Raw genomic sequence first — 57671 nt, 5'->3', positions numbered from 1 at the left:
AGAAAGATTGCTGTTCTGCTTTTTTACCGATTTTAAGCATCTTTTTAATTTCTGTTTGCCAGAAATCAGTTTTATACCTTGGGTCTTTTGCAAGCTCTTTAAGCCTCATAACGTCAACATCTTTGAGTTTATCAGTAGGTAAATCATAATTGATAATATCAGATGCGGTTACTCCAATAAATTTAGCGTCAGGAGTAGCGAGGTCATGATTAACGTGAGCTAGTTTTGCACTTCCGGAAATAATTACCTGTGCAATGTGGAATCCCCAAGGGTCTCCGTCGTTACAGATGTATACAGGAAGTTTGAGTTCTGTGTTGACTCTTTTAATAAATCTTCTTGTAGCACGTGCTGCTTGTCCTTTAAGCCCAACAATTAAACAATTAAATCTTTCATGTGCATTCTCTTGAACTAACCTGTGGAACATTCCCATTGTTTCCACTGCCAATACTTTGTCCACATTATGATCTAAGAAGTCCACTTGGTCGATTGTAGGTGAAATGGTATAACCTGATTTTCCCATTTTTGAAGCATTAACTTCCACTTCATCAAGCAAAGTAATGTCTCCGTATACTGATGCACCGTCTTCCTCTGGCATTAAACCTAAATCTTCACGGGTGGTACCGAGAGTTACTTCAAGGTCTTCTCCAACAATGTTGGATTCTTGTTGTGATTTAAAACTGATTCCCCAACCTTCGGAAACGTAATACATTTCCCTGATGGTAGCTGTTTTTTCACGAGCTACTAAATCTTTACAGAAATTGGCAACGTAAACCATTTGCCCTAATTTTCTGATTTGCTTTACGTTTCCTAAAGATCTTCTTCCGTATCTGTCACCTAGTACATAGTATCTTTTAGCATCATCATAAACGATGTTTCCAGTACCTCTTGAAGGAACTTTAATATTAGGAACTTTATTTTTTTCAATTTCTTCAATAATTTCTTCACCTAAACCTTTAAGTTTATTGTAGGTGTATTCTTTCCTAAGTTCTTTATGTGATTTGCCTTCTTTTTTTGCTTCAGCCATTTAATCACCTATTCGTCCTCAAATTCATCAACATCATCTTCAATGAAGTTGTCTAATGTGGAATGGCCTTCTTCAACAGTATGTCCAAATTCATCAACTTCTTCCATGATGATTGCATCAAGTTCTTCTTCTTCCTCTTCTTCTTCAACTTTTTCACCAAGCAGTTCTGCAAGCGCTCTTTTAGTAACCTTCGCTAAAACTTCTTGGTATTCAGGAACTCCAGTTTCACCAAGTTTTGCAGCTTCTTCAATAATTACTGGAACATATTCTTCAAATACTTTTGAACGTTTTTCTTTTTCTTTAGCTGCTCTTTTAGCCCTGATATGTTTTTGTAATTTACGGGCCAATTTCATTGTTGCCTGTCTGATTTCATGAACAATTTCAGGTTCTGGGGAAACACTTTGTTTACCTGTTGAAAGGTAGGGTACTTGAGTAGAAATAATATTAACGAATAAAGTTAATGGAGTGTTATCCATATCTTTTAAGCCGTAACGTCTCCAATCGATACTTTTTAGAGCTTCTGTAATAGCACAGCTTCCTGCATCGAATGTTAATGGAACTCTATTTGCGAATCTCATAATTTCAGATTTTCTTTTTTCGCTAACGACTCTTCCGGAGTTACCTCCATATGCAAGACCTGCTTCTATAATGAATGAAACACCACCTTGGTAGGTTACAGGCTTTCTGGTTATTGTTGTTACAAATTCCGGTTTAAGGATTTGTTTCATACCTTTTTCAATTTGTTCTGATCCGATAGGTATGAGCCCATCAGTTGGAGGAGCCATGAATTTCATTTTCTTAAAGCAATGGACAATAGCTTCTGCTTCTGGGAATGTCATTGCTTTAGGGCGTTTGTTCATGTCAATTCCAGTAATTTCAGCGATTTCATCAACTCTTTTGTTGGACATTCTTGACATTGATGAGGTTAACATACTTTTGTATCTTCTGCTGTCGGTATTTTTTGCCATTGTCATTAAGTCATCAGCACTTACACCTTTTGGGTGAGGCAATACTTCTTTTGGTTGAACTGGAACAACATCTGCTGCTCTTTTAAATATGTATTTGTGTCCTGATGGATCTCTGAAGGTAATTTTTGCATGAGGATTTCCAATCATTGTTCTTCTAATGTACTCAAAAGCACCTTGCTCTGCAAGGGAGTAGGATACATCTTTGAATTGTAATTCAATACATACTCCAGTACTTTCGGCAGGGTAATCTTCCCTTTCCATTAAAATTCCACGGTTGTTTTCAACATCCATTTGGAACTTCATTTTAACTCCTTTAATTTCATCGCCCTCTTTGTAACATGAAATTACGCGAGCAGGTTTACCGGTTGTCATTTGTGATAAAAGCACACAACCACTACAACCTAAACCTTGTTGTCCTCTAGATTGGATGTTTCTAAATTTGGATCCTGCAAACATCATACAATATACTTGCATTACATAATCTTCAGGAATTCCAGGACCATTGTCTTTGTGTCTTAAGATATAATGTTCCTTGTCAACACGTTTTAATTCGATGTCAATATCTGGCAATATTCCTGCTTCTTCACATGCATCAAAACTGTTTGTAATCAATTCGTGGAATACAATAGTTAATGAACGGATTTTACCAGTAAATCCTAACATCTGCTTGTTTTTTCTAAAGAACTGGGATGGGGTTAATCTGTCAAAATCTTCATCCCAATCAATTCCTTGTTGAGCCAATATTTTTCCTCCTTAAATAAATATATTTTAATTTATTATCATGACTATATTTAAATCAAATGAGAGAGCATTTGAAAAGTATTATTCATACATTACCCTATCTGCCTTGATTAAATATGTGGTGAAATAATAATTTTAAAACATGTAAAAAATATAGTATTTGTACTATGTTATCTATATATGTCCGTTAAAGTATATAAAAGTTTACTGGTATTGATGTAATTTTTATAGTAATCTTTTATTAAAACATAGGTACTTTTGTAATATTTATGTTATAGTACTTTTTTGATGTTTCACATTCCATTTTCAAAATTAAATAAAAGTTGCCTGGGGTGGGAATGTTGTGTTGAAATATAATGTTAATTTAATTTATCAAAAAAATAGGGTTAGGAGTTTAAACTCCTAATAATCTTTCTCATCGAAGTCGATTCCATCTTTAAACTCGATTTTATCATCTTCGATTCCGACAAGATCCTTGAATTCTTTCATTTTCAAGTCTTCTTTTTTATGTTCTAAAAATCCATAAACTGATTTATGTCTAGAACCATTTAAAATCATTTCAATAGCTTCTTTAGCAACCATGATGTTGTCCATTTCACCGATTAAGGAAACGGTTTTACCATAAATTGCCATATCTACTTCAGCCATTTCCATTATGATTTCACGGGTTTTTCCATCTTTTCCAATAATTCGTCCTTTATGTCTTGCAAGGGCCTTTTTAGATTTTCCTATGTATAATGGTAAACTAATCACTTCTAAATAAATGTCATCACTAACTAATTTCAATGCAACTTCTGGATTAAATCCACGTGCCACTGCCTTAACGATATGGTTGGCATTCCATACGCCTAACGGATCTTCCATATCATCTCTAGGTGTGATGTAAACTGTTCCCTCCTCACTGTCTATGTCAAGGATTGTTCCAGTTGCATTTTCAATGGACTTTTTAACTTTTCCATTGCTTCCAATTAATGCCCCTACTCTATTCTGTGGTATTTTTAGATAATCTGTTTCCGGCATAATTTTCACCTTGTCAATTAATAATTATTTAATCAAAATTATTTAAAATTTAGGATTAATTTAATTAGTCATGTTATCAACAAAGAATTTGGTGGAAAATGCACTTTCATTATTTTGAATCAAACAATTATTATGGGGGTTTATTATATGTCAAAACACTAAACGCATTATTTTTTTAGAATAACCCTCTATTTTTTATTTTTTTACAATTTAAAGATGTAAGTGAGCACTTGCATTCGAAAAACTTTATATGCTGATGTTTTCATACACTTACTTGAACATGAAGTTCTAATTTAAAAATAAATCTTTTCTTGGAGTTTGTAATAATAAGAATTAAGGTGAAAAAATGGATGCTAAAAAGATATTTTTAATGTTACTGGTTTCAACACTATTGATTGGTAGTGTTTGTGCTGCAAAAAACGTCAATGATTTTGCCATCGATAAATCTTATGATAATGTGCATAATGGAACATATTATTCATTATCTTTAAATGAAAAACAAGATTCCGGCATTACAATTTTTAAAAATGCAAATGATGATGCATACGATAATGAAAGTGACGATGCTTATGATAATCTCATTCATGGTGAGGGTCAAGATTACCTCACTGCCGATGATGATATGAAAATTGATAAAAATTCTGATAATACAGTAGATTTCACAGACATTGATCATAGTGAACATGGCATTGCAGAGCTCATAGATTGTGATGGACAACAATTTATTGTAGTGTTCTGGGCAAAAGATACCAGTGATGTGAAAAAATCTGATTTATCTTCACTTTTAAATGAATTTAATAAGGATAATAATGTGGATGCGATTGCATTCTAATTATCTTCATTTTTCCTTATTTTAAAATTTAAGAAATATGATTTCGGATATATATTTGCACTAATTATTTTGTTATTTACCATTCTCCCAATGTTGTAAATTTATATCCGTTTTCATCATATATTTTCTATTTGCACTAGGGTACCTTTCCGACGCCAAGTGTGAATTATATAATTAATTTTAGGGTAAACGGTTCAATTCGTTTGAACCGAATGTTTCAAATCAAATTGTTGGGGTTACATTAATATTATATAAAATAAATTACATTATTTATATTAATGGCAAATATTGAACTTTTTAATAAATTTACTGATAGGCATGCTGCGGTTACTGATGGTGTTTTTGCAATCGCTATGACAATTCTTGTTTTAGAGATTGCAGTTCCAACAATGGCGGATATATCATCGGGGGTTGTTTTAAAAGATTATTTTATAAATTTTCTAGCACCTTCTATTTTAATATATTTCATAAGTTTTTATATTGTATATAATTTTTGGGAAAATACAGTCGTTCTTTTTAATTTTAAAAAAATAAGCTATGCTATTTTAACATTAAACATGCTTACAATGGCAACTGTTTGTTTAATACCATTTGCAACAGGATTTCTTTTTAGATTTTACAATTATTTTGATGTAAATATATTCTTTTCATTATTGATATTAGTGATCAGTTTATTGTACATTGTAATGTTCATGTTATTGATTAAAAATAATTTCAGCGAGTATTTTGATAAAAAGGATGAAATAAAAACTACTATTCAAGATTCTTATGATGATGGAATCGAATTTCCTAATTTAAAATTATATATAAGAGGCGTTACCTTAACTTTGTTTTATATATTATTGGCTCCTGTAATAAGTTCAGTAATATCTATTATCCTTGCATTCATATCCCCAATGTTAAGCTTATTATCCTTTTTATTAATTCTTGTTCTAACCTTTATAATTCGTATTAAGCGCGGTAGTAAGGATAGTTTGGAGAACGTTCACTTAACTGATGATGAAAAGGAATTAGTCGGTAATATTCGAAAAAGCATTTACGGTGAATGAAACTGCAGTTCCTTTAAAAACTATTGTAATGGTAATCTGTTGGACTATATGCTAAAATTTGGGGTTCACATATTCCCAAATTTCTTCAAAGCTAGTTTTAACGCCAAGTTTGGTATATTCACGAACAAGCGTGTTGATATCCCTTTCGAGTAGTTCTTTAGAAATTGGATTATCTAAAACTACTGATTGTGAAACGTCAATAATGACTGGTTCTTCATCTTTATTTAAAATATTATAATTTGATAAATCGCCATGAACCAATTTAGCTTCATTTACGAATAATTTTAGATTTACAAGCAATTTATTGAAAAATTCATCAGGGTCTTTTGGCGGTTGGTTTTTTACAGGCTGTGCGGGATTGCCGTCCTCATCCCCAATAAACTCAATAATCAATACATTATTTGAGCTTGTGATTGGTTCTGGAACATTGACACCTGCAGAATATAATCTGGTTAAATTCTTAAACTCTTTTGTTACCCAAGAGTAAATTATTTTTCTTTTATTTTTGGTTTTGACGTTAAATCTTGGATCTCCTTTCAGATAATAATCCATCTTTTTAAAATCAGAAGTAGCAACCCTATAAATTTTCACTGCTACAAATTTTTCATCATCGGTAATACCTGTAAGCACATTAGCTTCCTTGCCTGTACTTATTGCACCGTTTAAAATGTCAATGTATCCTTGATTAGCTAATTTGTATAATGTTTCCAGTGTTAGTTTGTCGAAAATTTCATTTCCCACTTTTCTATCAGAACTGTCTTTTTTTCTTTTTCGGGAATGTATCTTTTCGTGTTTCGCATCTGCTTTAGCTATTTTAGAATCCATTAAAATCAAAAAAATAAGTGGTTAGACTACATTTTCAAGTAGCCTTTTCTTTCAAGCCAATTTGATTCTGTTTTTGTGTATCTCCAGATTACATCAGCTTTTTCATCAGATTGGAAATCCCAAGGTTTTACAAGGATTACGTCTCCTTCACGAATCCAAATACGTTTTTTCATTTTACCAGGGATTCTGGTCATTCTGATATTTCCATCAGCACAACGGACTTTTAATTTACCATGCCCCATGATTTGCTCAACCACTCCTGGGATTTCTCCTTTTTTAGGTGTTCTCACTCTTCTGTACTCTTGTTGTTGATTGTTATTAGGTTTAGACAAATACTCTCCTCCAAAATAATAATATGTTTCTCCATAAGATTAAATTATTTATATATTTATCAATATATTATATATTAATTTATTGTATTTTATATAAGTGGTGATTATGGGAACTGAATTTTTAAAAATTAAAGAATGTGATGACGCTATAGATATTATTCAAAATTTATTCGATGAAAATTTAAAGCCACAAAGTGAAGAAATTCTTGTCAGTGAAGCTTATGGAAGAATTTTATTTGAAGATGTTTACTCCAGAATGGATTTTCCACCTTTTAACAAAGCTTTAAAAGATGGTTTTGCAATTCTTGCCGAAGATAGTTTTGGTGCTTCAGAGGAATCTCCTAACACTTTAGAAGTGATTGATTTTTTAGAAGCGGGTTCAACAACAGATAAAAAAGTCGAAAAAGGAAAATGTATTGAAATCAGTACTGGTGCAGCAATGCCTGAAGGATCAGAATCTGTTGTAATGGTAGAATATGCCGAAAAGTTTGATGATAAAGTTAACCTGTTAACCACCGCAACTCCCTCACAGGATGTTGCCAAAAAAGGTTCCGATATTGAGGAAGGAAATTTAATTCTTAAAAAAGGGGACTTTTTAAATCCAGGTAAGATTGGAGTATTGCTTTCACAGGGATTTGAAACAATTGAAGTTTATAAAAAACCTAGTTTGGGAGTAATATCCTCCGGAAATGAAATCACTCTTCAAGGTGAGGAATTAACATACGGTAAAATTTATGATGTTAACGGAGGAATGATTAAAAACGCAGCATTTTCCTGCGGTGCAGATGCTCATTTTTTAGGCATCATGAGAGATAATTACGATGAAGTAAAAGAAAAAATCACAGAGTCACTTAAAGAAGTCGACATTCTACTTTGCTCTGGAGGAACTTCTGCAGGACTGGGGGATGTCTTGAAACATGTTTTGGATGAATTAGGTGAAGTTCACATTCACGGCATTTCAGTTCAACCAGGCAAACCTACAATTGTTGGAGTAATTGATGGCAAGGTAGTAATTGGTCTTCCGGGAAATCCCGTATCTGCTTTAATGATATTCAATGCATTTGTTGCAGAGCCTCTAACCAAATTGGCAGGTATAGATAGGGACTTTGAACTTAAAACTGTAAGGGGCAAAATGACCAGAAGAATTCACTCCCCTGTTGGAAGAATGCAGTATCAGCTAGTTAAAGTTGATGGGGAGAATGTTCATCCGATATTTAAGGATTCTGGTGCAATTTTTTCACTTTCAACTGCTGATGGTTATGTTAAAGTTCCGAAATCTGTCGAACTTTTAGATGAAGGCGAGGAAGTAGAAGTATATTTATTTAATTAAGATTATAATTTAAGTAAGGTGTAATTATGGATTATGAAGTAAAAGTTATTCCAGAACAAAAATTAGGAGTTATTAATTGTAAAACTCCCATTGAAGATTTAGGAATATTTCTTTCCATGTTAATGGGTTGGGTTGATGCAAAAGAAATTGAAACTGATGGCGAACCTTTCATTGTTTATTTTTCACCAAGGCATGAGGTCAATCAAGGTGATGTAGTTTACGATGTAAGTATTGCGATTAAAGAGGATGCTGAAGAAACCGATAGAATTCGCGTTGTTGACATGATTGAAAACAAAGTATTAGCAGGAAAGCATTACGGTCCAACAGATACTATTTTAGATACTTATGCGGAATTAGTCGAAGTTGCTCAAGCAAATCATTATGATATAATCGGATCACCTAAAGAGGTTTTAATCAAAGGTATGCATAATTGTGATAATGAAAATGATTATATCACCGAAATCCAATTACCTATCATTGAAATGTAGGTGTTTAAATGTCTAAAAAAGAAGAATTTGATGTTGATAAAGAAATTGAAAGACTTGCCCGCAAATCCAATATTGACATTAGGGGTTCTGAATATTCTTTTGAAAACAGAATAAAAAAATTAGATAAAGAAATCGACAAGATGCTTGATATGAAAATTAAAGATTTTGATGAAAATAAAAAATTAAAATCTGATTATTTAAATATTGATTACAAGCAGGATACCATTGATAGGTATAGAGAAAAATTAAAAAAGATTTAATTTTTCTTTCTTTTTTTTAATCATTGATTTTGACCAACAACTCTCAAATCATGGACAAGCAGTTTTGGTATTATGAATTGTCCGTATTGTTTTATTTCTGATTTTAATCCTTCTACATTTTTCATTATCTCAAAGATATTTCCAGAAATCATGGCTTTGTTGATTGGATCTGTTAACTCTCCATTTTCTATCTTAAAGGCATTGCTTGCTTCGACTGAGAAATCTCCAGAAATTGGATTTGCAGTATGAGCTCCTAAAACGCTTGTGGTTAGCACTCCTTTATCAATTTCCTCTAAATCTTTCATTTCACTGAACTTAAACTCAAGATTTGTAGGAGAAATCATTGGTGTTGTCAAATAGGATCCTCTAAGTCCGTTTGATGTGGTTTCAACACCTGCTTTGTTTGCAGTATAGATGTCATAAATGAATGAATTTAAAACACCATCTTTTACCAAGTCGGTCTTTTGGCTTACGCTTCCTTCACCATCACATTTTGCAGTAAGCATTCCTTTTTCTAGAAGAGGATTGTCTATAATGCTCAAGTTAGAATTAGCTATTTCACAACCCATCTTATCTTTTAAAATGGACCTTCCTCTCATAACATTTTCACCATTAAAAGCACTAATGAATGTTTGCAAAAGTCCTGTTGCAGCATAATAGTCGAGGACTACGTTATAATCATTTGTTTCAATAGGTTTTGTATTCAAAGAACTTTTAGCAAGGTCACATACTTCAGTAGCTAGTTTTTCCCCATCCAAATCAAAAAATCTGGAGGATTGGGAATTATAGGCTGTTGCTATTTGCCCGTCTTTCTGTATGGTTACAGACAAACCTATGCCAAATCCAGTCCCTTCATCTTCAATTGAAACTCCATTTGAATTCAAAATCAAGGATCTGCCTTCACTTGCTGAAAATCCGGAGCCAGTTACTTCACATCCGCTGTCAAGAGCGGTGTCTATTGTGCTTTTTAAAAATTCAATGGATTCTTCAAGGCTTAAATCATTAAATTTTTTATCATAAACTTTTTCAACACTCGGAACCTTTTCAACTTCCGCAAAAGTGTAATTTTCATCAACTTTATTCAATTTTGTGTTTTCAATTGACTGTTTTGCGGTTTCAACGATTTTTTCCATATTTGAAGTAAATGCAAAACCGACTTTATTATCTTTGATAACTCTAATTCCAACTCCACATTCGATTTCTTCTTTAGAAAAGTTCAATTCTTCTTTTCGGGAATCAAGTTCAATGGATTTGGTTTCATCAATGTAAATTTCATAAGAATCGCAATCATTTTCAATTGCCTTTTTTGCTTTTTCTGCGATTTCGTATATCATAATATCACTAAAGTGCAAATTTTTCAATAGCTTCCGCTACTCCATCACCGAACATTTTTTCACAGGTGTATGTACTTATTTCTTTTAATCTGTCTTCCGCATTGCCTACAGCTATTTTATATCCTGCTTCTTTAAGGAAATCTTCATCATTTTGGCTATCTCCAATCGCCATCACATTATTCATGTTGATTCCGTTTCTTTCACACAGGTATCTGAGTGAAGTTCCCTTGTTTACTCTTTTGTCGGTAATATGCAATGCAAAGCCGCTGTCGTAAATTTCAAGTTCGTCCAGATATTTGAAGTCTTTTAATGCGTCTTCCAATTCCTCTCTTTTAAGGGTTTTATAAAAAACGGTTTCTGTTAATCTGTACATGTTGTCGTGGGATGCATGAATGTCAAATTTTTCTCCTAGTTTTTCTTTCAAATGGTCTTCGGCGGAGGTTACAAAGTCCCTGTCAACTAATGTCTCAACTGCATTGTTGTTTTCCCCTTCTTTGAAAACAACTCCTCCATTTTCACAAACGATTCCTCCACTACATCCGATAAGCACTTCTGTAGCATAGGCATAATTAACCACATTTCCTGTAACGATTATTGTTGGAATGCCTTTGTCTTCTGCTTTTCTTAAGGCTTCAATGGCTGAAATGCATATCCGCCTTCTTTCATCGGTTATTGTTCCATCAATGTCTACTGCTATTGCTTCTATTGTCATATTATCCTCTTGAATATCTATGGGCGATGTTACAAGTTCCTTCTTTACTTACCATACATGCTCCGATAGGGTGCAATGGGTTGCATGCTTTTCTAAATAGTTTGCAGTCTTCAGGTCTTGCAAGACCTCTTAAAATAGGTCCGCAGATACATCCTTTCGGGGCTTCGGTAACATCTTTCACTTCAATGTCGTATTTTTCACGTGCATTAAATTCACTGAATTCATCTTTAATTTCCAAAATTGAATTTGGTATTTTAGGAAATCCTCTCCATTCTCTTGAAGTCACGTCAAATACCTGTTCAATCATGTCTTGAGCTATCACATTTCCTTCATCTCGGACAGCTCTTTTGTATTCATTTTCTATTTTCGGTGTTTCATTGTGAATCTGTCTTAAAATCATGTATACTGACATTAATATGTCTAATGGATTGAATCCGGCCACTACTTGTGGTATTCCGAAGTCTGTTGAGAAATATTCGAATGGTTTGGTTCCAATAATTGTACAAACATGTCCAGGTTGAATCAATGCATTGAGGCTTGTTTCACCTGAGTTAATTAAAAAATCAATTGCTGGAGGTATTAGCCTGTGACAGGATAGCACTGAAAAGTTTTCAGGAGGGGTTGCTAATAATTCGGCTGCTGTGGTCGGAGCGGTTGTCTCAAAACCGGCAGATATGAAAGCAACATCATTGTCCTCTTTTTGTGCTATTTCAATTGCTCTGTTGATTCCATAAACAACTCTCACATCTCCGCCTTCTGCTTTGGCATCTGCAAGTGATCTTTCAGAACCTGGAACTCTTAACATATCTCCAAAAGTAGTTATTGTAACTCCTCTGTCTATTAGTTCCAATGCTTCATCTATTTCCCTTGAAGGGACTACACAAACAGGACATCCTGGGCCTGCAATGATTTCTACTTCTTCTGGAAGCAGGCTTCTTATTCCATTTTCCATTATTGTATGTTCGTGTGAACCGCAAACGTGCATTATTTTAACGGGTGTAGATAATTCATTTATTTTTTCCAATAATTTCTCTGACATGTTTTTCATATTCATAGTTACACCGAAGATTTAATAATATATTATACCTATATTTATAATTGTATTAATTAAATTTTATGTATAGGGATTTGGCATGTTTAATAATAATAAAATTTTAGTCGTTATTCCTGCAAAAGGAACTTCAAAGGGAATTCCAAACAAATACATACGTTTATTAAATAATAGACCGTTAATTTATTATGCAATAAACATTGCTAGGAAATCCGAATATGTTGATGATATTGTTGTAACTACTGATGATTCTGAAATTGCATTAATTTCCGAAAAATTCGGAGCAAGCGTTATTAGGCGCTCCCAAGAATTATCCGGTGATGATGTTCCGTTGGATGCTGTTGTCTATGATGCTATGATTCAAAAGGAAAAACTGGCGTTCGATGAATATGATATTGTAATTACAATGTTGCCAACTTCTCCTTTGCTTAAGACAGAAACTTTAGACTCAGCTATCGAGAAATTTGAGAATTTCGGTATTGAAACTGTAATATCTGTAGTTGAAGATAAACATTTAAGCTGGGGATATGATCAAAATAATCAAAGGTTTTTCCCAAATTATATTGAAAGGCTTAATCAAAGAGATTTGCCTCAGTCATTCAGAGAGACTGGCGCTATTGTGGCAACTCGTAGAGGATTTATAAGTGAAATATCAACTATTGGATCAAGTGTGGATATAATTCCATTATCTCGTGAAGAAAGCGTAACTATTGATGCTTATGAAGATTGGTGGGTTGTGGAGAACTATATTCGAATGAAAAAGATAGCTATAGTTGTAAATGCCAATGATGAGATTGGAACTAGGCACATCGATAATTGCCTGTCAATTGCTTCAAAGCTAGTTACTGATGATTTACTGTTTATTTTAGATGAAAATCATGAATTAGGTCAAAAATTAGTTGATAATTTTGGCTTCCAGTTCAAAGTTTACGATGGTTTTGACGAATTATTTTCCATATTGGAAGAATTCGGTGCCGAAATAGTCGTTAATGATATATTAGACACTTCGGAAGAGTACATGTTAAGATTAAAAGAGAATGGATATTTCGTTGTTAATTTTGATGATTTGGGTGTGGGAGCTCAATTTGCCGATGTTGTTTTTGACTCTTTATATGAACATGATTTAAGCGATAATAATGTTTATACTGGACAGAAGTACCATGTTCTTAAAGATGAATTTTATTTCCAGCCTCCTAAGGTCATTACTCAGGAAGTTAAGAATGTATTGATCATGTTTGAAGGCAATGATTCTAATCATCTGACTGAAAAATTTTTGGATGCCATACTTTCTACAAATTATGAAAATAGGATTAATGTAATTTTAGACAGAGGATATGATGGTGTAGACCAATTAGTGGCAAAATACGAATCCAATCCATTAGTTCAAATTTATCAAAATGTTTCAAATGTCAGTGAATTCATGTTTAAGGCGGATATTATAATAACATCTGCCAGCAAAACAATGTATGATTCATGTTCATTAGCCATTCCAACAATCTGTGTTTGTCAAAATGATTTGGAAGCAACTCATGTTTTTGCAAATAATGCCAATGGAATAGTAAATATGGGAATGGGTGAATCTTTGACAAAACAAGAAATTGTTGTTCAGTTTGTAGCTTTAGTGAATAATCCTGAGCTTAGAATTGAAATGAATCAAAAAATGAAAAACATTGATATGAAACATGGATTTGAAAATATGAAATCAATTGTTGAAGAAAAATACAGAGATTTCGAAATTAAAAGGTGAGTTTGTGAATATATTCAATAAACATCCATTTTTAATAGCTGAAATCAGTTTTAATTATTATGATTTGGCTGAAAAGGAAGAGATGCCTTATTTTGATGTTGCAATGCTGTTAGTTGAGAAAGCTAAAGAGTGCGGTGTTGACGGAATCAACTTCCATGTAGGAGATTCAGAATTTTTGCACTGTAACTTTGAAGAAGAGGATATAAATCCTGATGACAAATTAACTTTTGAGGATTATAGGAAATTATCCCAATGCTGCAGGGAATTGGGCCTTGTTTTCATTGTAACTCCTGCAGATGTTGATGTCATTGATAATTTGGATGATGTTGTTGATGTTTATAAAATACCTTCATCCGATTTAACCAATATTCCGTTTATTGATTATATTTCAAATAAAGCTAAACCTATTATTTTATCCACTGCAGCATCCACTTTAAATGAAATTAAAGAGGCTGTTAATTGCATTGAAAATAATTCTAATTTCAAAATTGCTTTAATGCATTCTGTTTTGTCTTATCCTACAAAAATAGAGGACGCTAATCTTTTAATGATTAAGGATCTCACACAGTATTTTGAAGATTATAACATCGGGTATTCAGATTACACAATTTCAGACAATAGCATGTTCATATTGACAACAGCATATAATTATGGTGCTGTTATTTTGGAAAAATATTTTACACTGGACAAATCTCTTAAAGACCATGAATTTGCAATGGATGAGGATGATGTTCGTATCTTTAAATATAATGTAAGGAATATTTCTCAAATGAATGGATTTAAAAATAAGCAGCCTTTGATTTGTGAGTCATTTTCAAGAAAAAATGTTAGAAAATCCATCATTGCTAAAGATGACATTAATTCCGGCCAAAAAATTGAAGAATCTGACATTGAATTTAAAAGGCCTGGAATTGGAATTCCTCCATCACAAAAAGAGAATGTTGTAGGCAAAATCGCCAATAAAAATATTAAAAAAGGCTCTTTAATTGAATATGATATGTTATCCTAATTTTTAAAATAAAAAAAGAAAAAAATTAAATTTCTGAAGAGCAATCTGCTGCATATTTGTTTATTAAAACAGCACATTTGTCGATTGTTTCAGAATCTAATTTTACTGTAGCAGTTCGGATTTTATTCAAAAGTTCTTCGATGAATAAATCTTCATCAGTTAATGGCATATTTATTACAACAACTTCATTGTTAATGAAACCGACTAATGGCTCAACAAAACAATTCTTGATGTTGTTGTCATTGAGGAAGTTAATTAAATCTTCACCTAAACTTAATGCTTTTTGTTTCACTTTATTGTCCTGTGAGAATTTTGCTTGTTTAGTTGTGTATCTAAATCTTCTAGTATTACCAGAAACAGGAACTTCTTCAATTTTATCTTCATCCAATTCACTTGATCCAATCAAATTTAGATTTTCATTTTCTGATTCTAATCTAAGTTTTGGATTGTATTTTTGTGAAAGTAGAGCATAAATTCCAGTTGGGCCTACAACCACGTGATTAATACCTGAGTTGGAAGTTGGAGTTCTAACATTGTAGAATACGTAATAATCTTCTGAAAGGGTTAACAAGTGTTCTCTGATAATTCTTGTTCTTTCTTCAGTTTCTTTAACGTCTTTAGTTTTATAAATTCCATAACATAAGATAATTACTCCAATGAATAAAGCAATAATTCCTATACCACTGTTAATAGCCAAAATCTCAATTATGCTTAAAATAAAAATAACTGCTCCGATGATAATGATAGTATTGTTACTATCTAAATTCTTCAAATCGATGTTTTTAATATCGAAATCAGTTTCATTTTCTTTAATTGAGGTTGTTTTTGGGGTTAATTTTTCACCAGGTTCGTTTAAACTAATCCTCTCTAAGAAACTTTTATTGGATTTTGATTCTGATGTTGCTGGATAATATTCTTTCATTCCTTTAAAGAATTCAGTTTTAAGGAAATTTTTCAAAACATCATAATCATTAGTTTTTGGAACTGCGAATTCTTTTCCAAATTTGGATAAAACAGATTGAGGTATTGTGGTCCTTGCGGTTTTACCATTTACTTCTTCTTGCAATTCTTTTTCTTTTTTCTCGTCATCTGCAATTTGTAGCATATGCTCTTCTGAAAAGAAATTTTCAAGTTTGTTAGTAATTGATTTTAAGGAGTGTACGTTATCTTCTGTTGTCACTTCTTCAGATGTTGGTTCTTTAGCTTTATTTTCTCTTCTAATGTTTTCAATATCTTTTTGTCTTTCTTCAAGATATTTATCTAATTCTTCATTCATTTCATCATCTAAATATCTTAAAGATCCACCACAACTATCACATTCATAATCAAGTATGTTATCGTTACTTTTAATTTTGTACTTCAATCCACAATCTTGGCATTGTACAATGTATGAATTATCATACTTGAATGAACTAATAAATGATGAACGATTAGATTTTTCTTCATTAGAATAGTTTTCTAAGTATTCTAAGTCACCTGCACATGAAGAACACTCGAATGTAGTGATGTCATCATCATCATCGAGTTGGTATTTTGCACCACAGTTCTTACAGCATACAACTTTCATATTATCCTCTTTAATTACTTTTTATGATATTATTTTTTTATTTTTTTTATTATATATGTTTCTAAAAATTATCCTATTTTTTAGTTTAATCTTAATTATTTTTTACATTATCTTTGATTTAGAGTATTGTAAATAATTACAATGTGTTCTTTATTCCCCTTTATCATAATAATATAATGATACCTCTCCATTTTGATATAGTTTGATATAAGGTTCACCAATAGTCTTATTGTCTTTTGAAATGAAATATGTGACTTTTTGCTTTGCCATTTCATCCGTAAAATTCGTAGCATTTGATACTTTTTCATAAGATGGAACCTGCATTCTTAAATTAAAGGATATGTCTCCACCCCTATCTGCCCAAATTGTTTTGTTCATATAATCTGCATCATGTTGTATCAGCCATTCACAAACCGCCTTTTCTTCTGAAGCTGCAGTAAAGAAGTTGGGATGCATTTGATTGTCAAATGTGTGTGGGGAGTTTGAAAGAGCTGACACTCCAGAGCATAATAAAATTAAACAAACTAATCCTATTGGCACGATTACTTTAATTTTATCAATTGATTTGTATGTTTTAAATTTATCAAGGATTAGTGACAGTGATAGGGTAATGAAATATGCCGCAACAGGAAGTATTGGCATGAAGTATCGATCTACTTTAACATGATAATATGTAATGAATGCAAAATTAACTACAAACCAATAAAACATGATGAAATCAAAGTTAAAATCATCCATTTTTGTTTTATTCAGCATTTTATAAAGCGCTAATAATGATATTGATATGATAACTACTGAAGCAACAATTGATATGTTTAAATAAGTGATAAAGAACAGGGCTAATGCAATGATAAATATGGCTAATTTTAATTTGTCATTTTCTTTTCTCAATATATCTCTGTTTTCTTTGCCGAATAGTTTTTTTAAGTACAATATTATTCCAGCAAGGAGGATGATGGTCAGAATATAGGAAATTATTGATGGTTGGCCACCGATCCAATGCATTTTTTCTATTAGGAATGCTCCTGGTTTTAAAGAGTAAGGAATGTAATTTGAAGTTCCCAAGTAAATTAAAACGTTTTTAATATAATAAAGGACATTGTTTGGTGTTACCAGGGCATTGTATGTTGAATTTGTAATATCGCTTCCTTGTGAAATGAAAAACAATCCAATATTCAAATAATAATATATTCCAATAAAAATTGCAAATACCAATGCTCCAGCTCCGATTCCTCCGAGTATATCTTTAATATGTGTTTTAATATAGGTTATAGGTTCATCCACTAATAAGAATTGAATTAACATTACCGGAACCATTAAAAGTACCGTATATCTTGTGAAAAATCCTAAAATAATTAAAGGAAATGCAACATATAAAAATTTGGTATTTTTCCTGAAGGATAATATTGTGAAATAAACTGCCCATATTGATAGGCACATTCCTGGAATATCCAACATTCCTTTTGTAATCCATACTATTATTAGCGGAAATGTTGATAAAATCATGGAACCGGTAAAGCTTAAAACTTCATTAAATCTCAACCTTAATAGCAGATACATTCCCAGTGCCGCCAAAATATAAAATGAACTGCTAACGGCTATTATTGTAAAATCAGATATGAAACCCATTCTAAAAAATATTGAGGTTATCATTGGAATTAGTGGGGATAATCCTCGCGTATTCGCCAATCCGGTATCATAACCTGAATAAAAGAGAGCATTATTTAAATAGAAAAAAACATCCCGAACATAATAAACTCCCGCTTTTCCATCAATATTAAGTAGTAATAATGTGATTATACCTACAATAATCAATAATGAAGATATTGCAATTATATCTTTTTTATGTTCTTTAAAGTTCATGAAAGCACCTCATAATGATCCGAATATAAATGAAACAAATGCAATTAACATTCCAATTTTCAAGTATTTTGAAACCTTGCTTGCTGTTCTCCTATCTTGATTTCTAAGTATTAATATTGCTGAGTAAATAAATAGGATTACTGCTATGGTTATGATGATTAGATAATAAAAATTGAAAATATGATAGTAATATAATGCTGGACATAATGCACAGTCAACAATAATTAAAATAAATGCCAAAATTGCAGGTTTTTTCTCACCAATTAAAATAGGCAATGTTTTTGCACCATCTGCCTTGTCCCCTTCAATATCCTCAATATCCTTTACAATTTCACGTGCTGTTGTCATTACAAATGCGAAAAAGCCCAAATATATGGATGTCATTATTATGTTCGGATTGTTTATTGAAAATCCTGCAAATACGAATCCGAAACCAGTCATAAATCCGACAGTTAAATTTCCAATAAGAGGAGTTGATTTTAATTTAGAGGCATATAAATAAAGGACAACATCTGCAAGCAGTACGATTGCGAATGGAATCCAGTTATTTGTAAGGTAACTGATTAAAAATCCACATATTGTCCCGGCCAGGAATAATAAGTAGCCATAATTTCTCCCGTTTTTCAGGGATATTCTTCCGGATGGTATTGGTCTTTCGGGTTTGTTAATCAAATCGATATTATAATCAAAATAATCATTAATCACATTTCCAGCAGCAGTTTCAAAAAAAACAGCAATCATTGCAAGAATCACCGGAAGCGTGAATGTTTTATCAATAAGCGCCACTAAAACTATGGATATAGCACCCATCAATGCATTGCCGGGTCTTAAAATTTCAATATATGGATTCATAATTTCTTCTCTAATTTTTTTTATAAAAGCATTAATTATATAAAGTATATTAGATAACATAATATTAGTATTTTATTAATTTAAATTATTACTTAAATGATTAAGCTGGTGTTATATTGAACAAGATAAAAATAGCAATTGTCGGAATAGGAAACTGTGCTAGTTCTCTTATTCAAGGTATACATTATTATGATGGTAAAAATCCTGAAGATGCAATAGGACTTATGCATTGGGAAATCGGAGGATATAAACCTAGTGATATTGAAGTTGTCGCAGCTTTTGATGTTGATGCTAGAAAAGTTGGAAAAACTATTGATGAAGCAATTTTTGCAAAACCAAATTGCACTACTGTTTTCCAAGAGGATATTCCAAAATATGATGTTAAAGTGAGTATGGGTCATGTTTTAGATGGTGTCGCAGAACACATGTCCAATTATGATGATGAATATACTTTTGTAGTTAGTGATGAAGATCCTGTTGATGTTGTTGAAGTTCTAAAAGAAAGCGGAGCTGAAATATTAGTTAATTACTTGCCTGTAGGTTCAGAAGAAGCTGCAAGATATTATGCTCAGTGTGCGCTTGATGCAGGTGTGGCATATGTAAATTGTATGCCTGTATTCATCGTAAGTGATGATGAATGGGATGCCAAATTCAAAGAAAAAGGAATTCCAATCGTTGGGGACGATATTAAAGCTCAAATTGGTGCTACTATCACTCACAGAACACTAGCTAGCTTATTCATGGATAGGGGTGTAAAATTAGACAGAACCTATCAAATTAATACTGGTGGTAACACTGATTTCTTGAATATGCTCAACCGTGAAAGATTGGACTCTAAAAAAGAATCCAAAACTGAAGCTGTTCAGTCAGTTCTTAAAGAAAGGATGGATGACAGAGACATTCACATAGGTCCTAGTGATTATGTCCCATGGCAAAACGATAATAAATTATGTTTCCTCAGAATGGAAGGCCGTACATTTGGTGATGTTCCAATGAACATAGAACTCAGATTAAGTGTTGAAGATTCTCCAAATTCTGCAGGTTGTGTAATTGATGCGGTAAGATGTTGTAAGATCGGTTTGGAAAGAGGTATTGGTGGACAATTAACTTCAATCTCTTCCTACACTATGAAGCATCCTCCAATTCAATATGATGATGATGAAGCATATGAAAATGTTGAAAAATTCATTTCTGGCGAATTAGAAAGATAATTTTTCAATTTTTCTACTTTTTTTCTTTTTTTATTACATTATTATTTTTTTTCATTTTCTTGAATTTTGTATAAAATTTAGTATTTAGTATACTTTATATAATACAAAAAACATATATTATAGTTGGATATTCTAGGTTAATTTATAAATAAAAATTGAAAGAGGTGTAAAAAGATGGCGAAAGTAAGATTTACAGAAACAGCACTTCGTGACGCTCACCAATCTCTACTAGCAACCAGGATGAGAACTAGAGACATGATTCCTATTGCTGAAGAAATGGACAAAGTAGGTTATTTTTCAGTAGAAGCTTGGGGTGGAGCTACTTTTGATACTTGTATTAGATATTTGAACGAAGACCCATGGGAAAGATTAAGACAATTAAAATCTGAATTTAACAAAACTCCTATTCAAATGCTTTTAAGAGGGCAAAACTTAGTAGGTTACAAACATTATCCTGATGATGTTGTGACAAAATTTGTTGAAAAATCCTATGAAAACGGTGTAGACATTTTTAGAGTTTTTGATGCATTAAACGATATTAGGAATATGGAAAAGGCTATTAAAGTAGCTAAAGAGCAAGGGGCTCATGTACAAGGTACAATTAGTTACACCATTAGTCCAGTCCACACTTTAGATGATTTTGTTGATTTAGCTAAAAATCTTGAAGCTCTTGATTGTGATTCTGTAGCTATTAAGGATATGGCTGGTTTAATCACTCCTACTTCCGCTTATGAATTAGTATCAAAATTAAAAGAAGAAACTGATTTACTTGTAGATTTGCATTGTCATTGTACCAGTGGTATGACACCAATTAGTTATTATGCTGCATGTCAAGCCGGAGTTGACATTCTTGATACAGCTATTTCACCTCTTGCATGGGGAACAAGCCAACCTCCTACAGAAAGTATGGTTGCAGCCCTACAAGGCACAGAATTCGACACTGGCCTTGATTTAAAATTATTAGCTCATATTAAAAAATACTTTGATGATATTAAGGAAAAATACTTAGGTATTTTAGATCCTATTTCAACAAGTATTGATGCTGATGTATTATTATACCAAATTCCTGGTGGAATGCTTTCAAACCTTATTTCTCAACTTAAAGAGCAAAATGCTCTTGACAGATACAATGATGTATTGGAAGAAATGCCTCGTGTAAGAAAAGATATGGGATATCCACCTCTTGTAACTCCAACAAGCCAAATTGTTGGTATTCAATCTGTAATGAATGTTTTAGGTGGCGAAAGATACAAAACAGTATCCAATGAAGTAAAAGAATACATGAAAGGAATGTACGGTAAACCGCCTGCACCTGTTGATGAAGAAATTTCTAAAAAAATCATTGGTGATGAAGAGGTCATTACTTGCAGACCTGCAGACTTGCTTGAACCTGAATTTGATAAATTCAAGTCAGAAGGTGAGGAAAAAGGTTTTGTAAAATCTGATGAAGATGCATTAACTTATGCATTATATCCTCCAATCGCTCCAAAATTCCTTAAAGGTGAAGCTGAAGAAGAAGAACTCAAAGCTCCTCATGCATTCACTGAAGACGAAGCTATTGGAATTCCAACTCAATATAATGTTGAAGTTGATGGAGACATGTATGAAGTTAAAATCATGCCTACAGGATTCATGGAAATTGAAGAGACTGCAAGCGGAAACTTCAAACCTGTTGAAGGAGGAGTCACTTCCTCAATGCAAGGTATGGTAATTAAACTCAACGTTAATGTTGGAGATAAAGTCACTAAAGGATCAACTATCTGTGTCATTGAAGCTATGAAGATGGAAAACGACATTCAATCTGAAGTTGATGGTGAAGTAATGGAAATCTTTGTAGAACCTGGTGATGCTGTTAGTGCAGGTGATACTTTAATGGTAATCAAATAGATTACCTTTTTTTTACTCTTTTTTTAATTATTTCTTTTTGTGTTTTTACTTTTTTTAAAAAAATAAAATAAGAAAAATAAGTTAATATCTTTCTTATTGAGCCATTTGATATGCGTCATATGCCACATAAATGGAATAAATGAGGTCTATAATGTAACCCCAGGTGGCTCCCTTAAGGACATATGTAACAATTGTTCCTAAAACTAATGCAATTATAAAGAATATTATACCTTTTTTAATATCACCAGCTATAGCTTGACCTAAACCAGGAATTATAAAGGACAATATTGCTGCAAGAATAGCGTTTACCATATTTTTCCCTCCATTTAACTTAGTTGCTTTATAGTTTATTTATTTTTTTATTTAAATGTTCTATTTTTAATTAATTTTTTTTATTTTTTCATTGTTTGTTCATTTTTTTAGTTATTATTGAATTAATATTCGGTAACTTCAAACTTACTTTAAATTTAAATATTCCTCCGATTATAATAATATAAAATGAAGTAGTTATTTGCTGTGATTGTTATGAAAGATATATTTGATGAATGTAAATTAGGCGATTTAAAATTAAAGAGCAGAATTGTTAGAACCGGAACTTGGGAGACAGAAACTGAAGAGGGTGGCTTTTTAACACCTGCAATTTATGATAGGTATGAAGGCATTGCAAGCAGTGGGACTGGTTTGATTGTATCAGAAATTTTCGCACTTGACCATAAGGATAGATTTTTCCCTTATTCAGCCAATTTAAACTATAGGGGATTTATAAAAGATTATCAGATGGTCACTGATATTGTTCACAAATATGATGTTCCAATTTTGGGCCAATTGGCGTTTTTTTACTATGATGATGGTGAAAACCAGAAGGTTGAAGCCAATGATATCTCACAGGATGGGATAAGGAAATTGCAGGCAGAAGTCATTATGGCTGCCAAAAAGTTCTCTTTTGCAGGTTTTGATGGTATTCAAATAAATATGGGAAACAATTTTTACCTGGCAAGATTCATGAATCCTTATTTCAATCAAAGAGAGGACAAATATGGCGGAAATACTGAAAACCGAGTTAGAATTTCATCAGAGATAATTAAGGTTATCAAAAAGACCATGGATATGCATGTAAGCTGCAGGATTAATCCGTGGGATGTTAGAAAAGGCGGTATCACAGCAGATGAAAGCATAGCTATTGCTCGGGAATTGGAAAAAGCCGGTGCAGATAGCATACAATTGACCGCACGTACAATCTCTCAAATTTATGATAAAGGTGTAAAACATCCATTTTTAATCTATGTTGATGATTTGATTGATGCTGTTGACGTTCCCGTTGTTCTTGGTGGATCTCTGCGCGAAATGGCTAAAATCAATGATGTATTGAATAATTCAAATGTGGAATTTATTTCTATGTCAAAACCGTTTGTTGCTCAAGCCGACTTTTTAGCAGATTGGAAAGCAAATGGTGAGGGTGTTGCAATATGTCAAAGTTGCAATAATTGCTATTCTAAAAAGACAAGCACTTGTTTTAAATATTAAAGAACATTGCTTATATTGGTTCAATTAATAGTGGGATTGCCATATCTAAGACTATTAATTAATGGGGCAAGCATATTAAAATTGACAGTATCCGCAATTTTAATATAAATGTTGTTCATAATATTAATCATGGCAAAAGATGATAGAAGTGGCGTAAATCCATTTACCGGAAAAAAGCATTTTGACATTGTAAATGATGATAAATTCCTTCAACAGTCTTATAATGAGTATTATGCTATGATTAATCAGTCACAGCTTTTAGACAATACTCCAACCGGACAAGCTGTTATTAAGGTTGCTTTAAATTTAATCAATACTGTCCAGGATTACTTGTCCAAGATTGGCAGGCTTGATTATGTTGAAAATTATTATGATTGGGATGTCCATTTGGTTGCCAATGATGTTGTAAATGCTTTCTGTATGCCTGGTGGGAAAATCGTAATGTTTTCAGGCATTTTCTCAGTTGCAGACACTGAAGAAAAAGTTGCTTTTATTTTAGGTCATGAAATGGCTCATGCACTGCTTGACCACTCAAGAACTAGAGCCAGTGCTCAAAGTGCCCAAAATGCAATTGCTTCCGCTGCATGGGTGGGTAGCCTTGCAATGGATCTTTTCGGTTTGGGAGCACTAGGTAATCTGACAAGAGCAGCTACAAATGTTGCCAGTGCAGGTTCCCAATTTTTATTATTGAATCCATGGGGAAGGGACCAGGAGCTTGAAGCTGACAGGTTAGGAATGATGATTATTCATTGGGCAGGATATGATATCAGACAAATTCCGGCATTTTGGGAATCCATGTCAAAGCAAAACTCTAATGAACATGATTTCTTTTCAACACACCCTGCTGATTCAAAAAGAATTGCTGGTATGCAACAGTTAATTGCTGAAATCGAAAATGAAACAGACTTTTATTCAAAACCGGTTATAGGCAACAATTCCGCTCCAAAAACTGAGGCCGAACAACCGCCTCAAAATGCTGAAAATGTTCCTAAATGCCCTAGTTGTGGCGCTCCATTGGAAGAGGATTCTAAGTTTTGCACTAATTGCGGAGTTAAGCTTTAGCCATTGTTGTCAATCAGTGATGAAAAGCTTGCAAATTAAGTTAGTTAGTTTGTGTAAGCTTAATTTTGATTTTATTTTAAAAGATGCAAAATTTGCATCTAATTAATCTTATTTTCCATATTTAGGCAAGATATGCCTTGTTTTTACATTTTTTATTTTTTCATTTTTTACCAGTTGTTATTTTCGAAAGGTTTATATATTACATATTAGATAATATATTGTGTATAAGTTAGTTATAAATTACTAATAATTTATTTATACATTAATTATAAAAATTTTGCAGGATGTGAAAAAATGAAAGATGTAGCTCAAAGCCAGGATTTAGATTTGGTCTTTTTGATAGACAGAAGTGGGTCCATGCATGAATCAGAACAGGACACAATTGGGGGATTCAATTCTTTTATTGAAAAGGAAAGAAAAAAAGAGTCCAACACTAACGTGACCACAATATTATTCGATGACAAATATGAATTATTATACAAAAGGCAACCAATTGATGAGGTTAAAAAACTCACTTCTGATGAATACTATGTTAGAGGAATGACTGCTCTTTTGGATGCAATCGGAAAAACCATTGTCACCCTTGATAAGGAGATTGACAATAAGGTTTTGTTTGTCATAATGACTGATGGTATGGAAAATGCTTCTGTTGAATTTTCAAAATCTCAGATTAAAAGTATGATTAGCAGTCACAATTGGGAATTCATATTCATTGGTGCAGACATTGATTCATATGGAGAAGCGGCAAGCATTGGAATTAGAAGGTCACGTGTAGCTAATTATGAAAAATCTGCCCGTGGTGTTGAAAGATTATATCGTTCTATTGATAATGTTTCTAATTGTATGAGGGCCGATTGTGATTTGGATGAGGTTAATTGGAAAAAGGATTTGGAAGAATATGATTAAATTTCATATTCACTTTTATCTTTTATTCCTAAGTTTTTAAATGCTCGTTTCCGCCTCATGCAGCTTTCACAAACACCACATTGTTTTTCTTCTCCTTTATAACAAGAATAGCTTAATTCCATTGGAGCACCAAATTCAAGACCTAATGTTACTATCTCCTCTTTATTCAAATCAATCAATGGTGCTTCAATTTTAATTTTTTCGGGTGATCCAACGTCAATTAATTCATTGAATTTTTCCATATATTCTTTGGAATTGTCTGGAAATGTTGCACCTTCCTCACCATTCCATCCGACAATTATTGCATCGGCGCCAATGCTTTCAGCATAGGACAGAGCTATTGAAGTGAACACTGTATTTCTGGCGGGAACCCAAACATTGATTGCACTTTCCTGGCTTTTATTCAAGTCATCCAGGTCTTCTTCTTTTAGTTCAGGAATGTCTTCATCAGTATTTAAGCTGGAATTACTAATTTCAGCCAACCATGGAAGGTCAATCACTTCATGGTTCCAATTCATTTTATTGCAAATTTCTTTTGAGGCCTGTAATTCTCTTTTGAATGCCTTTTGCCCATAATTGAATGTAATGGCATGAATTTCATGATCTTTGCTGAAAACAGATGTTGCAACAGTACAGTCAAGACCTCCGGACAAAACGGAAATTGCTTTTTTCATTTAATCAACTCTTTAATTTCTTTAAGCGGCAATCGGCTATCTTCAGCTATTCTTTTTAAATCTTCATATTCCGGTCTTTTTGATATGATTTCGCCATTGACATAGCCTATTTTGAAAGTTACTTCGTATTCCTTATCATTGATGGTTACTGTTTTTTTAACAAATTCTCGTTTAGCTACTCCTCTATGGATATTTGGAGCAATTCTAATTCCTAAACTTCCTGTTTCTTTAAAGATTGTTTCAATGATGTTTTCCCTGTTTTCTTTTTTGGAAATTACTTTCAACAGACTTCCCTGCCTATTTTTTTTCATGATTATTGGTGTAATGGAAACGTCTCTTGCACCGATATCCAAAAGCTTATCAAATAGATATCCTATTTCTTCACCTGTTAAATGGTCGATATTTGTTTCAATGACATCTATTTCGTCACTTTCTGTAATGTCTGAACTTTCTATAATTCTTAAAACGTTAGGATAATCAAAATCTTTCTTTCCAGCACCGTATCCGACTTTTTCAGCTTTAGTCATTGGAATGAATTTTCTTATTTCATCGCAGATTTCCATGTAGATTGCAGTGCCGGTTGGAGTTGCAAGTTCGCTGTCAACAGGTCCGCCAATCATTTCGGCACCTTTCAGGATTTCCACAACTGCCGGTGCCGGAACAGGTATTATTCCATGAGCTGTTTTTACTCTTCCCCCTCCAACGGCAATTGGAAGCCCAATTACTTTTTGTTCATCTAAATTTAGATTATAATATGCATAAATAGAACCTATCACATCCGCTACTGCGTCACTAGCTCCGACTTCATGGAAATGCACAGTTTCAAGGGTTTTCCCATGAACTTTGCTTTCTGCTTTAGCTATTCTTTCAAATACTTTAATGGAAGTTTTCTTAACCTTTTCATCCAAATCAAGATTATTTATTTTTTCAATAAAGTCAGGATAATTAATGGAATCTTTATTTTCAAGCATTTCAACATTACAGTAGGTGGAATCAATTCCATGCTTGACAACTTTTTCAAATTTCACTTCTATTTTTCCAAAATCATTCGCTGATTTTTCCATGATTTCCTTCAATTCATTGGCATTCGCCCCTAAATCAACAAATGCTCCTATTAACATATTCCCGGCTATTCCACTTCCTTGTGGGTCTATAATAATTGTCATAATGATAAGTCCTTTTTGATGATATAATATAAATTTAAATTAAATAATTAATATATATTATCAATAGGTTATAACATGAAATTCAATATCATCAAAAAAGATTATGGGATTTGCATTAATAATCCAAATCATTTTTTGGCATTCAGCGATTTTACTGTAAGCGATGGGATTGATATTGTTGAAAATGTCAATGTCATCAATTCTAAAAATGAATTTGAAGCTACTGCAAAACGTGCTGAAAGATTTAACCAGTTACAAGGTTCATATATTGCACAAGCAGTAGATAACGTTGATTATTTTGAAAATACCTATGATGATTTGACAGTTTTCACATTCATGTCAAATGATGTTGAAATTGAAGATTTCACTAGCCAGTTGCAGGTTGCCAATTCTTCAAAGGGATTTGCCAACGCAAGGATTAATTTAAGTCATGTAATCTACATTGATAAAGTAATCTCACCAAAAGATTTGCTTAAGATATTTAAGATAGTAACAAATATCAAGGCTAAAACCCTTGCATATAGGGCATTGCCTCTTCATATTCAAAACATTCTAAATACTGATGATTTTTTGGCAGTCTTGTCCAATATTCCTGAAAATGATGCGACTTCTTTAGATATAAATAATGCGGAATATGACAAAATCGATTGGGATGATTTGAAAATCAGAATTGAAGATGCAGTTGAAATAAGCCTGGAGGATGCAATTGAAAAATTGAATTTAACATTTGGAATCCTTGATTACTTTGTTTCTGAAGGAATTTTGATTGGCGACTTGGTGGATGCGGGAATGGAGCTTGTTGATGATGTTGATGTCACTGATGAGTTAAAAGATAAAATGAAAGAGCAAATTCTCAAATCATTAACGGATATTAATGTTATAACATTATTGGTTGCTGCAATGAGAATGGAACAGGATTTAACTGGAAATAGAATAAGGGAACTCAATGTAAATGACGAATCTGTTTATCTTTACACTGATGAGGTGCTTGGATTGGCTATTTCCAATCAGATTGCAGGAACAAAAGCGATATTTAATTATAAAAGATATGCCGAGGCAAAACCAGGAATTATCTATGGATTGCCGCCAGTGCTTGATGATATTTTCGCCGGTTTAATTGCAGGGTGCATATCAAAAATATTTGAGGAATGATTATGGAAGATGATAGCTATTTTGAAGATGAGGAATTCTCACCAATAAGGTCTATTTTGGGACTTTTAACTTTTTCAACAATATTGCCGATTAAGGTTTATACTTCAATCGAGTATATGACCAAGTTAACTTGGTGCTGGCCATTCATACATTTATTCATAGGCATATTGGCGGCCATATGCGGATATATATCTTTAGAATTCCTGCACTTGAATTCATTTTTCACAGCAGCTATCGTTTATGCATTCTTGATGCTGATTACCGGTTATAATCATTTGGACGGCGTAATGGATATGGCTGATGGGGTCATGGTTCATGGAGATCCTGAACGTAAAATCAAAGTCATGAAAGACCCGTCAGTAGGTGCTGGAGGGGTAGCGAGCGTATTTTTAGTTGCAATCCTTACTGTTGCAGGATTATACAATATTTTGGATTACAATTTTATATATGGTATCATTATCTGTGAAATGGCGGCTAAAACATCTTTAATCACTACTGCATTGTTGTCTGAACCTCTGATTCCGGGAATTGGAAGTTACTTTATCCGAGAAACCAATATTCCAAATTATTTTGCGTCAACTGTCATTGTCGGTTGTATTGCATGGTTGTTGGGCGGTTTAGTTGGTGTTGTTGGTGTGGTAGGTGCCATGGTCAGCGGTTTTATCATTGCATTAATGGCAAGGCGCAATTTCGTTTTAGCTAATGGTGACGTGCTTGGAATGAGTAATGAAGTTGGCCGTTTATTTGTATTGTTATTCATGTCAATTGCTTTATATTATATTTAAATTAATTTTACACCTTTAAATCAATATTGTAGTTGAATAAACGATTAGTTTATTAATCAAAAGTTTCATAATACTTTTTGATGAGTTATCATCTATTCATATTATTACACTGTATGGTTCACCTCCATTGTTTTTTCTCATCTATAATTTATTGTTGTTTTCGCTTTCGCATATGGATGATAACTTCATCATTTTCAAGCAAATTATTATATATTTTTAATTTGAAATATTAGATTATTATTTTTACAATTTAATTAATTCGTTGATATTATGAACGTTAATGTTTTAAGATTAGATCACAGATTAAAAAGGGATACTCGTATTACAACTCATGTATGTCTAACCGCCCGTGCATTTGGAGCAAGCAAAATATACCTTGCCGGTGAAAGGGATAACAAATTAATGGAAAATGTAAGAGATACTGCCTCCAGATTTGGAGGAAATTTTGAAATAGAACATACTGAAAGTTATATGGGTGTTATTAATAAATGGAAAGCTGATGGTGGAAAAGTAGTGCATTTAACAATGTATGGTTCCCAGGCTCATGAGATTGCTCCTGAAATTAGGGAAGATGGTTCTGATATTTTAATAGTCGTTGGCGGAGCCAAGGTTCCTGGAAAAGTTTATAAGGCTGCTGACTGGAATGTGTCCGTTACAACACAGCCTCATTCTGAAGTATCCTCATTAGCAGTATTTCAGCATTTGTTGATGGATGGTAAGGAGTTTGAGCTTGAATTTGAAAATCCTGTGCTGGAGGTTATCCCAACAGCTCATGGAAAAACTGTAAATATCCATAATGAAAATCGTTAAGAGATGAAATCGTCCAGTCTCTTAATGGCTTTTAATTTTTCATCTTTTTTTAAACGTGCCTGGTCTATGGCATCCCTAATTGTTTGGATTGAATTGTCGTAAACGTCCCTGTCGACAGGATAGGGAAAGCCGTCTTTTCCTCCGTGTGTGAAACTGTATTTTACAGGATCCTTCCAGCTTGCCGGTTCACCATACACCAAATCGGAGATTAATGCCAGAGCCCTTATTTTTTTAGGACCAATTCCTTGAAGCAAAATTAATTCTTCATAATTTTCAGGCTGTATTTCCCAGGCTTTTGTCAGTACTTCAAATTCCTTATCTGAAATGTCCATGTCCAAAACTGGGTGATGTTCCGGCATTGTGAAATCTTCCAGAAGCATTTGATTGTCCTTTCTTTTGAAGTATTGCCTTAAGTGATTAGGGTTATCGTTGATTAAATCAACACTTATTTTTTGAGCTTCTTCGCTGTCTTTTGAAGACATGTTTAATGTGTTTGGTGTTTTTTTATCACATGATATTCCGCTGTGGGGGTCATTCAGTAGCTTCTCAACTTCTGAGCCTAACCAATGATATCTTCGAGCATATTTGTTGGCAGCATTCAGGCCTTGCTGAACAACAGCCCAATCTCCTTTTTCGGTAACGAAGAAGTTGTGCTGATATAATGTGTAGCCGTCCTGAATGCAGGAGTTGTCGATTTTAGCAGATAATTTGCTTGTTTCAATTAGCTTTTCAGTTGTTTTTGTTTTTAAATTAAACACTTCTCCGGCATGTTCGATTCCCTGTGGTGTTTTTCTTGATTTTGCACCTTTGCCTCCGGTCAGATATATTCCATGTTCCTCTGGACTTAAAGATGCCTTCAATGCCCCCAGTGTGGTTGTGGTTGTTCCTGAGGAGTGCCAATCGAAACCTAAAACACATGAGAATGCCTGAAACCAGTAGGGGTTGGAAATTCTATTCAAAAATTCGTTTAAGCTGTACTCTTCAATTATGACGGAGGCTAGAGCTCCTGACAGCTTGACCATTCTTGAAAATAACCAGCTTGGAGGATGGCCTCCATGTAGCGGTAGATTGACTGCTCCCCTTCTTTGCATGATTTATATTTATATTTATAATAAATATTATCTTTTTAGAAAGAGCGTTTGAAAAGTATTTTCCATTGAATGATTTAATTTTTTCAGTAACATTTATTTTTTACAATAACGTTTGTAATAAACAAAACTTTAATAAGTAATGGTTACTATAATTATTAATGTTATATTTATTAACAAATTATTTAATCAAAATTATTAAGGAGCGTAATTATTATGGCTGTAGATAACGGAGATTTTGTAAGAGTAAATTTTACTGGTAAAGTCAAAGAAACTGATGAAGTATTCGATACTACTTATGATGAAATTGCACAAGAAGCTGGAATTTTCGAAGAGAACAAAACTTACAAAGCAATTCCTATTGTTGTAGGTGGAAACCACTTATTACCTGCTATTGAAGAAGCAATCATTGGATTAGAAGAAGGAGAAACCAAACATGTTGAAGTTGATTCAGACAATGCATTCGGTCCAAGAGATCCTAAAATGATTCAATTAGTGCCTATGAAAGAATTCAAAAGACAAGGCATGACTCCTGTTCCTGGTATGAGAATCCAATCTGAAGGTGCAACTGGTAGAATATTAACCGTAAACGGTGGAAGAGTAAAAGTTGACTTTAACCATGAGTTAGCAGGAAAAGACTTAATTTATGATGTTGAAGTAGATGAAATCATCGAAGATGAAGCAGACAAAATCAAAAGTATGATTGAGTTACACTACTCCAACCCTAATGTTGACATTGAAAAAACCGAAATCGACATTGTTGATGGCGTAGCAAACATCAAATTAGATGAAATGGCTAAATTCGACCAACAATCTTACATGGACATTACCTTTGCAAGATTCAGAATAGCTAAAGACATCTGGGATAACATCGAAGAAATTACCAAAGTTAATTTCGTAGATGAATTCGAAAAAAGAGAAGAATCCAACGATGAAGAAGAAGACGAATAAGTCTTTTTCTTAAATACTTTTTCCATCCTGGATTGCTACAATTCCAGGAATATTTTTTACTTTTAATTCAAACATGGCTTCCATGCCTTCATTTTCAAATAAAACACACTTTTTTTCACAAACTTTACTTGTAAGCAATGCCGCAACCGGCGGTGTTATTACAAAAATAGAATTGTTTTCTTTCAATGATTCAATTGTCTTATCACTTAACATTCCTTTTCCAATGTGAATTTTAACACCATTTTCACTTAAAAACGGGATTGTTGATTCGATTTCTACTTTGCTGCTTGTTGTTGGGGCTATCCCCGCTTCGCTAAATGCGGTATGCATGATGACGCTTCCATTCAAATCAAATGGAACTTCATCTTTCTTTATTGATTCAACAAGTTGGGGAAGTGCTGCGTCACGTCCGGTATATATTGTCCCGGAAATGCTGATTTGATCCCCTACATGGAGATGTTTCAAGTCCTCATCGGAAATTGGTGTAGTCAAGTGCTTCATATTTTAATATTAATATTTTAATAATTTTAATATTTTTGAATTTATCATGATTTTTAATAAGATATTTAAATGTTTATTAACATAAATATAATACATTCTAGATTAAGTTATCATAGAATTATTAGGAGATTAAAAATTGATTATTATTGATGAAAATTTGTGTAAAGGATGTCATCTTTGTTTATTTATGTGTTATAAAAACGTATATGCAATATCTCCTGAAGTTAATAAAAAAGGAGTACAATTGCCATTCGTCAAGTTTGAAGAACGTTGTACAAAATGCGGTACTTGTGAGATTGCATGTCCTGATCAAGCAATCACAGTTGACTTGCCTGAAAATTGGTGGATGAATGAAGACAATGATATTAACTTTAATCCTAATTTCACAAAGGGGAAAAAGTAGGTGTTAGAAAATGGCTGAAGAATTTTTTATTCAAGGAAATGAAGCATGTGCTAAAGGAGCAATAGCTGCAGGATGCAGATTCTTTGCAGGTTATCCTATTACTCCATCCACAGAAGTTGCTGAAACCTTAGCCCGTGAATTGCCTAAGGTTGGAGGTTCTTTTGTTCAAATGGAAGATGAAATAGCTTCCGCAGGCGCCATCATTGGTGCTTCATGGGGTGGAGCTAAAGCAATGACCGCAACATCCGGTCCGGGCATATCATTGATGCAAGAGAATATTGGATATGCCTTTATGAGCGAAACTCCAATCGTAATTGTTGATGTTCAAAGAGGTTCCCCTTCAACCGCTCAACCGACTATGGCCGCACAAGGTGATATGATGCAGGCTCGTTGGGGTTCACATGGTGATTATGAACCAATTGCATTATCCCCATCCAGCGTTCAGGAATTCTTTGATTTTACAATTAAAGCATTCAATTTAGCTGAACAATACAGAGTGCCTGTTTTTGTAATGGCCGATGAGGTTATTGGGCATATGAGAGAAAAAATTATTGTGGATGATGATATTGAAATCGTCGCTAGAGTAAGGCCAGAAAAAAGCGATGATTATTTGCCGTTTGAAAATATTGAAAATGGAACCACTCCAATGCCAGCATTCGGTGATGGATTCAATATACATGTTACCGGTTTGACTCATGATGAAAGAGGATATCCGGATACAAACACACCTGAAACCCATGATAAGCTTATCCAAAGAATTTGTGATAAGGTTTTAAATAACAGGGATAAAATCTGCTCAGTAAGAAGTGAAAACTGTGACGATGCTGACATTGTCCTTGTTTCTTATGGAGCCCCTGTCAGGTCTGTTGTTGAAGCAGTAAACAAAACAGATAAAAAAGTGGGATATATCAAAATTGACACTCCATGGCCTTTCCCAGAAGAGCAAATTAAAGAATTGACAGCAAATGCAAGTGATGTCATTGTTGTGGAAATGAATTTAGGTCAAATGTATTATGAAGTTGACCGTGTTGTCAAAGATAAGAATGTTCATCTGTTAGGCGTCATTGGAGGTTTATTACCTACTCCTGATGAAATATTAGAGAAAATTGATGAAATAGGAGGAAACTAAAATGTCTGAAGGAAAACAAAATAGATTTCTCCCTTATTTAAGAGAAGACAGATTACCTCACATTTTCTGCCCAGGTTGTGGAAATGGTGCTATTATAAATGCATTTTTAGCTGCAATGGAAAAGGCGGAAATGGATTTCGATAACATTGCAATGGTTTCTGGAATCGGCTGTTCTTCAAGAATTCCAGGATATTTGAATTGCGATTCTTTACATACTACTCACGGAAGGGCGTTAAGCTTTGCAACCGGTTTGAAAACAGCCAATAAGGATTTGGACGTGGTTGTATTCACCGGTGATGGTGATGCCGCTTCCATTGGTGGTAATCATTTAATTCATGCAGCTAGAAGAAACATTAATCTAACTGTTATTTGTATCAATAATAATATTTATGGAATGACTGGTGGTCAGATTAGTCCTACATCTCCTAAAGGAAGTTTTGGAACCACAGCTCCTTATGGTAATCAAGATGCTCCATTTAAATTAGCAGAACTTGTTGCAGCTGCCGGAGCAACTTATTCTGCAAGATGGACAACTGTTCAAATTGAAAATTTGGTAACTTCCATTAAGGACGGATTAAAAAATCCAGGATTTTCATTTATTGAAGTTGCAACCCAATGTCCAACTTATTTTGGTCGTAAAAACAAACTCAAGACTCCTACTGCAATGGCAGCAGTCATGAAAGCCAATACAGTATTCAAATCAGCTGCCGATAGGATGAGACCAAAAGAATTGGAAGGTAAAATTGTCGTGGGTGAATTTGCAAATACCCAAAGAGACGAGTTCACAGAGAATGTTGACAAAATTAGTGTAGAGAAATTTGGTAAGAGAACTCTTATCAATTCCGCATATGAGACAGAGTTATAGGTGGATAAAATGAGAACTGAAATTAGAATTTGTGGATTTGGAGGTCAAGGAATTATTCTTGCAGGTATTATTTTAGGTAAGTCTGCAAGCCTTTTTGACGGTAAAGAAGCTGTTCAAACTCAATCTTATGGTCCTGAAGCTCGTGGTGGAGCTTCCAAATGTGAAGTTGTAATCAGCGATACAAAAGTTGATTATCCAAAAGTTCAAAGTCCTGATATTTTAGTTGCAATGTCTAATGAAGCTCTAATCAAATATATTGTGGATTTAAAAGATAATGGAACTTTAATTGTTGATCCTGGAACAACTGATGTTGAAGATGTTAAGGATTATATTGAAGAGCATAATATTAAAGTTTATGAAGCTCCTGCTACCAAAACAGCTACAGATGAAATCGGTCTTAAAATCGTAGCAAACATTGTTATGGTAGGGGCAATTACAAAAATTACTGGAGTCATATCCAAAGAAGCAGCTATTAAGGCTATTGAAGTCAGTGTTCCTGCAGGAACCGAAGAGAAGAATATCAGTGCCTTTGAAGCAGGATATGCTCTAGCGGAATAGGTGTTATAATGAGATTTTTTGAAAGTGTAGCAAAACAAATTTTTCAAAAGGAAGGCATTCCACTTTTAGAAGGGCATGTTGCAAATTATCCTGAAGAGGCCATGGCCATTTCTTCAGAGATGAACGTTCCTGTAGTTGTTAAAGCGCAAGTTTTAACCGGTGGTAGAGGTAAAGCAGGCGGTATCAAATTTGCAAATAACCCTGGGGAAGCTTTAAAAGTCGCCAGTGAAATTTTAGAAATGGAAATTAAGGGCGAAAAAGTAAACCATTTGTTAATTGAAGAAAAAGCTGAAATTTTGCATGAATTTTTCATAACCGTTTCAGTTGATAGAGGTGCAAGAAGACCTGTAATTTTAGCAAGTAAGGAAGGTGGGGTTGAAATTGAAAACTTAGCTAAAACAAACCCTGAAAAGATTATAAAATACTATCCAAATCCTTTGCTTGAATTTTTACCATACGAAGCACGTGAAGTTGCACGCAAAATGGAAGTTCCGTCCGATTTGATTTCTCCGATGGGAGATATAATCTGGAAATTGTATAAGGTATTTACAAAATATGATGCCGATACTGCCGAGATTAACCCTCTAGTTTTAACACCGGATGGCCTCATTGCTGCCGATGCTAAATTGGTTGTTGAAAACGATTCATTATACAGACATGAGGACTTGGTTCAAAGAATGCACTATAAGAAAAAAGCGGTTGATTTCGTTCAATTGGATGGTGACATTGCTGTTATTGGTAACGGTGCAGGTTTGACTTTAACTGCAATGGATATGATTAAGCTTAATGGTGGCGAACCGGCAACATTCTTGGATATTGGTGGTGGAGCTTCAGAACAAATCATCAATCAGGCTTTAAACATTGTATTAAACTATGACCCTGTTAAAGTAGTATTTTTAAATGTTTTAGGCGGAATTACTAAAGCGGATGATGTTGCTCGAGGTGTTATCGCAGCTTTAGCGCATGTTAAACGTGATGTTCCAATCGTTATCAGATTAACTGGTACTAATGAAAAAGAAGGTCAGGAAATCTTGGAAAAAGCTGGAATTCCATATGAAACCTCTATGGAAAAAGCAGCTAAAAAAGCGGTTGAGATTTGCAATGAATTAAAAGCGAAAGGGAGATAAATGAAATTTTTTGCCATTAATGGTTCTCCAAGACCAAAATGTAATACTGCACAGCTTTTGGATAAAGCTTTAGAAGGTGTAAAATCAGTTTTCCCTGATGCTGAGACAGAAAGGGTAAACCTATATGATTTTCCTTTCCATGGATGCAAGAGTTGCTTTGCATGTAAAATAAAAGATGGGAAGCATTATGGCAGATGTGTTCAAAAAGATGACTTAAAACCTATTCTGGATGAAATTGTGCAGGCTGATGGTATTATATTGGGATCACCGATTTACCTTAGTGATGTAACTGGAAATATGAGATGCTTTTTGGAAAGATTCGTATTTCCATTTGTTGCATACAGCAAAACCGAAACGGTTGAACATAAAAAGATGCCGTTAGCTTACATTTACACCATGAATGCGTCAGAGGAGATTTCATATCAAATTGGATATCATGACCTTCATGATCACTTTGAAATGGGTTTGGAGAGGATGTTCTCTAAGCCTGAACATCTCTATGTTTATGAAACATATCAATTTAAGGATTATTCAAGATATGTTTCAGATTCTTTTGATGAAAAAGAGAGAAGGCACATTCGCAAAACACAATTTCCAAAAGATTTAGAAAGTGCATTTGAAATCGGTAAAAGAATTGCTATTCGAGCAGAACAACACGACTGATTTCAGATTCATTAACTAACTCTTTACCGCACTCATCACCAATTTTTTTTGCAAATTCTTTTACCTCATCAAAAGATGGCATATTGTCCAATGTCAAACGTTCTCTTGATGAGCCGACACACATGTATGCTTTGACTTCTACGAAATCGGGATCTGCTTTTTTAATCAGTTCCGCATATTTTTCAGGCTGTTCCATGTTTCTTCCCTTAACGCAGGTATTTCTTATACATGTACGGGAGTTAAAACTAGCTAATGTTTCAAGTGATTCGTTTAAATTGTTCCAAGCATCATTTATTCTTGGTCTGCAAACTTCTTTGAATATTTTCTCGTTAGGTGCATCCAAGGAAAGATATAGTTGGTATGGATCATTTTCTAGATTTCTTAACCTGTCGACACATTGGCCATTGCTCACTACAAATGTTGTAAAGTCCCTGCGGTTGAATTCTCCAATCAGCTCATCGATTTTTGGATAGAGTGTAGGTTCTCCGGCAAGGGAAATGGCTGCATTGGTAGGGTTTTTAATTTCTTCTAGTTTTTTTCTATTTGCCTTTTTATTTCCATAAAAGCCACATAATAAATTGTTCTGTGCTTTGATAGCTCCATCTACAATGGTTTTAGGGTCATCATAGTCATCATCTTCCCATTCTGTTTGGGTATAAGTTAAATCTCTCCAACAAAATTCGCATTCCTGTTGGCAATTAGGGACTGCCGGAGACATTTGAAGGCATCTATGTGATTGGATTCCATAGAATTTCTCTTTATAGCAAACTCCTTTATCTACAATGCTTTGGCGAGTCCAGTGGCAGGTTTTTACGGCTGCATGACCATGTGTACCGACAAACCGGTATCCGCTTTTTTCTAGTTTTTCAATTTGGCTTTTATTAAATGACATAAAATCAAAGTTATTTTTATTTTTGGTGGTATATACATTTTTACAAGGTGAAATAAATTTTATTAATATTGAACAATATTGTATTTATATTTTTATAAAATATTTATATGTTTAATAATTATATTTTTTATTATGAGATTATGGAATAAAAATCAAGAGAAATTATTTTTTATTAATAATATGGACAGGGCGTTTCCAAGTCAACTGTTCTACAAAAGCGATGACGGTCGTTATTTGGCGTACTGGCCAAAAGGGTATAGGGGTAGAAAATCAACGTTGCAGTCTCGCAATTCCCTGATTGGAGAGTTCACTGAAAATTGGGTTTGCAATCTGTTCGGCAATCTCATTGATGATGAAGGGTTGTTTCTTGTAAAACAAGCCAGAATTCCGTCATTGGGCATTACATCCCGTTCTCCTGCGGACATCGTAATTGCAGACAACAACAAAAAAATTTTAAAGCCATGTGAAGTAAAAGTAATATTTGAAGTTAAAATGTCTATTGTGTGGAATTGGCAGTATGACGCAAAATCAAATAGGCTAACAGAAATTGGCGATTTCAGAACCCACCAGGGAAAGCCAAGTTTCACACGATCGGATTCAATCTTGAAGGCCATAGGCAAATGCATAGATATTAGAGTTTTCAACGGACAGTCTTCTAAAATTCCAATAATTGTTATAGGTAATGCGCCATTGTCCAATGGATTTTGCAAAAAGGCGGATTATCTCAAAAGTTCAGGAATAATTCAAGGATTCTGGTCATTAAATCCATTTCCTTTAAATCACGGCAATACTCGTAAAACCACTCCAAAAAGAGGATTTATCAGGTTTGACAATACATCTGAGTTAAAAACACATATTAATAAACTGTTTACTCAAGATTTAAACTTCTTTTCTGGAATGGAAAATCTGAAAGACTTAGGCAAGTATATTGAAAGTGCTAATGCGGAAAACACCTATGAAGAAAAAGGATTAAAGTTTTTAAATCTTATAAAGAGGTATTGAAGTGGTAAGAAAAACTAAAACTGCATCATTCGGTTCTGTTTTAAGGGAATCGCACAGTTCAAAGAAATTTTATAGTTCAAAGTTATATGAAAACCTTAAAGTTCCAAAAAATATTGATTTTAAGGAGTTTAAGATTGATGAACATGATTTAAATAAGATATATTGCAAATCCAGCGAAAAGATGAATGAAGTTCCGGACAACAGCATTCATTTAATGATTACTTCTCCGCCGTATAATGTTGGAAAGGAGTATGATGACGATTTGACCCTGGACGAGTATCTGGAATTGCTGACTGCAGTCTTTGGAGAATCTTATAAAAAGCTGGTTACCGGAGGCAGGGCTTGCATCAACATAGCAAACATTGGAAGAAAGCCCTACATCCCCCTTCACGCCATGATTATAGAAATCATGCTGGATTTGGGTTTCTTAATGCGCGGCGAAATAATTTGGGATAAGTCTGCCAGTGCAGGAGGGTCATGTGCATGGGGCAGCTGGATGTCAGCTTCAAATCCTGTACTTCGGGATTATCATGAATACATTCTAATTTTTTCAAAGGAGTCCTATTCGAAAAACAAGGCACAGGAAAAGAAGGACTCTATTGAACATGATGATTTCATCCAATGGACAAAGAGCATCTGGACATTTCCTGCTGTCAACGCTAAAAAAATCGGGCATCCAGCACCTTTCCCAATTGAATTGCCTCATAGACTCATAAATCTTTACAGTTATGAGGGTGATGTTGTTCTGGACCCATTTATCGGAAGCGGAACCACAGCAATCGCAGCAATTAAAAATAATCGTTATTACATTGGTTATGATATTAAAAAGGAGTATATTGACTTGGCCGAAAGCAGACTTTCTAATCAAAAATTTATTTAATAATGTTTTTCAAATATTATATTATTAAAGAGTTATTGTGGGATTATTATGGACACACCAATTGTGATATTGAACTATAAAACTTATTTGGAATCAAGTGGTATAAATGCTTTAGAGCTAGCACATGACTTGGAAAGTGCTGCTGGCGAGTCTGGAATTACTATGGTTGCCGCTCCTCAAGCAGCAGATATTTATAGAATAAGTGAAGAAACTTCACTTCCTATTTTTGCTCAACACATTGACCCAATTTCTCCTGGAGGGCACACAGGTTCTAATTTGATTAATACATTAATTGATGCTGGAATTAGTGGAACTTTAATCAATCATTCAGAACAAAGAATGAAATTGGCTGACATTGATGAAGTTATAAAATTATGCAAAGCGAATGAAATAGAATCTTGTGTTTGCACTAACAACATTGAAACTTCAAAAGCTGTTGCGGCATTGGATCCTGTTGCTGTTGCTGTTGAACCTCCTGAACTTATCGGAACAGGCATCCCAGTATCTCAAGCTCAACCGGAAGTTGTTGAAGATACTGTTAAGGAGGTTAAATCAATAAATAAGAAGATTAAGGTTTTATGCGGTGCAGGTATCACAACTGGGGATGATATGAAAGCTGCTATGGATTTGGGTGCTGATGGAGTACTGCTTGCATCCGGAATCATTAAAGCAGAAAATCCAAAAGAAGCTTTGCTTGATTTGGTAAGTAAGTTATAGAGTGAGAAAATGGCAGAATTTAATACAATTGATGATTTGGACATTGAAGATAAAACTGTGCTTGTAAGAGTTGATATTAATGCTCCGGTAGACCCTAGTACTGGCATTATTTTAGATGATACTAGATTGAAATTGCATGCCCAAACCATTAAGGAATTATCCAGCAAAGGGGCAAAAGTTGTACTTCTTGCTCATCAAAGCCGTCCTGGTAAAAAGGACTTCACAACTTTATCCCAACATGCGGAAGCATTATCAACAATATTAAACTTAAGGGTTAAATACATTGATTCCTTATTTTCTAATGCTGCAAAAGAAGCTATTAAAGAGTTGAAACCTCATGAAATTCTTTTACTTGAAAATGCACGTTTTTTCTCAGAGGAATCTCTTTCAAGAACTCCTGAAGAACAGTCAAAAACATTGCTGGTAAGGCATTTGTCTCCATTAATTGATTATTTTATCAATGATGCATTTGCAGCAGCTCACAGGTCACAAGCTTCACTAGTTGGATTCACTGTTAACACTCCTTCAGCTGCTGGACGAGTAATGGAAAAGGAATTGACTGTTATTCAAGACGCTCTTGATAACGTAGAGCATCCATGTGTATTTCTATTGGGTGGAATGAAACCGGAAGATTCCATTGATGTAATGGAAAACGTATTGAGCAATGGAACTGCTGATGCTATTCTAACTACCGGTATCGTAGGAAACATTGTCCTATGGGCATCTGGCGCAGACATCGGTCAAGTCAACAAGGATTTCATCGCAAGCAGAGGATATGAAGATATGGTTGAAAAATCCAAGGATTTAATCGAAAGATTTGGAGATAAAGTCAAATATCCTATGGATGTGGCTTGTGAAATTGATGGTGAAAGAGTTGATATAGATGTTGGCGAAATTCCAAACGAAGCTATTTTCGACATTGGCGTAAAAACAATTGATTTTTATGCAAAAGAAATTAGGGAAGCCAAATACATTTTTGCAAATGGTCCTGCAGGTGTATTCGAAGATCCGAAATTCTCAATGGGTACAGAAGATTTAATTAATGCAATGGCCACATCTGAAGGATTTACATTAATCGGTGGAGGCCATATTGCAGCCGCTACAGCAGGACTTGGTTTGGAAGAACACATGAGTCATTTAAGCAGTGGTGGTGGAGCTTGCATTAGCATGCTGGCCGGCAAAAAGCTAGCTGCAGTAGAAGCTTTAAAAAATAGTAAAAAATAATATTTTTTTACTTTTATCTCTTTTTTTTAATAAAATTATCTATTAAATATATTTAATAGAGTTTGTGATGCTTTTTTAGGATTTTCAGCACTCATTATTGCACTTACAACAGACAGTCCTGCAATTCCAGTATCCTTTAATTGGGATGCATTTTCTAAAGTAATGCCTCCGATTGCAACAACAGGAATGCTGATTGAATCAACAACATCCTTCAAGTCCTGTTTTGTAATTGAAGGAGCGTCATCCTTGGTTACTGTTGGAAATACTGCTCCAGTTCCGATATAATCAGCACCATCTTTTTCAGCTTTTTTAGCTTCATCAATGGTGGCTGCTGACACGCCTAAAATTTTATCTTCACCAATTAATTTTCGGGTAACATCACAAGGCATATCTGATTGGCCCACATGAACTCCCTCAGCATCTATGGCAAGTGCAACATCAACTCTATCGTTAATAATTAGGGGAACATTATATTTTGTAGTTATCTCTTTAACTTTCAGTGCTAAATTGTAGAAATCTAATGTTTCGGCAGTTTTTTCTCTAATTTGAACTACTGTAACTCCGCCTTTTATTGCTTCTTCAATAGTATTTAAAAATTTTTCAACATTGTCGCTTTTGTCGGTGACGAGGTATAATGATAAATCTATATTTTTCATAGTATCTTAATGTTTGATTCGTTAATTAAACTTTCGCTATTGGTTTTGTAAAGGTAATCGATTAAATAAGCTCTGAATGAACCGGTTCCTTCGTCTTTTTCTTCAACTTTAGCTCTTGCTTTTTCTCCCGCAATATTCATTGCTAGAATTGCAACAAGACTTCCTTCTAATGGGCTGGAACCGCCAATGCAACTTCCAACAATAGAGGATAACATGCATCCGCTGCCTGTGATTAGGGGCATCATGTCGTCTCCGTTATCAATGGCTATTGTTGTTTCACCATCTGTTAAAATGTCGATTGGGCCGCTTGCTAATATGACGGTGTTTAATTTAGATGCCAATTCACAAATCAGATTTCCATTTGCTTTTAGATTTTCTTCAGTAATTACATCTTCTGCATTTACATCAACACCTTTTGCAGTGTTGCTTTCATCTAAAACACCAAATAATTTAGCAATAGCCTTTATTTCACTGATATTTCCTCTAATTGCAGTTATATTATGATTTTTTATTAGGTCTACTGTTGTTTTATTTCTAAGTTCGGTTACTCCAACACCGACTGGATCCAATATGATGGGGGTGTTGGTTTTGTCAGCAGTTTCACAGCTTATTTTCATAGCTTCAATCTGATCTTTGCTTAATTTACCAATGTTTATTACAAGCACATCGGCAATGGTCACTACTTCTTCAAGTTCCTCTGCATCTTCTGCCATGAATGGTGAACCGCCTATTGCAAGAACTGCATTTGCACAATCGTTAATGGTTACTGAATTTGTAATACAGTGGGTTAAAGCATTTTTTTCTTTTATATTCTTTAAAGTTTCATCAATATTTTCTAGTAATTCAGTTTCATCATTTATCATGATTATTAATTATAATTTATTGTTATTTAAATTTTAGTATGATTTTTATTATTTATAGTAAAGTATTTAAAGAACTTTCAACATAATTTAATTTGTTCTATAATATTAACATGTGCCTCGGTGGCTCAGTCTGGTAGAGCGCGAGACTTGTAATCTCGTGGTCGCGGGTTCAATTCCCGTCCGGGGCTTTTAATTCATATGTTCCATATGAATTTTTTTGAATATTGTTAAAATTATAGTAACATTTATATATGGGTTAGCATAGATTATTATTAGTATGTTATCTACATACTTATTGTATGTGGGTCCGTAGGGTAGCTTGGTCGTCAAATCCGGGCGGACCCATTTTCCCGCCTTAGCTCAATTTGGCAGAGCGTTGGACTGTAGATCCAAATGTTGCTGGTTCAAGTCCGGCAGGCGGGATTTCAATTTAATTTATTTGAAATCATATATTTTTTGGGAAAATAATGTGATTTTCCAAAACATTTATATATGATGAAAATGATAGTAATTGATAGTGTATTATTTGTATTATGCTATTTGAGTGTCTATGCCCTGGTGGTGTAGGGGCTATCATGTGGGCCTGTCGAGCCCGCGACTCGGGTTCAAATCCCGGCCAGGGCGCTTCAAACTTAAATAGGATAATATGCCTGTAGCTCAGTCTGGCAGAGCGCTTGGCTTTTAACCAAGCGGCCGCGGGTTCAATTCCCGTCAGGCCTGTTTCTAATTTTATATTTTAACTTTTCTTTTGGAGGAAATATTTTGAAAAGTGAATTTGATATTCAAAAACATAAACTTGTACCCAAGCATGAAATCATGACTGAAGAAGAAATTTCAAATGAGTTTAGTGATGTGGATTATGATTTTAAAAACCTTCCTAAAATTAAAGTCACTGATCCTGTTGCAGAATCTATTGGTGCAAAACCTGGTGATATTTTAAGAATCACTCGTGAAAGTCAAACTGCGGGCGAGTTTATCACTTACAGAATTGTAGAAGTTTAAATATAAATTTAGAGTATTAAGTTTAATATAGTATAATTTCGATATTTTTTTGTTTTTTTAGAAATTCATTATAATAAATTTGAACTTAGTTTGAGAGGAATTATCTTAAAGGAGATAGTTAGGAGTAAATTAAGAATAATGATTAAATGAATTAGTTATTAGGTTTTTCCTATTATTTATTATTTTTATTTAGTTAATTATTTTTATTGCGTTTACGTAATGTTGGAGGATGTCCATGACAGAGAATAATTGGAAATTAGTTGATGCATTTTTCGATAAATATGATTTAGTGGACCATCATATCAAATCCTACAATGATTTTGTAAACAATAGGATTCAAAATATTATTGATATTACTGATCCTATTAGTTTAGATGATGGTAAATACACTTTAAAAACAGGGAAAGTTCGCATTGAAAAACCATCTAACAAAGAAGCGGATGGTTCTAGAAGTGAAATTGACCCTACTGAAGCAAGACTTAGAAATTTAAACTATTCTGCCGATATGTATCTTGAAATGGCATTAAATGAAGAAGGAGAACCAGAAAATCCTTTGGAAGAAGTATACATTGGTGAATTGCCAGTTATGCTTAAATCAGATATTTGCCATCTCAACGGTCTTAGTGATGAAGAATTAATTGAAAAACACGAAGACCCTCAAGACTTAGGAGGATACTTTATTGTAAACGGTTCCGAAAGGGCTGTTGTTACAATGGAAGAAATCGCTCCAAATAAAATTATTCTTGAACGTATTGGTGAAGTTGAAGACAGACATGCAAAAGCTGTTGTTACTTCAATTAAAAGTGGTTTCCGAGCTAGAATTACTTTAGAATACAAAAAACCACGTAAAAATAAAGCATTTTTAAGAATATCTTTCCCATACCTTCCTGGGGAAATACCATTAGTAGTGCTATTAAGAGCTCTTGGTTTAGCTACAGACCAAGAAATTGTTACAAAAATTTCTAAAGATAACAACTTCCAAATGATGATTGCAGATGATATTCAGGTTTCTGAAGAGGAATTAAATAAATTCATTGATCAATCTGTTATCAGAAATGGAACTAAAGATGAAGTAAGACAAGAATTACAAGATGCTGCTATTAAATACATTGGTAATAGAGTAGCTAAAAACATGCCAAAAGATTATCGTTACAAACGTGCTAAAGATGTCGTAAATCGTTACTTGTTACCTCACATGGGTACTGAAGAAGATAAATGTTACGATAAGGCGATTTATTTAGCTGAAATGACTGAAATGTTATTGGAAGTTATTGAAGAGAAAAGAAAACCTCACGATAAGGACCATTATACCAACAAAAGACTCAGAGTATCTGGAGATTTAATGGAAGACTTATTCAGAGTAGCTTTCACTAATTTAACCAGAGATATGAGTTATCAACTTGAAAGAAGTCTTTCTCGTGGTAAAGAACTTTCCATTAAACAAGCTGTTCGTAGTGATGTTTTAACTGAAAACATTAAACATGCTATTGCTACAGGTAACTGGGTTGGTGGAAGAGCTGGTGTAAGCCAATTGTTAGATAGGACCAGTTATATGGGAACCCTTTCTCATTTAAGACGTGTTGTATCTCCTTTAACTAGAAGTCAACCTCACTTTGAAGCAAGAGATTTGCACCCAACACAATTCGGTAAAATATGTCCAAACGAAACTCCGGAAGGACCTAACTGTGGTTTGGTTAAAAACTTAGCTTTAATGTGTAATATTTCAGAAGGTTCTGATGATAAAGAAATTATTGATGTAATTGAACAAATGGATGTAGAGTTGATTTAGGGAGGTGAAATGTTGTCTGATAATTATAAAAAAGCTAGTACTGATGAGAAAAAGGCATTTTTTTATTTTGGTTTTGAAAGATTAGCTCCTTTTAATCATGTTAAAGATGTTATCGAACAAGCCATAGAAGCTGCTGATGAAGAAACATTAGAAAAGATTAAAGAACAAATTGAGCATATTGAAAATTACTTTGATACTCCTGAATTAAAAGAAGATGACAGTTTGAATGTTCCATTTAAAAAAGATAAACGCAGAGCTAAATGGAAATCACTCAAAAAAGATTTGCCTGAATTTAAAAATGAATTAAATGAGTTAATTTCTCAAAAAATCGCTGAAATTGAAGGCGTTTCTGAAGAAGGCGAAGAAGGCGAAATTGCTCCTGTCGAATCTGAAGAAGTTGTTTTCGAAACTGCTGAATCTGATGATGGTGAAATTGCTCCTGTTGATGAAACTGATGTTGAGTCTGATGAAGGCGAAATAGAATCTGTTGAAGAAGGGGATATTGAGCCTGTCGAGTCTGATGAAGGTGAAATTGAACTTGTTGAAGAGGGAGATATTGAACCTGTTGAGTCTGATGATGGTGAAATTGAACTTGTTGATGAAGATGATATTGAACCTGTTATCGAAACTCCTGTTGAAGTTGAAAAGCCTAAAACAAAAATCTACATTAACGGTGAACTTTTAGGTTACTGTGAAGACCCTGTCAACTTCACTCAAGAAATGAGAGAAAAAAGAAGGAAAGGCGAAATCTCTCATGAAATGAACATTACCTATTATGAAGATAATGATGAGATATACATATTCAATGATCCAGGTAGGGCAAGAAGACCATTAATCATTGTTAAAGAAGGAATTCCTCTTTTAAGAGAAGAACACTTAAACAAAGTGGCTAATGGAAAATTAAAATGGGACGATTTGATTAATGACGGTCTCATTGAATACTTGGATGCCGAAGAAGAAGAAAACTCATACATTGCTATGACCTTAGCTGACTTGACTGAAGAACACACTCACTTAGAAATAGACCCAGCTACAATGCTTGGTATTTGTGCCGGAATCATTCCATTCTCTGATCACAATTCCTCTCCAAGGAACACAATGGAAGCAGGTATGACAAAACAAGCTTTAGGATTATATGTATCTAACTATGCATTACGTACCGATACTAGAGCACACTTGTTACATCATCCTCAAACTCCAATTGTTAAAACACGTATTATCGATTCAACTAATTACGATTTAAGACCATCCGGACAAAACTTTGTTGTAGCTTTAATGTCCTACGAAGGATATAACATGGAAGACGCAATGGTCATCAACAAAGCAGCATTAGAAAGAGGTTTAGCAAGGTCTTCATTCTTCAGAGCTTACGACACATCAGAAAAAAGATACGCTGGTGGTCAAGTAGACAAATTTGAAGTGCCTGACAAAAACATCAAAGGTTACAGATCCGAACAAGCTTACAGAAACTTGGATGATGACGGTGTAGTAAACCCTGAATCATACGTGGAATCCGGTGATGTATTAATCGGAAAAACTTCACCTCCAAGATTCTTAGAAGAAGACTTCGGAAGTGTTGCTGACAGAAGAAGAGAAACTTCCGTAACTGTAAGACACGGTGAAAAAGGTATTGTTGATGCAGTGCTATTATCCGAAACCGTTGAAGGTTCCAGATTAGCTAAAATCAGAGTAAGGGATACAAGACAACCTGAATTTGGTGACAAATTCGCATCAAGACACGGTCAGAAAGGGGTTGTCGGTTTAATATTATCCCCTGAAGACATTCCATTCACAGAATTCGGTGTTGTGCCTGACTTAATCGTAAACCCTCACGCTATTCCATCAAGGATGTCCATTGGACAGGTGCTTGAGATGGTTGCAGGTAAGGCAGGATGTCTTGAAGGTGAAAGAGTTGATGCAACTCCATTCAACCAAACCCTTGAAGAAGAAATCCAACAATTGCTTGTTGACAACGGATTTGAATCTGCAGGATGTGAATCCTTATACAGCGGTGTAACCGGTGAAAGAATTGATGCTGAAATCTTTGTAGGTGTTGCATATTATCAAAAATTACACCACATGACCACTGATAAGGTTTATGCTCGTTCCAGAGGCCCTGTCCAAGTGCTTACACGTCAACCTACTGAAGGTAGAGCACGTGAAGGTGGTTTAAGATTTGGAGAAATGGAAAGAGACTGTCTTATTGCACACGGTGCAGCATTAACATTGAAAGAAAGATTGCTTGATGAATCCGACAAATATGAGGCAATTGTCTGTGAAAACTGTGGTATGTTGGCAGTATATGATAAGAATAAAAATAAGAAATACTGTCCGATTTGTGGAGATGTAGAAACATACCCTGTTGAAATTTCATACGCATTTAAATTATTATTAGACGAACTTAAGAGCTTATGTATTTTCCCTAAATTAGTTTTAGGAGACAAAGCATAATTAAAGGAGATAACACATGAAAGCATTTATTAAAAAAATTGAAAGAATTAACTTTGGTTTAATGTCTCCTGAAAATATTCGTGACATGTCTGTTGTCACTGTTGAGTATCCTGATACTTATGGTGATGACGGTTTCCCTATTGATAAAGGTTTAATGGATCCTCGTTTAGGTATTATCGACCCAAGTTTAGTATGTAGGACTTGCGGTTCCAAAGGAGGAGTATGTCAAGGACATTTCGGTAGTATTGAGTTAGCAAGACCTGTTATCCATGTTGGTTTTGGTGATGTCATCCACAAGATTTTACGTTCTACTTGTAATGAATGTGGTCGTGCTCTTTTAACTGATGATGAGATTAAAGAGTACACCAATAAGATATTAGAACTTAAAGCTCAAAATGAAAGTATCGGAGGCATTCTCAAAAAGATTTACGAATTGGCTAACAAGAAGGAATGTGATGAATGCCCTCACTGTGGTACAATTCAAGATAAAATCATTCTTGACAAACCTGTTTCAATGGTTCAAATCATCAACCCGCTTTGCGAATTCAAGAAAGTATTCTATGATGAAATGTCTGCAGACAGCATCAGCATTGGGGAAATAGGTCCTATTTCAAGAGAAATAGTTGAAAATAAAGAGGAATATTTCCAAAACAGATTGTTAGTTAACAGCAATCTTTTAGAATTGTTGTGTGAACATTTGCATAATGTTGATGAAATCATTGATATTTTAGATTCAGATGATGAAATCGATGCTTCTTATGAATTATCCAATACCCAATTGAACAATATTTTCAAAACTATTGTTGACAGCAACGGATTAATTGAAGAGTATAAGTTAACTGCTTCTGAAGTTCGTGAAAGACTTGAAAAAATCACTGATGAAGATTCATTTGTTTTAGGTGTAAACCCTGAAGTTGCAAGACCAGAATGGTTAGTATTAACAGTACTTCCTGTTCCTCCTGTAACTGTAAGGCCATCTATTATCTTGGATACCGGTGAAAGATCAGAAGACGACTTGACTCACAAGCTTGTTGATATCTTACGTATCAATCAACGTTTACTTGAAAACATGGAGGCTGGAGCTCCACAATTAATCGTTGAAGACTTATGGGAATTATTACAATATCACGTTACAACTTACTTTGATAATGAAGCAAGTGGTGTTCCGCCTGCAAGACACAGGTCAGGCAGACCACTTAAAACCTTGACTCAAAGGTTAAAAGGTAAAGAAGGACGTTTCCGTTCCAACCTTTCAGGTAAAAGGGTTAACTTCTCAGCCCGTACAGTAATCTCACCTGACCCAAACATCAGTATTAATGAGGTCGGTGTTCCTGAAATGATTGCTAAAGAAGTAACCGTGCCTGTCCACGTAAACGAATGGAACATCGATGAAATGAGAACCTACATCGAAAACGGTCCTGATGTTCACCCAGGTGCAAACTACGTAATCAACGGTGACACCAAAAGAAGAGTCACCGAGGAGACCAAGGAATTCATCCTTGAGAATTTGGAACCTGGTTACATTATTGAAAGACACTTGAAAGATGGAGATATGGTTTTATTCAACCGTCAGCCTTCTCTTCACAGAATGAGTATGATGGCACACGAAGTAAGAGTTTTACCTTACAAGACTTTCAGGTTAAACTTATGTGTTTGTCCTCCATACAATGCGGATTTCGATGGGGACGAAATGAATATGCACGTTTTCCAAACTGACGAGTCCCGTGCAGAAGCAAAATCATTGATGCGTGTACAGGAACACATCTTATCTCCAAGGTTCGGAGGACCAATTATCGGTGCTATTCACGACCACATTAGTGGAGCATACCTCTTAACCCGTGACGGTGTCGAATTCACTGAAGAACAAGCTTTACAAATTATCAGAAAATCTCACCTTAAGATTCCTGAATTCAAATCCAATCAATGGATTTTAAAATATGACCCTGACTTTGATGAGGAATCTTTCATTTACAAGGATAAAGGTGACAAATGGACCGGTAAAGAATTGTTCTCATTATTGTTACCTAATGACTTAAACTTATCTTATACTGCTGAAATTTCCAAATGTCCTGAGGTCTATCCTCCTGAAGATGCTGAAGTTATAATTAAAAACGGTATCCTTGAACAGGGTGTAATAGACGAAAGCGCATATGGATCCTTTTCAGGTAAAATATTAGATAAAATTGTTAAAGAATATGGTCCTGGAAGAGCTAAGGAATTCTTAGATCGTTCCACTGACTTAGCAATCTGTGGAATCATGAAAACCGGTATTACAACCAGTTTAAACGATGAAGAAATTCCTGAAGAAGCTCAAGACCGTATTAATGAGCATTTAGACAATAAGATGGCTGAAGTAGATAAGCTTGTTGAAGCTTATGAAGAAGGTTATCTTGAAGCTTTACCTGGTAGAAGTTTAGCTGAAACCTTAGAGATGAGAATCATGCAAGTTCTCGGGGAAGCTAGGGATATGTCTGGTCAAATCGCTGAACATTACCTTACTATGGGTAAGCAATCTCTTGATGATACATATGACCATGTAATGGCTGTTGAAAACCACTCTGTAGTAATGGCTCGTACCGGTGCAAGGGCATCCATGTTGAACCTTACTCAGATTACTGCATGTGTAGGACAACAGGCAGTTAGGGGTGGACGTATCGAAAGAGGATACATCAACAGAACCCTGCCTCACTTCAAGAAAGGTGAGTTAGGGGCAAAGGCAAAAGGATTTGTTCACTCAAGTTATAAATCCGGACTTGACCCAATTGAATTCTTCTTCCACGCAATGGGAGGAAGAGAAGGTCTTGTAGATACAGCGATCCGTACCGCACAATCCGGTTACATGCAAAGAAGACTTGTAAACGCTTTACAAGACTTGCAAGTCAAACCATCCGGACTTGTTACCGATAACCAAGGAAACGTTATCCAAACCATGTTCGGTGAAGATGGTGTAGACCCTGCAAAATCCGATTTCGGTAAAGCAGCAAACTTAGACAAACTTATTGATGAAATAAGGATGGAAGGTAAGTAGGTGTAACTATGGATGAAATAAGAACTAAAATTAATGAAATGATTGCTGAGATTAATGAAACAGAAAATCTCGACATTGCTTTTCCAGATAGTTATATCGAAGATTTGGCTGAACATTATATCAGTAGAGATTTAACTGACGATGAGTTAAGAGAACTCATCATTAAGCTTAAACTTGCCTATGACCGAGCTCACGTTGAAGCTGGCGAGGCTGTTGGTACAGTAGCTGCACAATCTGTTGGTGAACCTGGTACACAGATGACCATGCGTACTTTTCACTATGCAGGGGTAACTGAGTTAAACGTAACATTAGGTCTTCCAAGACTTATTGAAATTGTAGATGCAAGAGAAAAAATCAAAACTCCTACCATGGATATCTATTTCACTGATGAATATAAGAACGATGAGGAGTTCGTTAGGACTTTAGCTAACAAGATTGGTAAAAGTACTATCAATGATATTCTCAAGGACTTCAATTTGAATTATGGTACTATGGAAGTCGAAGCTGTTTTAGATAATAAGAAGATTGCAGAAAAAAGACTTGACAGAGAAGAAATTAATGCAAAAATCGAAAAACAGTTCAAAAAAGCTACAAAAATTGATGGTGATGATGTAACTATATCATTCACTAAAACCGATTCTGATTTTGTGATTCGTGAACTTCGTCTTTTAGCGGACAAATTCCGTGACTTGCAAATCAGTGGTATTAAAAATATTGGAAGGGTCATCATTCGTCGTGATGATGAATGGATTATCCATACCGAAGGGTCAAACCTTAAGGAAGTTCTTTCCATGGAAGGTATTGATCAGGTAAGAACTACCACTAACAACATTCACGAAATCGGCCAAGTTTTAGGTATTGAAGCGGCTCGTCAATCTATTATTGATGAAGCTCAAAAAACCTTATCAGAACAAGGTCTTAGTGTTGATGTAAGACATATTATGTTAGTTGCAGATATTATGACTTCTGAAGGTGTAGTCAAATCCATTGGAAGACATGGTATTAGTGGTGAAAAATCAAGTGTTTTAGCTCGTGCAGCTTTTGAAGAAACTGGTAAACATTTACTTCACGCAAGTATTCGTGGCGAAGTTGATGATTTAACAGGTATCATCGAAAATATTATTATTGGACAACCAATACCTCTTGGTACCGGTTCTGTCGGTGTCAAAATGGATTATAAAAATAAATAGGAGGCTAGATGATGGACGTAGATAGAGGAATCAGAGTAGCTGTCGATACTGGTGACGTAATATTAGGCTCTGAAAAATCAATTCAATCTTTAAAATTAGGAAAAGGCCAACTCGCAGTAGTTGCTGCTAACGCTCCTAAAGAAATTCTTGAAGATGTTGAATATTATGCAAATCTTTCCGAAATTCCATCTATCGTTTACGATGGAACTAGTGTAGATTTGGGTTCTGTTTGTGGTAAACCATTTACTGTTGCTACATTAATCATTAACGATCCAGGAGATTCTACAATATTAGACGATTTGAGGTAGATTTAAGTGTCTATTAAACTTAGTGCAAATGAAATTAGATACATAGCTCTTTTCGAAAGTATGACTGGAGCAATGGTTAAAGATTGCATTATCGATGATGAACATGGTAAAGTCACTTTTGTTGTAAAAAATGGTGACATGGGACTTGCTATCGGTAAAGGTGGAAGTTCAGTATCTAAAGTTCAAAGAGCAGTAGATAAAGGTGTTGAAATCATCGAATTAGACGATGATCCAATACAGTTTATTAAAAATGTTTTATCCCCTGCAAAATTACAATCTGTTAAAGTAAGTCAAAAGCAGTCAGGCGAAAAAATAGCTACTGTCACAGCAGACAATACCAATAAACGTATTGCTATCGGTAAAAATGGAATTAATATTGAAAGAGCTAAATTATTAGCAAATAGACAACATAATATCGACAATATTATATTAAAATAGCTTTCGGGCTATTTTTTATAATTTATTTTTTTTAAAATTACTTTTTTTATTTATTTTAATATAGAAAATACATACCTTTATAAAGGTTAAAACATATAAATTATCATAAGATATCTGTACTGTTTATAACTTGACTATGTGTGCTTTTTGTCTAAGTTTTTACTATTATTATCACGATATCTTCTTTTAGATAATGTATTTTATCTAATTAATTAATTATACTGATTTATATCTTAGAATTTAGATTGTACTATTAGATAATAGTATAAATCGCAGCGGTGGATTCTTAGATATGCTTTTTAACAAAAAATTCGAGGAAGAAAATATGCCAGGACTTTTTGCTGCAAAAAAACTTAAAAAAAATAGACAAAATTTTAAGTGGAAAGATGTAGATTACAAAAGAAGAGCTTTAAGATTAGACGTTAAAGCGGATCCTCTTGAAGGAGCTCCTCAAGCTAGAGGTATTGTAATCGAAAAAGTAGGGATAGAAGCAAAACAACCTAACTCTGCTATCCGTAAATGTGTACGTGTTCAATTAATTAAAAATGGTAAACAATTAACTGCTTTCGCACCAGGTGACGGAGCTATTGGTTTCATTGATGAACACGATGAAGTAATGATTGAAGGAATCGGTGGACCATCCGGAAGATCCATGGGGGATATTCCTGGAGTCCGTTGGAAAGTTTCCAAAGTTAATAACGTAGCTTTATCAGAAATGGTAAGTGGAAAAATCGAAAAACCTGTAAGATAAGGTGGTTATATTTATGAGTAAATTATTTGATAAATGGGATCTCGATGAAGTAAAAGTTGAGGACTTAGGTTTAGTAAAATATATCTGCTTAGATGAAACTTTAGTTCCACATACTTCTGGTAGACATGTAAAAAGACAATTCGCAAAATCTAAAGTATCTATTGTTGAAAGATTAATGAACAAGATTATGAGAACCCATCTCAACTCTGGTAAGAAAAACAAAGCTTACAACATCGTAAGTAAAAAGAACCCTGTTCAAGTTTTAGTTACTGCAGTTGAAAACACTGCACCTCGTGAAGAAACTACCCGTATTAAATACGGTGGTATTGGATACCAAGTTGCTGTAGATATTTCTCCACAAAGAAGAGTTGACCTTTCTTTAGGATTTTTAACCAGAGGTACTTTACAATCTTCATTCAAAAACAGAAAATCTGTTGCTGAATGTTTGGCTGATGAATTAATTCTCGCTTCTGAAGAAGATTCAAGAAGCTTTGCTTTACAAAAAGCTGAAGAGAAAGAAAGAGTTGCTAAAGCAGCACACTAATCATATTACGTTTATTTAGGTGGTTATCTTGAGTAGAAGAGACAAAATGATTGCAAAAATCAAAGAATTGATGTACGAACCTGAACAAATCAGAAACATTGGTATCTGTGCTCACATCGATCACGGTAAAACCACTTTATCTGATAACTTACTTGCAGGTGCAGGAATGATTTCCGAAGAACTTGCTGGTGACCAAAGATTCTTAGATTTTGACGAACAAGAACAAGCACGTGGTATTACTATCGACGCAGCTAACGTATCCATGGTACACGATTACAAAGATCAAGAATACTTAATCAACTTAATCGATACTCCAGGTCACGTTGACTTCGGTGGGGACGTAACTCGTGCTATGAGAGCTGTAGATGGTGCAGTAGTTGTAGTTTGTGCTGTAGAAGGTATCATGCCTCAAACTGAAACCGTATTCAGACAAGCATTAAAAGAAAACGTAAAACCAGTTTTATTCATTAACAAAGTTGACAGATTAATCAACGAGTTAAAATTAGAACCTGAAGAATTACAAAAAAGATTCATCAACATCTTCATGGAAGCTAACAAATTGATCAAAAACATGGCTCCTGAAGACAAAAAAGATGAATGGGCATTAGACTTCACTAATGGTAGTGTTGCTTTCGGTTCAGCATATCACAACTGGGCTATTAACGTTCCAACTATGCAAGAAACTGGAATTAACTTTAAACATATTATTGATTACTGTAACGCTGACAATGAAAAAGAATTAGCTCAAAAAGTACCTTTATCCGATGTATTATTAGGTATGGTAGTTGAACACTTGCCTTCCCCTAAAGAAGCTCAAGTTTACAGAGTACCTAACATCTGGGATGGAGACATCGAATCTCCTGCTGGTGAATGTATGGTAAATACTTCTCCTGACGGACCTTTAGCTGTAATGGTTACCAACGTATCAGTAGATAAACACGCTGGTGAAATCGCTACCGGTAGGGTTTACGGAGGAGCAATCGAAAAAGGTACAGAAGTATTTATGGTCGGTTCTCACGGTAAATCCAGAGTTCAACAAGTAGGTGTATACTTTGGACCTGAAAGGGTTAACACCGATAAAGTTCCTGCTGGTAACATTGTATATATTGCTGGTGCAAAAGGAGCTATCGCTGGTGAAACCTTATGTTCTCCTGAACACAAGATTAAAGAGTTCGAAGGATTAGAACACATCTCTGAACCTGTAGTTACTGTTGCTGTAGAAGCTAAAAATACTAAAGATTTACCAAAATTAATTGAAGTATTAAGACAAACCGGTAAAGAAGATCCTACCGTTAAAATTGATATTAACGAAGAAACCGGTGAACACTTAGTATCAGGTATGGGAGAACTTCACTTAGAAGTTATCGGTTACAGAATTAGTGAAAAAGGTGTAGACATCACTACTTCCGAACCTATTGTTGTATACAGAGAAACTGTAAGACAATTATCCCCACAAGTTGAAGGTAAATCCCCTAACAAACACAACAGATTCTACATTACTGTTGAACCTATTGAACCTGAACTCTTCGCTGCAATCCAAGAAGGAGACATTAAAGAAGGCAGAGTAAAAGGTAAAGAATCTGCTAACGACTTCATGGAACATGGTTTAGATAAAGAAGAAGCTAGAAGAGTATGGGCTGTTCACAACAGAAGTATCTTCCTTAACATGACTCGTGGTATTCAATACTTAGATGAAGTTAAAGAATTATTACTCGAAGGATTTGAAGAAACCTTGAAAAAAGGACCTTTAGGAGAAGAAATCTCCATGGGATTAAAATTCAAACTCCACGATGCAAAACTTCACGAAGACGCAGTTCACAGAGGACCTGCACAAGTATTGCCTGCAATCAGAAACGCTATCTTAGGTTCTATGATGCTTGCAGAACCAGCATTACTCGAACCAATGCAAAAAGTAGTTATTGACACTCCTAATGATTACATGGGTTCCTGTACTCGTGAAATCCAAAACAGAAGAGGTCAAATTGTAAACATGGGTCAAGAAACTGGAGATATGGCAAGAATTGAATCTAAAGTGCCTGTAGCTGAAATGTTTGGTTTCGCTGGTGACATCAGATCTGCTGCTGAAGGTAGATGTTTATGGTCTACTGAAATCGCTGGATTTGAACCACTCCCACGTGAGATGCAAAATCAAATCGTAAGAGAAATCAGACAAAGAAAAGGCTTATCTGCAGAACCATTCCCTGCAAGCCACTACTTAGGTGATATGTAAAATTAAAAATTTTTAATTTTTTTATTTTTATATTTTTATTTATAAAAAAAACATTATCTATTTATATGTTAAAGTATAAAAGTAACATTTAAGCTAACATTTAAGCTTATAGATATGTTTGTTAATATTTACAAAAGAGGTTATTATAATGGCAAAAGAAAAAGAACATCTTAACTTAGCATTTATTGGACACGTTGACCACGGAAAATCCACTTTAGTTGGACACTTATTATTAAAAGC

At 34.3% G+C, this 57671-nt stretch carries 56 protein-coding genes and 4 tRNA genes (1 of these 60 running past the window's edge); 41 read left to right on the top strand and 19 right to left on the bottom strand.

What is annotated here, in order from left to right; all coding sequences use genetic code 11:
- The 3 genes from QZU81_RS03860 to QZU81_RS03850 form a co-directional block, all read right to left on the bottom strand.
- Nucleotides 1-1024 carry the 5' portion of a DNA topoisomerase IV subunit A gene (locus QZU81_RS03860; RefSeq protein WP_292827977.1) on the bottom strand. The gene continues 74 nt to the left of window position 1, outside the view, so 1024 of the gene's 1098 nt are visible here — the first part of the coding sequence; its start codon is at nucleotides 1022-1024; its stop codon lies off the left edge, out of view.
- Between the two features lie 8 nt (nucleotides 1025-1032).
- Entirely contained in the window at nucleotides 1033-2733 is a 1701-nt protein-coding gene (top6B, locus tag QZU81_RS03855) for a DNA topoisomerase VI subunit B (protein WP_295589515.1), read from the bottom strand.
- Between the two features lie 402 nt (nucleotides 2734-3135).
- A complete protein-coding gene (locus QZU81_RS03850) occupies nucleotides 3136-3753 on the bottom strand; it encodes a KH domain-containing protein (protein ID WP_292827980.1) in 618 nt (205 codons plus the stop codon).
- Between the two features lie 346 nt (nucleotides 3754-4099).
- On the opposite strand from QZU81_RS03850, the gene QZU81_RS03845 reads away from it, so the two are divergent.
- The gene (locus QZU81_RS03845; protein ID WP_292851903.1) at nucleotides 4100-4585 is read left to right on the top strand and encodes a hypothetical protein; all 486 of its coding nucleotides are present in this window, start codon (nucleotides 4100-4102) and stop codon (nucleotides 4583-4585) included.
- A gap of 278 nt (nucleotides 4586-4863) precedes the next feature.
- Nucleotides 4864-5634: a TMEM175 family protein gene (locus QZU81_RS03840; RefSeq protein WP_295589513.1), complete on the top strand. Its 771-nt coding sequence runs from the start codon at nucleotides 4864-4866 to the stop codon at nucleotides 5632-5634.
- Nucleotides 5635-5685: 51 nt separating this feature from the next.
- Here the strand turns inward: QZU81_RS03840 and QZU81_RS03835 are convergent, their stop codons facing one another.
- Both QZU81_RS03835 and eif1A read right to left on the bottom strand, forming a co-directional pair.
- Nucleotides 5686-6459 carry a serine protein kinase RIO gene (locus tag QZU81_RS03835; protein ID WP_292827989.1) on the bottom strand — a complete coding sequence of 258 codons (774 nt, stop codon included), beginning with the start codon at nucleotides 6457-6459 and terminating at the stop codon, nucleotides 5686-5688.
- A gap of 26 nt (nucleotides 6460-6485) precedes the next feature.
- The gene (gene eif1A, locus QZU81_RS03830) at nucleotides 6486-6791 is read right to left on the bottom strand and encodes a translation initiation factor eIF-1A (RefSeq protein ID WP_292827992.1); all 306 of its coding nucleotides are present in this window, start codon (nucleotides 6789-6791) and stop codon (nucleotides 6486-6488) included.
- Nucleotides 6792-6897: 106 nt separating this feature from the next.
- Here eif1A and glp point away from each other — a divergent pair, with 106 nt between their 5' ends.
- From glp to QZU81_RS03815, 3 genes are read left to right on the top strand one after another with little or no spacing between them, the layout of a single operon-like run.
- A complete protein-coding gene (gene glp, locus QZU81_RS03825) occupies nucleotides 6898-8121 on the top strand; it encodes a gephyrin-like molybdotransferase Glp (protein WP_292851898.1) in 1224 nt (407 codons plus the stop codon).
- Nucleotides 8122-8147: 26 nt separating this feature from the next.
- A complete protein-coding gene (locus QZU81_RS03820) occupies nucleotides 8148-8609 on the top strand; it encodes a GyrI-like domain-containing protein (RefSeq protein ID WP_292827998.1) in 462 nt (153 codons plus the stop codon).
- 8 nt (nucleotides 8610-8617) lie between these two features.
- Nucleotides 8618-8869, top strand: coding sequence for a hypothetical protein (locus QZU81_RS03815; protein ID WP_292828001.1), 252 nt, complete (start codon nucleotides 8618-8620; stop codon nucleotides 8867-8869).
- A 20-nt stretch (nucleotides 8870-8889) separates the two neighbouring features.
- Here QZU81_RS03815 and QZU81_RS03810 read toward each other — a convergent pair whose 3' ends face one another.
- The 3 genes from QZU81_RS03810 to hypD are packed head-to-tail and all read right to left on the bottom strand — an operon-like array spanning nucleotide 8890 to nucleotide 11963.
- Complete coding sequence (locus tag QZU81_RS03810; protein ID WP_292851896.1) at nucleotides 8890-10203, bottom strand: TldD/PmbA family protein; 1314 nt, start codon at nucleotides 10201-10203, stop codon at nucleotides 8890-8892.
- A gap of 7 nt (nucleotides 10204-10210) precedes the next feature.
- On the bottom strand, nucleotides 10211-10915 hold the full coding sequence (locus QZU81_RS03805) for a phosphoglycolate phosphatase (RefSeq protein ID WP_292828007.1): 705 nt from the start codon (nucleotides 10913-10915) through the stop codon (nucleotides 10211-10213).
- 1 nt (nucleotide 10916) lies between these two features.
- Complete coding sequence (gene hypD, locus QZU81_RS03800; protein ID WP_292828241.1) at nucleotides 10917-11963, bottom strand: hydrogenase formation protein HypD; 1047 nt, start codon at nucleotides 11961-11963, stop codon at nucleotides 10917-10919.
- Nucleotides 11964-12048: 85 nt separating this feature from the next.
- Here hypD and QZU81_RS03795 point away from each other — a divergent pair, with 85 nt between their 5' ends.
- Complete coding sequence (locus QZU81_RS03795; RefSeq protein ID WP_292828010.1) at nucleotides 12049-13713, top strand: cytidylyltransferase domain-containing protein; 1665 nt, start codon at nucleotides 12049-12051, stop codon at nucleotides 13711-13713.
- 4 nt (nucleotides 13714-13717) lie between these two features.
- Nucleotides 13718-14722: an N-acetylneuraminate synthase family protein gene (locus QZU81_RS03790; RefSeq protein ID WP_292828013.1), complete on the top strand. Its 1005-nt coding sequence runs from the start codon at nucleotides 13718-13720 to the stop codon at nucleotides 14720-14722.
- 25 nt (nucleotides 14723-14747) lie between these two features.
- On the opposite strand, the gene QZU81_RS03785 is transcribed toward QZU81_RS03790, so the two are convergent.
- The 3 genes from QZU81_RS03785 to QZU81_RS03775 all read right to left on the bottom strand — a co-directional run bounded on the left by QZU81_RS03785 (nucleotide 14748) and on the right by QZU81_RS03775 (nucleotide 19004).
- Nucleotides 14748-16289 carry an NERD domain-containing protein gene (locus QZU81_RS03785; protein WP_292828018.1) on the bottom strand — a complete coding sequence of 514 codons (1542 nt, stop codon included), beginning with the start codon at nucleotides 16287-16289 and terminating at the stop codon, nucleotides 14748-14750.
- Nucleotides 16290-16439: 150 nt separating this feature from the next.
- Nucleotides 16440-18152, bottom strand: coding sequence for a glycosyltransferase family 39 protein (locus QZU81_RS03780; RefSeq protein ID WP_295589510.1), 1713 nt, complete (start codon nucleotides 18150-18152; stop codon nucleotides 16440-16442).
- Nucleotides 18153-18161: 9 nt separating this feature from the next.
- Entirely contained in the window at nucleotides 18162-19004 is an 843-nt protein-coding gene (locus QZU81_RS03775; RefSeq protein ID WP_295589507.1) for a UbiA family prenyltransferase, read from the bottom strand.
- Between the two features lie 116 nt (nucleotides 19005-19120).
- Here QZU81_RS03775 and QZU81_RS03770 point away from each other — a divergent pair, with 116 nt between their 5' ends.
- Nucleotides 19121-20215, top strand: a complete 1095-nt coding sequence (locus QZU81_RS03770) for an inositol-3-phosphate synthase (RefSeq protein WP_292828027.1) — start codon at nucleotides 19121-19123, stop codon at nucleotides 20213-20215.
- Between the two features lie 174 nt (nucleotides 20216-20389).
- Nucleotides 20390-22102, top strand: a complete 1713-nt coding sequence (gene oadA, locus QZU81_RS03765; RefSeq protein WP_292828030.1) for a sodium-extruding oxaloacetate decarboxylase subunit alpha — start codon at nucleotides 20390-20392, stop codon at nucleotides 22100-22102.
- Between the two features lie 93 nt (nucleotides 22103-22195).
- Here oadA and QZU81_RS03760 read toward each other — a convergent pair whose 3' ends face one another.
- Nucleotides 22196-22414 (bottom strand): hypothetical protein, encoded by a 219-nt coding sequence (locus tag QZU81_RS03760; protein WP_292851886.1) that lies wholly within the window; start codon nucleotides 22412-22414, stop codon nucleotides 22196-22198.
- Nucleotides 22415-22627: 213 nt separating this feature from the next.
- On the opposite strand from QZU81_RS03760, the gene QZU81_RS03755 reads away from it, so the two are divergent.
- From QZU81_RS03755 to QZU81_RS03745, 3 genes are all read left to right on the top strand, one after another.
- Complete coding sequence (locus QZU81_RS03755) at nucleotides 22628-23626, top strand: NADH-dependent flavin oxidoreductase (RefSeq protein WP_292851883.1); 999 nt, start codon at nucleotides 22628-22630, stop codon at nucleotides 23624-23626.
- A gap of 129 nt (nucleotides 23627-23755) precedes the next feature.
- A complete protein-coding gene (locus QZU81_RS03750) occupies nucleotides 23756-24688 on the top strand; it encodes a M48 family metalloprotease (RefSeq protein ID WP_295589503.1) in 933 nt (310 codons plus the stop codon).
- Between the two features lie 294 nt (nucleotides 24689-24982).
- Nucleotides 24983-25594, top strand: a complete 612-nt coding sequence (locus tag QZU81_RS03745; protein ID WP_295589501.1) for a vWA domain-containing protein — start codon at nucleotides 24983-24985, stop codon at nucleotides 25592-25594.
- Here the strand turns inward: QZU81_RS03745 and queC are convergent.
- The gene (gene queC, locus QZU81_RS03740) at nucleotides 25591-26268 is read right to left on the bottom strand and encodes a 7-cyano-7-deazaguanine synthase QueC (RefSeq protein ID WP_292828045.1); all 678 of its coding nucleotides are present in this window, start codon (nucleotides 26266-26268) and stop codon (nucleotides 25591-25593) included. The two genes, QZU81_RS03745 and queC, sit on opposite strands and share 4 nt — an antisense overlap.
- Nucleotides 26265-27434, bottom strand: coding sequence for a nickel pincer cofactor biosynthesis protein LarC (larC, locus tag QZU81_RS03735; protein ID WP_295589499.1), 1170 nt, complete (start codon nucleotides 27432-27434; stop codon nucleotides 26265-26267). Before larC ends, queC begins: the two co-directional genes overlap by 4 nt.
- A 75-nt stretch (nucleotides 27435-27509) precedes the next feature.
- On the opposite strand from larC, the gene QZU81_RS03730 reads away from it, so the two are divergent.
- The 3 genes from QZU81_RS03730 (at nucleotide 27510) to QZU81_RS03720 (ending at nucleotide 30181) form a co-directional block, all read left to right on the top strand.
- Nucleotides 27510-28586 (top strand): phosphatidylglycerophosphatase A, encoded by a 1077-nt coding sequence (locus QZU81_RS03730; protein WP_295589498.1) that lies wholly within the window; start codon nucleotides 27510-27512, stop codon nucleotides 28584-28586.
- A gap of 2 nt (nucleotides 28587-28588) precedes the next feature.
- Complete coding sequence (gene cobS / locus QZU81_RS03725; protein WP_292828057.1) at nucleotides 28589-29371, top strand: adenosylcobinamide-GDP ribazoletransferase; 783 nt, start codon at nucleotides 28589-28591, stop codon at nucleotides 29369-29371.
- Between the two features lie 267 nt (nucleotides 29372-29638).
- Nucleotides 29639-30181 (top strand): tRNA (cytidine(56)-2'-O)-methyltransferase, encoded by a 543-nt coding sequence (locus tag QZU81_RS03720; RefSeq protein ID WP_295589541.1) that lies wholly within the window; start codon nucleotides 29639-29641, stop codon nucleotides 30179-30181.
- Here the strand turns inward: QZU81_RS03720 and QZU81_RS03715 are convergent.
- Nucleotides 30178-31272 (bottom strand): DUF763 domain-containing protein, encoded by a 1095-nt coding sequence (locus QZU81_RS03715; RefSeq protein WP_292828060.1) that lies wholly within the window; start codon nucleotides 31270-31272, stop codon nucleotides 30178-30180. The two genes, QZU81_RS03720 and QZU81_RS03715, sit on opposite strands and share 4 nt — an antisense overlap.
- A 213-nt stretch (nucleotides 31273-31485) precedes the next feature.
- On the opposite strand from QZU81_RS03715, the gene QZU81_RS03710 reads away from it, so the two are divergent.
- Complete coding sequence (locus QZU81_RS03710) at nucleotides 31486-32220, top strand: peptidylprolyl isomerase (protein WP_295589495.1); 735 nt, start codon at nucleotides 31486-31488, stop codon at nucleotides 32218-32220.
- A 9-nt stretch (nucleotides 32221-32229) separates the two neighbouring features.
- Here the strand turns inward: QZU81_RS03710 and QZU81_RS03705 are convergent, their stop codons facing one another.
- Nucleotides 32230-32721: a fumarate hydratase C-terminal domain-containing protein gene (locus QZU81_RS03705; protein ID WP_295589493.1), complete on the bottom strand. Its 492-nt coding sequence runs from the start codon at nucleotides 32719-32721 to the stop codon at nucleotides 32230-32232.
- Nucleotides 32722-32857: 136 nt separating this feature from the next.
- On the opposite strand from QZU81_RS03705, the gene QZU81_RS03700 reads away from it, so the two are divergent.
- Genes QZU81_RS03700 through QZU81_RS03675 form a run of 6 tightly spaced genes read left to right on the top strand, consistent with a single transcriptional unit; the run spans nucleotide 32858 to nucleotide 37466 of the window.
- Nucleotides 32858-33124, top strand: coding sequence for a ferredoxin family protein (locus tag QZU81_RS03700; RefSeq protein WP_292828069.1), 267 nt, complete (start codon nucleotides 32858-32860; stop codon nucleotides 33122-33124).
- A gap of 10 nt (nucleotides 33125-33134) precedes the next feature.
- Complete coding sequence (locus QZU81_RS03695) at nucleotides 33135-34253, top strand: 2-oxoacid:acceptor oxidoreductase subunit alpha (RefSeq protein WP_295589491.1); 1119 nt, start codon at nucleotides 33135-33137, stop codon at nucleotides 34251-34253.
- A 1-nt stretch (nucleotide 34254) separates the two neighbouring features.
- The gene (locus QZU81_RS03690) at nucleotides 34255-35118 is read left to right on the top strand and encodes a 2-oxoacid:ferredoxin oxidoreductase subunit beta (RefSeq protein WP_292828075.1); all 864 of its coding nucleotides are present in this window, start codon (nucleotides 34255-34257) and stop codon (nucleotides 35116-35118) included.
- 9 nt (nucleotides 35119-35127) lie between these two features.
- Entirely contained in the window at nucleotides 35128-35676 is a 549-nt protein-coding gene (locus tag QZU81_RS03685) for a 2-oxoacid:ferredoxin oxidoreductase subunit gamma (RefSeq protein WP_292828079.1), read from the top strand.
- Between the two features lie 8 nt (nucleotides 35677-35684).
- A complete protein-coding gene (sucC, locus tag QZU81_RS03680) occupies nucleotides 35685-36803 on the top strand; it encodes an ADP-forming succinate--CoA ligase subunit beta (RefSeq protein WP_295589489.1) in 1119 nt (372 codons plus the stop codon).
- Nucleotides 36804-37466 (top strand): flavodoxin family protein, encoded by a 663-nt coding sequence (locus tag QZU81_RS03675; RefSeq protein WP_295589488.1) that lies wholly within the window; start codon nucleotides 36804-36806, stop codon nucleotides 37464-37466.
- Here the strand turns inward: QZU81_RS03675 and twy1 are convergent.
- A complete protein-coding gene (twy1, locus tag QZU81_RS03670) occupies nucleotides 37441-38358 on the bottom strand; it encodes a 4-demethylwyosine synthase TYW1 (protein ID WP_295589486.1) in 918 nt (305 codons plus the stop codon). The genes QZU81_RS03675 and twy1 overlap by 26 nt on opposite strands.
- Nucleotides 38359-38538: 180 nt before the next feature.
- Here twy1 and QZU81_RS03665 point away from each other — a divergent pair, with 180 nt between their 5' ends.
- Genes QZU81_RS03665 through pgk form a run of 4 tightly spaced genes read left to right on the top strand, consistent with a single transcriptional unit; the run spans nucleotide 38539 to nucleotide 42181 of the window.
- Complete coding sequence (locus QZU81_RS03665; RefSeq protein ID WP_295589485.1) at nucleotides 38539-39360, top strand: hypothetical protein; 822 nt, start codon at nucleotides 38539-38541, stop codon at nucleotides 39358-39360.
- 1 nt (nucleotide 39361) lies between these two features.
- A complete protein-coding gene (locus QZU81_RS03660; protein ID WP_295589483.1) occupies nucleotides 39362-40240 on the top strand; it encodes a site-specific DNA-methyltransferase in 879 nt (292 codons plus the stop codon).
- 48 nt (nucleotides 40241-40288) lie between these two features.
- A complete protein-coding gene (gene tpiA, locus QZU81_RS03655) occupies nucleotides 40289-40957 on the top strand; it encodes a triose-phosphate isomerase (RefSeq protein ID WP_292828097.1) in 669 nt (222 codons plus the stop codon).
- 9 nt (nucleotides 40958-40966) lie between these two features.
- Nucleotides 40967-42181, top strand: a complete 1215-nt coding sequence (pgk, locus tag QZU81_RS03650) for a phosphoglycerate kinase (protein ID WP_295589481.1) — start codon at nucleotides 40967-40969, stop codon at nucleotides 42179-42181.
- A gap of 35 nt (nucleotides 42182-42216) precedes the next feature.
- Here pgk and thiE read toward each other — a convergent pair whose 3' ends face one another.
- Together thiE and thiM are read right to left on the bottom strand one after the other, a co-directional pair.
- Nucleotides 42217-42837 carry a thiamine phosphate synthase gene (gene thiE, locus QZU81_RS03645; protein WP_295589479.1) on the bottom strand — a complete coding sequence of 207 codons (621 nt, stop codon included), beginning with the start codon at nucleotides 42835-42837 and terminating at the stop codon, nucleotides 42217-42219.
- On the bottom strand, nucleotides 42834-43700 hold the full coding sequence (gene thiM / locus QZU81_RS03640) for a hydroxyethylthiazole kinase (RefSeq protein WP_292851856.1): 867 nt from the start codon (nucleotides 43698-43700) through the stop codon (nucleotides 42834-42836). Before thiM ends, thiE begins: the two co-directional genes overlap by 4 nt.
- Nucleotides 43701-43814: 114 nt before the next feature.
- Between thiM and QZU81_RS03635 the strand changes: the two genes are divergently transcribed.
- From QZU81_RS03635 to QZU81_RS03565, 15 genes are all read left to right on the top strand, one after another.
- A tRNA-Thr gene (locus QZU81_RS03635) sits at nucleotides 43815-43888 on the top strand.
- A 161-nt stretch (nucleotides 43889-44049) separates the two neighbouring features.
- Nucleotides 44050-44123 (top strand) — tRNA-Tyr (locus QZU81_RS03630).
- 129 nt (nucleotides 44124-44252) lie between these two features.
- A tRNA-Asp gene (locus tag QZU81_RS03625) sits at nucleotides 44253-44324 on the top strand.
- Nucleotides 44325-44346: 22 nt separating this feature from the next.
- Nucleotides 44347-44420 (top strand) — tRNA-Lys (locus tag QZU81_RS03620).
- 42 nt (nucleotides 44421-44462) lie between these two features.
- On the top strand, nucleotides 44463-44702 hold the full coding sequence (locus QZU81_RS03615) for a DNA-directed RNA polymerase subunit H (protein WP_292828108.1): 240 nt from the start codon (nucleotides 44463-44465) through the stop codon (nucleotides 44700-44702).
- Between the two features lie 235 nt (nucleotides 44703-44937).
- Nucleotides 44938-46491 carry a DNA-directed RNA polymerase subunit B'' gene (locus QZU81_RS03610; RefSeq protein ID WP_292828111.1) on the top strand — a complete coding sequence of 518 codons (1554 nt, stop codon included), beginning with the start codon at nucleotides 44938-44940 and terminating at the stop codon, nucleotides 46489-46491.
- A 9-nt stretch (nucleotides 46492-46500) separates the two neighbouring features.
- On the top strand, nucleotides 46501-48942 hold the full coding sequence (gene rpoB / locus QZU81_RS03605) for a DNA-directed RNA polymerase subunit B (RefSeq protein ID WP_342764258.1): 2442 nt from the start codon (nucleotides 46501-46503) through the stop codon (nucleotides 48940-48942).
- A gap of 16 nt (nucleotides 48943-48958) precedes the next feature.
- Entirely contained in the window at nucleotides 48959-51970 is a 3012-nt protein-coding gene (locus tag QZU81_RS03600; protein WP_295589476.1) for a DNA-directed RNA polymerase subunit A', read from the top strand.
- Nucleotides 51971-51978: 8 nt separating this feature from the next.
- Nucleotides 51979-53160, top strand: a complete 1182-nt coding sequence (rpoA2, locus tag QZU81_RS03595) for a DNA-directed RNA polymerase subunit A'' (RefSeq protein WP_292852729.1) — start codon at nucleotides 51979-51981, stop codon at nucleotides 53158-53160.
- A gap of 8 nt (nucleotides 53161-53168) precedes the next feature.
- A complete protein-coding gene (locus QZU81_RS03590; RefSeq protein WP_292828119.1) occupies nucleotides 53169-53468 on the top strand; it encodes a 50S ribosomal protein L30e in 300 nt (99 codons plus the stop codon).
- Between the two features lie 6 nt (nucleotides 53469-53474).
- The gene (locus QZU81_RS03585; RefSeq protein WP_292828122.1) at nucleotides 53475-53906 is read left to right on the top strand and encodes a NusA-like transcription termination signal-binding factor; all 432 of its coding nucleotides are present in this window, start codon (nucleotides 53475-53477) and stop codon (nucleotides 53904-53906) included.
- Nucleotides 53907-54231: 325 nt separating this feature from the next.
- Entirely contained in the window at nucleotides 54232-54657 is a 426-nt protein-coding gene (locus QZU81_RS03580; protein ID WP_067044341.1) for a 30S ribosomal protein S12, read from the top strand.
- Between the two features lie 13 nt (nucleotides 54658-54670).
- Nucleotides 54671-55201, top strand: a complete 531-nt coding sequence (locus tag QZU81_RS03575) for a 30S ribosomal protein S7 (RefSeq protein WP_295589473.1) — start codon at nucleotides 54671-54673, stop codon at nucleotides 55199-55201.
- A gap of 28 nt (nucleotides 55202-55229) precedes the next feature.
- On the top strand, nucleotides 55230-57431 hold the full coding sequence (locus QZU81_RS03570) for an elongation factor EF-2 (RefSeq protein ID WP_295589471.1): 2202 nt from the start codon (nucleotides 55230-55232) through the stop codon (nucleotides 57429-57431).
- A gap of 148 nt (nucleotides 57432-57579) precedes the next feature.
- Nucleotides 57580-57671 (top strand): GTP-binding protein (locus QZU81_RS03565; RefSeq protein WP_295589539.1); only part of this gene is annotated, 92 nt, incomplete at its 3' end.

It is taken from the genome of uncultured Methanobrevibacter sp. (assembly GCF_902770715.1).
GTDB lineage: Archaea > Methanobacteriota > Methanobacteria > Methanobacteriales > Methanobacteriaceae > Methanocatella.
The sequence above is the reverse complement of the archived record's forward strand: the minus strand, read 5'-3'. Positions and strand labels throughout refer to the sequence as shown.

What these genes read in the sequence shown, in the direction of transcription:
- QZU81_RS03850 (WP_292827980.1), bottom strand. Translation starts at nt 3,753, where the DNA reads ATGCCGGAAACAGATTATCTAAAAATACCACAGAATAGAGTAGGGGCA.
- QZU81_RS03845 (WP_292851903.1), top strand. Translation starts at nt 4,100, where the DNA reads ATGGATGCTAAAAAGATATTTTTAATGTTACTGGTTTCAACACTATTG.
- QZU81_RS03840 (WP_295589513.1), top strand. Translation starts at nt 4,864, where the DNA reads ATGGCAAATATTGAACTTTTTAATAAATTTACTGATAGGCATGCTGCG.
- QZU81_RS03835 (WP_292827989.1), bottom strand. Translation starts at nt 6,459, where the DNA reads ATGGATTCTAAAATAGCTAAAGCAGATGCGAAACACGAAAAGATACAT.
- glp (WP_292851898.1), top strand. Translation starts at nt 6,898, where the DNA reads ATGGGAACTGAATTTTTAAAAATTAAAGAATGTGATGACGCTATAGAT.
- QZU81_RS03820 (WP_292827998.1), top strand. Translation starts at nt 8,148, where the DNA reads ATGGATTATGAAGTAAAAGTTATTCCAGAACAAAAATTAGGAGTTATT.
- QZU81_RS03815 (WP_292828001.1), top strand. Translation starts at nt 8,618, where the DNA reads ATGTCTAAAAAAGAAGAATTTGATGTTGATAAAGAAATTGAAAGACTT.
- QZU81_RS03810 (WP_292851896.1), bottom strand. Translation starts at nt 10,203, where the DNA reads ATGATATACGAAATCGCAGAAAAAGCAAAAAAGGCAATTGAAAATGAT.
- QZU81_RS03805 (WP_292828007.1), bottom strand. Translation starts at nt 10,915, where the DNA reads ATGACAATAGAAGCAATAGCAGTAGACATTGATGGAACAATAACCGAT.
- hypD (WP_292828241.1), bottom strand. Translation starts at nt 11,963, where the DNA reads ATGAAAAACATGTCAGAGAAATTATTGGAAAAAATAAATGAATTATCT.
- QZU81_RS03795 (WP_292828010.1), top strand. Translation starts at nt 12,049, where the DNA reads ATGTTTAATAATAATAAAATTTTAGTCGTTATTCCTGCAAAAGGAACT.
- QZU81_RS03785 (WP_292828018.1), bottom strand. Translation starts at nt 16,289, where the DNA reads ATGAAAGTTGTATGCTGTAAGAACTGTGGTGCAAAATACCAACTCGAT.
- QZU81_RS03780 (WP_295589510.1), bottom strand. Translation starts at nt 18,152, where the DNA reads ATGAACTTTAAAGAACATAAAAAAGATATAATTGCAATATCTTCATTA.
- QZU81_RS03775 (WP_295589507.1), bottom strand. Translation starts at nt 19,004, where the DNA reads ATGAATCCATATATTGAAATTTTAAGACCCGGCAATGCATTGATGGGT.
- oadA (WP_292828030.1), top strand. Translation starts at nt 20,390, where the DNA reads ATGGCGAAAGTAAGATTTACAGAAACAGCACTTCGTGACGCTCACCAA.
- QZU81_RS03760 (WP_292851886.1), bottom strand. Translation starts at nt 22,414, where the DNA reads ATGGTAAACGCTATTCTTGCAGCAATATTGTCCTTTATAATTCCTGGT.
- QZU81_RS03755 (WP_292851883.1), top strand. Translation starts at nt 22,628, where the DNA reads ATGAAAGATATATTTGATGAATGTAAATTAGGCGATTTAAAATTAAAG.
- QZU81_RS03750 (WP_295589503.1), top strand. Translation starts at nt 23,756, where the DNA reads ATGGCAAAAGATGATAGAAGTGGCGTAAATCCATTTACCGGAAAAAAG.
- QZU81_RS03745 (WP_295589501.1), top strand. Translation starts at nt 24,983, where the DNA reads ATGAAAGATGTAGCTCAAAGCCAGGATTTAGATTTGGTCTTTTTGATA.
- queC (WP_292828045.1), bottom strand. Translation starts at nt 26,268, where the DNA reads ATGAAAAAAGCAATTTCCGTTTTGTCCGGAGGTCTTGACTGTACTGTT.
- larC (WP_295589499.1), bottom strand. Translation starts at nt 27,434, where the DNA reads ATGACAATTATTATAGACCCACAAGGAAGTGGAATAGCCGGGAATATG.
- QZU81_RS03730 (WP_295589498.1), top strand. Translation starts at nt 27,510, where the DNA reads ATGAAATTCAATATCATCAAAAAAGATTATGGGATTTGCATTAATAAT.
- cobS (WP_292828057.1), top strand. Translation starts at nt 28,589, where the DNA reads ATGGAAGATGATAGCTATTTTGAAGATGAGGAATTCTCACCAATAAGG.
- QZU81_RS03715 (WP_292828060.1), bottom strand. Translation starts at nt 31,272, where the DNA reads ATGCAAAGAAGGGGAGCAGTCAATCTACCGCTACATGGAGGCCATCCT.
- QZU81_RS03710 (WP_295589495.1), top strand. Translation starts at nt 31,486, where the DNA reads ATGGCTGTAGATAACGGAGATTTTGTAAGAGTAAATTTTACTGGTAAA.
- QZU81_RS03705 (WP_295589493.1), bottom strand. Translation starts at nt 32,721, where the DNA reads ATGAAGCACTTGACTACACCAATTTCCGATGAGGACTTGAAACATCTC.
- QZU81_RS03695 (WP_295589491.1), top strand. Translation starts at nt 33,135, where the DNA reads ATGGCTGAAGAATTTTTTATTCAAGGAAATGAAGCATGTGCTAAAGGA.
- QZU81_RS03690 (WP_292828075.1), top strand. Translation starts at nt 34,255, where the DNA reads ATGTCTGAAGGAAAACAAAATAGATTTCTCCCTTATTTAAGAGAAGAC.
- QZU81_RS03685 (WP_292828079.1), top strand. Translation starts at nt 35,128, where the DNA reads ATGAGAACTGAAATTAGAATTTGTGGATTTGGAGGTCAAGGAATTATT.
- sucC (WP_295589489.1), top strand. Translation starts at nt 35,685, where the DNA reads ATGAGATTTTTTGAAAGTGTAGCAAAACAAATTTTTCAAAAGGAAGGC.
- QZU81_RS03675 (WP_295589488.1), top strand. Translation starts at nt 36,804, where the DNA reads ATGAAATTTTTTGCCATTAATGGTTCTCCAAGACCAAAATGTAATACT.
- twy1 (WP_295589486.1), bottom strand. Translation starts at nt 38,358, where the DNA reads ATGTCATTTAATAAAAGCCAAATTGAAAAACTAGAAAAAAGCGGATAC.
- QZU81_RS03665 (WP_295589485.1), top strand. Translation starts at nt 38,539, where the DNA reads ATGGACAGGGCGTTTCCAAGTCAACTGTTCTACAAAAGCGATGACGGT.
- tpiA (WP_292828097.1), top strand. Translation starts at nt 40,289, where the DNA reads ATGGACACACCAATTGTGATATTGAACTATAAAACTTATTTGGAATCA.
- pgk (WP_295589481.1), top strand. Translation starts at nt 40,967, where the DNA reads ATGGCAGAATTTAATACAATTGATGATTTGGACATTGAAGATAAAACT.
- thiE (WP_295589479.1), bottom strand. Translation starts at nt 42,837, where the DNA reads ATGAAAAATATAGATTTATCATTATACCTCGTCACCGACAAAAGCGAC.
- thiM (WP_292851856.1), bottom strand. Translation starts at nt 43,700, where the DNA reads ATGATAAATGATGAAACTGAATTACTAGAAAATATTGATGAAACTTTA.
- QZU81_RS03610 (WP_292828111.1), top strand. Translation starts at nt 44,938, where the DNA reads ATGACAGAGAATAATTGGAAATTAGTTGATGCATTTTTCGATAAATAT.
- rpoB (WP_342764258.1), top strand. Translation starts at nt 46,501, where the DNA reads ATGTTGTCTGATAATTATAAAAAAGCTAGTACTGATGAGAAAAAGGCA.
- QZU81_RS03600 (WP_295589476.1), top strand. Translation starts at nt 48,959, where the DNA reads ATGAAAGCATTTATTAAAAAAATTGAAAGAATTAACTTTGGTTTAATG.
- rpoA2 (WP_292852729.1), top strand. Translation starts at nt 51,979, where the DNA reads ATGGATGAAATAAGAACTAAAATTAATGAAATGATTGCTGAGATTAAT.
- QZU81_RS03590 (WP_292828119.1), top strand. Translation starts at nt 53,169, where the DNA reads ATGATGGACGTAGATAGAGGAATCAGAGTAGCTGTCGATACTGGTGAC.
- QZU81_RS03580 (WP_067044341.1), top strand. Translation starts at nt 54,232, where the DNA reads ATGCCAGGACTTTTTGCTGCAAAAAAACTTAAAAAAAATAGACAAAAT.
- QZU81_RS03575 (WP_295589473.1), top strand. Translation starts at nt 54,671, where the DNA reads ATGAGTAAATTATTTGATAAATGGGATCTCGATGAAGTAAAAGTTGAG.